Below are 57,415 nucleotides of genomic sequence, written 5' to 3'. Positions count from 1 at the left end.
GCTTCCAAAAATTGGGGCACAAGGTCAAAACATGCGCTCCAGGCCAGGGAGCCGCGCGCTTGATTAAACAATTTAAACCGGAGCTTATTTTTGCAATGGGCTGGACCCCTGCTAACAATACTCCCCGTAAGCAGCGGCTCATTGCCAAGCTGGTTCGAATGTCGGGTGCCCCTTTCGTCTACTGGTCCACAGAAGACCCTGGCTATTCAGATATATTTTCTCTCCCGTTAATTCGCCGAACACATCCTGATTTTGTTTTTTCCATCCATCGATCAACCGTTCAACGCTTCAAAAAGCTGTCTCTTCATGCCGCACATTTGGACTTCGGGAGTGATCCGGATACTCACCGCAGAAGTAAGAGTGTTAGGCGGTATAAAGGAAATGCTGCTCTTGTAGCCAATGGATACACGAGGCTATACCGCGAGAAACCCGGCCATTATCGTTTCAAGTCCCTAAGGCGGCTGGTTAATCCTTTCTTGGATGCCGGGTTGAAAGTGGATTTGTATGGCCGGGATTGGAAGAAAATGAAGAGCTTATTCAAAACAGCGATACCAGCCAAACGCGTTCATGGTTATCTGCCCTACAAAGAAGCCGTTAAGGTATACAGCTCTGTTGATTTTGTTATCGGCCCTCAAAATGCAGAGGATAGACTTACTCAAAGAACCTATGAAATTCTCGCATCAGGTGGCCTGCTGATTACAGATGACACACCTGAAGTACGCAGGTGGTTCCGTCCAGGCAAAGAACTGCTCGTTTCTTCTTCAGAGAAGGAGACCAGGCACCTGATTGCGAAATATCAACGCTCCCCGCAAAAATGTGAACAAATACGGCAGCATGCAGTGCGTGCAGCAGCCAAGCATTCCTATAAGAAAAGAGCGGCCTATGTGCTTGACATTTTGAAAAAAAAGGAGTTACTTAGCTCTCATGCTCAATAATTCCGATACGGTCACAAAATCGAATCCTTTTCTTCGCAGCTTTTGGATGATAAAGGGAAGCGCCTTAGTTGTCTGCCTAGCCGAATCGCTTGCATGAAGCAGAAGAATGTCACCGGGTTTTACATTTAAGGTAGAATTCCGGATTATCGTGCGAACTCCCGGATTCGTCCAATCCATGGAGTCCACACTCCAGTGGATCGTATAGTATCCTAGTGATCCAAGCAGATTTGTAACACGGTGATTCATATCTCCATTCGGTGTACGGATAAGCCGGCATTTTACACCTGTAGCTCTACGTATAGCTGAACCAGCTGCTTTCACTTCACGGGTGATCCACCTGTTGCTGTGCTCTGTATAGTTCTCATGAAGCTGTCCATGCGATCCGATTTCATAACCCATTGTTTTAATTTTCCGGGCTAAACGGGGGTACTTTAATACCCACGGGCTGGATAGAAAAAAGGTTGCCTTCTTCACTTCATTCGCTGACAGTGCATCAAGTACAGGTATAGGTACCCTGCTGCCCCAACCAATATCAAATGTCAGAGCTATGAGCTTCTTTTTCGTATTGACACGATATACCGCTTCAAATAATGGCTTCATCGAATGCCCCCTTTCCCACATATATATGTCAACCGCGAAAAATTGATTATGCAACTGTCATTGTTATTACAGGATGGTGGATATAATTGAAAATATTGTTTTTGGAACGAGGAAAGCTTTGGTCATACGGGCTGCCTGACGGTTTAAGAGACCTCGGACACCAGGTGCGGGCATCGGGCCCTGTGCATAAACGCACGCTTATCCGTCAGTTGTCGTCTTTTAAACCTGATCTGCTTGTATCCGTAGGCTGGGGGCCTGATCATACCACGACCAAGCAGCGCTTAGTGAGAAGCCTTGCTACCCAATATAAAATTCCACTTGTCTATTGGTCCACAGAAGATCCTAACTTTACAGAGGTCTTCACCCTTCCGCTGCTTAGGCGCATGAAACCGGACTACACCTTTTCCATTTCGGCAAAAACGGCCAAGCGATTCCACAAGATCGGCTATCCTGCTGCACACCTGGAGTATGCCTTTCATCCCAAAGTACACTACAGAACCAAAGCGAAAAAGCAATATCAAGCGGATATTGTCGTTGTTGCCAATGCCTACCCTGATGTTTTGCGTAAATATCCGAAGCTTTACCGCAATAAATCGATTCGTATTCTGGTGCGTCCATTGTTAAGGAACGGTTACCGAATTGACTTTTACGGACGGAATTGGTCCCGTATGAAGCCCTTTCTTGGATATTCGATTCCTAAGAAATCAATAAAAGGTTCTATTCCATATAAAGCTGCGAATAAAGTGTTCAGCTCGGCCAAAATTGTTCTGGGATTGCAAAACTATACGGATATGTTGACGCAGAGAACCTACGAAACGCTTGGTTCAGAAGGCTTTTTCCTGACGAATGATACACCTGCTGTCAGAAAAATTTTGAAACCGGGACGTGACGTGGCAGTCAGTTCGAGCCCGAAAGAGACTTTAAGGAAGGTTCGTTTCTATTTGGATAATGCAAGCGAAAGGGAGAAAATCAGGAGAAACGGACGGCGGGCCATTGCCATGTATAATTACACCACACGCGCCCGGTTCATGTTGTCCACCTTAAGGAGGAGGGGATTGATCCCGTGAAATCTTCTGCATATAAAAAAAAGGATAAGGTCAAGGTGGCTTACTTAACCTTTGATGATGGTCCTTCCAAGAACACGGATCAAATATTGAAGATATTGAAACAGCACCAGATCAAAGGAACTTTTTTTGTGCTGGCCAATAAGAGCCCCTTCGGTATCCGGATGTACAGGAAAATGGTGAGGTCCGGCCACAGTATAGGAAACCACACCTATTCACATGACTATTCCAAAATTTATAAAAGTAAGAAAGACTTTTTCGCCGATTTTTATCGAATGGAACGCTTTCTTCACCGTATTATTGGAAATAAACCTCGATTGTTCCGGTTCCCCGGCGGCTCTAATAACCGTTTGGGCTATGCCATAGGTGGCCCAAAGACCATGATGTCTATTAAAACCGCACTTCGTTCAAGAAAGTACCGTTATTTCGACTGGACAATTGATTCCCAAGACTCTTCGTCTCCTTCTCCTGCTTCGGGGCAAATAATCCGAAATATACTTCATGAGAGCAGACTGAAACGGAATTGTATTATCCTGTTTCACGATTTTTCTGATGCGAGCTTAGCTGCTTTGCCTGCAGTTATCCGGGGGTTAAAGAATCAAGGCTTTTGCTTTGATGTGCTCTCAAAAAGCTCCTACAATTACCAAATCGCGGAGGGTCAATAATGAAAGTATTGTTTCTAGAAAGCCATCCGATGTGGATTCATGGTCTTCCCAATGGGTTTCGGGACGCAGGACATACTGTGAAAGTTTCGGGACCACTGACTAGAAATAAGCTTCCCCGTCTGCTCAGGCAGTTCAAGCCTGATCTGATTATTAGCATGGGCTGGACCAATGAACACAGTGGTCATAAACAACAGTTGATTAAAAGATTTGTCGGTTCAACAGCTATTCCACATATTTACTGGGCGACTGAAGATCCCACACATCACGATTCCTTTTCTCTTCCCTATGTCCGTACAGTCAAGCCTGATTTTGTCTTTACCATTTGCCGCTCTATGATTAAGGAATATAAGAAAATAGGAATTAAGGCAGCCCATATGGATTTTGGTTATCACCGCAAAGTACACCGTGAAGGTAAAATCGTCAAGCATCTCAGAAGTAATATAGGGGTAGTTGCCAACGGATATTCCCGCATATTAAAGATCTATCCCCAACATTTCCGTCTCAAATCACTTGACCATCTCATTCGTCCTTTAGTGAAGGACGGCACCCGGGTTGATTTTTGGGGAAGGCAGTGGGATGAAATGACGCCTATTCTCGGAGCACGTATTCCACGCAGCTGGATACATGGCTATTTGCCCTACTCTGACGCCCACAAAGTATATAATTCCGCCAAAATTTTAATTGGCCCTCAGAACCAATTATCCCAGGTCACTCAAAGAACCTATGAAATTCTCGGTTCAGGCGGCTTCCTTATTACCAGTGATACCCCTGAAATCCGCCGTTTGTTCAAACCGGGGAGGGATCTTGTTGTCTCCCGCTCCGCGCAGCAAACGCGAAAGCTTGTCCGATACTTTATGAAGCATCCGAAAGATCGTGAACGTATTCGCAAGCGAGGCAGGCGCACCGTTTTGAAGCATAATTATAAACGTCGCGCCCAGTATATGATTCAACAGCTGAAAAAATACAAAATCCTTTGAATATAAAGCCGCAGTTCAAGGAGGAATACATCCGATATGAGTACAGACCGGGTTCTGAGCCGCATTCCAATGAATAAAAAGGTCATTGCTTTAACATTTGATATTGCCAATGGTCGTGCAGTGCCGCTGCGAATGCTGTCCGTCCTTCGAAGAAACGGTATAAGGAAAGCGACATTTTTTCTTACGGGCATATGGGCTGGATTAAATCCCGATATTGCCAGGCAGATTCGTCAAAAGGGATACGAGATTGCTTCTCATGGATACCGGCATCAGGATTACAGGAAGCATACGAATTCATGGATTGAGCAGGAAGTGAAAACAGCCAAGAAAATCATTCTTCAAACCACAGGTGAAAACACTAATTTGTTTCGTACACCAGGTGGTGACATGAATGAGCGTGTCATCTACAAGCTAAAATCCATGAATCAGACTATTGTTCACTGGGATGTGGATTCTCTGGATTGGAAGCTGAAGGATATTAGCAAAATTGTGAAGCGGGTTGTGCCGCATGCACGTGCCGGCTCCATTATTTTGCTGCATGCATGCGACCCGTGGACCCAAAGCCTGGCGTCTGTACCAATAATCGTAAGGAGACTGCGTCAAAAAGGCTACAGCTTTGTAACGGTAACCGAGCTGCTGCATGGAAAGAAACGCCGCAGAAAATCAGGAGCGAACCGTTGAAGACAGCAGCCAAATCAAAGCGGGCCAATCAATCTGACGCTGTAAGTATTATTACCTGTACGAATCGTCCGGAGCATTTTAAACGACTAATGGCCAATTATAAGCGGCAGCGGTATAAATCCAAAGAGCTGATTGTAGTTCTGAACAAGGACTCCATGAATTTGAAGAACTATTTAAGAAAATACAAACAGCGTAAGGACATCCTCCTTTACCAGCTTCCTGAAAAAAAATCACTCGGATATTGTCTGAATTATGCGATAATCAAAGCTAACCATGCATATATTTCCAGATTTGATGATGACGACTATTATTCCCCGTTTTACTTGAACACTATGATGCATGCATTAAGGAAGTCCAAAACAGATATTGTAGGAAAAAGAGCTTGTCTTATCTATCTTGAATCCAGCTCCCGGCTGCTCCTGCGTCATCCGAAGGAACAGAACAGATATGTGGAGCAAATTGCGGGTGCCACATTGCTGTGCAGCAAAAAGATTTTTAATAAGGTCCGGTTTAGACCTGTATCACTAGGGGAGACCGTTGGATTTTTAAGGCGCTGCAAGCGTAAAGGCTACAATGTTTATTCAACAGACTGCTTTCATTACGTAACCAGACGCCGGGCGCAGAAAGACAGCCATACATGGAAAATCAGTGACCGCAAGTTAATTAGCCAGAGCAAACAGATAACCGCTTGCGGCTCCCGCTACCGGCGTTATGCCACTAATAAAAAGCCGGGCATAAACTTAAGAGGAGCGAAAACATGCGCAGGCTCATTATCGCAGTTAAGAAGGAGAAGGATTGGATTCAAGTCGCATTTTTGATTGAAAAGGGGCAGTGAAACTTTATAAAAAGCCTACGCAACCAGCGCGTGCCGATACTCAATCGGTGCGTGCTGGTTGCGTAGGCTTTGGCAACGGTGATCATTATAATGAAACAGGATATCGGCTTTTATACATTAATCTATTTAAACCAGCCCTTGCGCCATAACCAGAAAATCATGATAGACCCAACTCCCAACAAAACCCATAAGACCCCAAAATAACCCCAACGCCAAGTAAGTTCTGGCATATACTCAAAATTCATTCCATAAATGCTCGCAATGAAGGTTAAGGGAATAAATATGGATGTCATAACGGTTAGTGTCTTCATTATCTTATTCATTCTGTTTGCATTTATTGAAATATAGCTGTCCCTCATATCTGCGGTCATTTCTCGATTAGATTCAATCATTTCGGAAAGCTTCAGCAAATGGTCGTAAATATCGGTAAAGTAAACGACTTGTTCTTTTATTCCATCAATTTTCTCAGAATTAATTACTCGGTAAAGAAGCTCCCTCATAGGTAAAACGGTTTTTCTGAGTTTGAGCAAATCAGAGCGGATATCGAAAATGGTATCCATTAATTTTTCAACGCTTTCATTTTTAACATTGTCTTCAATTTCATTTAATTGGTCTTCTATTTGATACAAAGTTGGAAAGTAATTGTCAACCAATTTATCCATGATTGAATAAGCAACAAAAATATGACCTTTCTCGGATAAACTTTTATGTTCAATTATGCGGCTCCATGCTTCATCTACCTCTCTGCAATTGGATAAATGGAATGAAACCACGAAGTTTATGCCTATAAACAAATCAATTTCTTCAGCTTGCAAAGTTTTTTGGTCAATTGAGTGCAGTACAAAAAAGTGGTCAGCATCATAATGGTCTAATTTTGGACGCTGTAAAAAGTGCAGACAATCTTCAATTGCTAAGGGGTGAAAATGGAAAAAAGTTTCCAAAAGCTTTGTTTCTTCTTCTGTTGGAGAATTAAAATCAACCCAAAACCATTTAATGTTTGAATTAGTAAGGTCAGTTATGGAAATATCCGTTATCACTTTCAAGTCATTGGTTACAGCAATTGTTCGAAGCACAAAACACCATCCTCATGTGAAATCCTGATTAAGGATAGTATAGCATTTCCCATTTTATTTTACTTGCTCATGTCGAACCAAACCAAGCATGGTATAGCGCATGAACTCCCTCTATAATATCCTCCTTGCTCAAACCGCCGAATCCGATCTGCACCATGGATTTCTCTGCATCAGCCCGCTCTGCCCAAAAGGGAGATACAGGGTAGACGCTGACGCCTTCCTCCTCCGCAGTAGCAATCAACTGATGTTCATCCATTCCATTATGTACACGCAATAAAATATGAAGTCCGGCATCCTGGCCGATTATGGTTACTTGAGCGCCCATTACTTGCTGAAGCGTTGAAATCAGCGTGAATTGCTTCTCTCGGTATACATGGCGCATCCGGCGAATGTGGGCTTCCCAATGTCCATTTTTCATAAACAGCTCCAACGTTTTCTGGTGAAAACGTGATACCGTTTGGTCATACAATGGGTAGTTTTGCTCACCGTGCAGCTCTATTAGCTCCTGAGGCAGTACCATGTAGGCGATGCGCAGGGAAGGGAGCAGGCATTTTGAAAAAGTCCCCAGGTAAACCGTGCGATGATGGGTATCGAGGCTCTGCAGGGACGGTATGGGTTTGCTGACATATCTGAATTCGCTATCGTAATCGTCCTCGATGATAATCCCATTCTGGTCGGCTGCCCATTTCAGCAATTGCATTCTTTTGGGGAGCGGCATGACCATTCCATAGGGGAACTGGTGGGACGGCGTCATGTACACGATGCGGGATTTGCTTTCATAAAGCTTCTGTATATTCAGCCCATCCGTTTCTAGCGGAATAGGGTGGATGTGAAAACCATGATGCGCAAAAATCGTCCTCACTCCGTCATATCCCGGCTCTTCCATTGCCATGCCGTTGCTGTTGTCGTTGCTTGCCCCACCTATTAAGCGGGATAGCACGCCAAGCAGATACTGCACACCAGCTCCAATCATAATTTGCTCAGGTGTGCAATTGACTCCCCTGGAGCCGTGCAAATATGTGGCGATTTCTTCTCGAAGCCCAGGTTCTCCAAGCGGATCGCCATATGAACACAAGTCCTGTTGATCATGGTGCAAGCTTAGATTGGATAGCTTTCGCCAAGTGGCAAACGGAAAATGCGCAGCATCAACATCGCCATAGCGAAAATCATATCGGATCGCCGAGCTAACCTGTGCCCTATTTTTCAACCCCATCTTATTTATTTGATGCGACAAAGGCAACGACTCCAGCTCCAGATCAATAACGTATAAGCCGCTCCTTGGCCTGCTTTGAACATAACCTTCGGCTAACAGCTGCTGATAGGCCAAATCCACCGTATTGCGGCTAATATGGAGGTGGGCAGCCAGCGACCGAATAGAAGGCAGCCGTGTCTCAGCGGCCAGCTTTCCTCTCAAAATTTCTTGCTTAATATATTGATAAAGCTGGGAGTATAACGCCTCTCCAGACTCTCTGTTCAACAATACCGTCAAATCGATCATTCATATCCTCCTCGCCATCATAACTGACCCTATAAACTAGTTTAGTTTTGTCACTACTTATGGGGTCAATTGATCAATACAATTATATCACTTCCAGTCAGTCGAATTTGGATGAATGCCAGAAGGATGGATGGAACATGATTGCTTGAGGAGGAGAATCAATTGAACAAACAAATAGGCTCCAATGAAATAGGCTCCAAAGAAAAAATAGATACAGGCCACGAGTCAGCCTTGGCGATGAAGGCCTTTAATGACCACCCGGGTTTCCGCCGGATGTTTGCCCCAGACAAATTGACAATCGGATTATTTTTGCCGCTTAAATTTTATACAGGTCAGATGGATGTTTTACAGGGCCAAGCTGATCTAGTTGAAAAGATGGATCAAAGCAATTTTGCTGCCGTCTGGGTACGGGATGTCCCGCTATTTGACCCCGGCTTCCGGGATGCAGGGCAAGTATTCGATCCATTCGTTTATCTGGCCTATCTTGCTGCAAGGACAAAAAACATATCCTTGGTAACAGGAAGCGCGGTCTTCACGCTTCGCCATCCCATTGATTTGGCCAAGGCGGCCGCATCCATAGATGTGCTTTCTGGCGGGCGGCTTGTGTTAGGGATTGCTTCCGGAGACCGTGCCGCTGAGTTTCCAGCTTATGGACTAGATGCGGATCATCGAGATGGACGTTTCCGGGAGACGGTACAGTTTTTTCGTGAGCTGATCCATCAGAGAAGTCCTGAAATCCAATCTTCGCTTGGTAGAATGGAGGGGCTTGAATTGCTCCCTAAGCCTATCGCTGGCGGTATTCCACTTATCGTGACGGGTTCAAGCAGGCAGTCTCTTGATTGGATTGCGGAGCACAGCGACGGCTGGCTCACTTATCCCGAAGCGACGGCAAATGAGGCAGGTCCACGAATGCTCGGCCGTAAGATCAATGCTTGGCGGGAAAAAATCCCCGGCGGCATATTCAAGCCGCATATGACCAACGAATGGATTGATCTTGTGGAAGATGTTGATTATCCTCGAACCCCGCTTCGCGGCGGATACATATTGCGTACAGGGCGTGCAGGCCTGATTCAGCTGTTGGAGGAATGGCAGGCAATGGGGGTCAATCATGCTGCGCTCGGCATCCAATTTTCGAGCCGGCCGCCTGCCGAAGTCATTCAGGAGCTGGCAGAGGAAGTATTGCCGCTTTTCCCTACGCATGCTGGGCCGAAGCCGCTGTTTACTGGGTGGTAGAGGATGAAGGGGGCGCAAACAGAAATTTACTGGACAACCTTTACCCATTCCCTGTTTAGTGGCATACCGCTGCAGGTAGCGGCGACCGAGCGAGGGTTATGTCTAATCGCGTTGCCGGATGACACCCATATGAACCTGAAGCAATGGGTCGGCAAGAAGTTTCCTAATGCGAAGCTGATAGAACATCAGAGCAGACTTTCTCCATATCTGGAACAGCTGCAGTCCTATTGTGAGGGGGAAAGCACGTCATTCGAGATCCCTCTTGATTTACAGGGGACTAATTTTCAGATTTCTGTTTGGACAGCGCTGATGAAGATTCCATATGGGCAAAGCCGCAGTTATTTTGATATTGCGAAGATGATAAATAATCCCCAGGCCACACGCGCAGTGGGAAGCGCCAACGGGGCCAATCCGATTCCTATTGTCATTCCATGTCACCGTGTTATCGGGAAGAACGGCACATTGACGGGGTACAGTGGAGGCTTGCAGGCGAAAGAAAAGCTGCTTCGTTTAGAAGGTTATTTTGATTACACGGTTTCGGGCCATGCTCGTTTTTCGCCATCTATATTATGAATGACGTACGCTGTTTCTTACGGATAGCTCTTAATAACGAGCAGTGGAGCGTATCGCCAGCAAAAAGCTGAAGCCCATAAAGAGGCTCCAGCTTTTTTGTATTATTTATCTATCTTTTCCGCCAAGCTCATTTCCACGCACATGAGAATAAAAGCACCTGCGCCATGCAGATCATTTTCGCTGGTAGGACGGGCGATATAGTGGGCGTAATCACCTATTCCTGTGCCGATACAGATTTGGCCAATGATGACGTGGCCATTCTCATCAAGCTTCAGCGTATCAATAACGCCCTGATAGCCCTTCCAAGCATATTGCAAATACTTGGCATCCAGATAACCGAATCTTACCGCTTTGGCAATGGCATGAACGAACAGCGCGGTACAGGAATTTTCCAGCCAATTATCCGGCTGCTCTGGCTTGTCGACAACCTGATACCATAAACCTGTCGCAGCATCTTGGAAGTTAGTCAGTGAAAGGAGCAGGTCCTGTAGAATACGGACTAGCGCTGCTTTATCCTTATGATCCTCAGGCAGGTATTCGAACATTTCCAGCAAGGCGACAGGGTACCAGCCGATCGCTCTTCCCCAGAACTCTGGAGCAAGCCCCGTATCCGGGTCAGCCCAAGCGGCTTCCTTCGTTTCGTCCCACCCGTGGTACAATAAGCCGGTTTTCGGGTCCTTGGTGTGTTTTGCCATCATAAGGGCTTGGAACGTCATCAAGTCAAAATAGTCGCTTTCGCCAAACGTCTTGCCAAACTGGACGGCAATAGGGCCCGCCATGTATAAGCCGTCCAGCCACATTTGATTCGGGTAATGCTCCTTATGCCAGAACCCGCCCGAAGGATTCGTTTTCCATGACTTTAACAGCGGAACAAGGGTATGCAGCGCTTTTTTATACCGTTCGTCGCCCGTTTGCTCATACAATCTAAATAGAAGAACACCAGGCTGTATATCATCCAGTTCATCCGGATTGTATTTCTTGATGCTTCCGTCCACGAGAATTTGGCTGTCTACCCAGCGTTTAATATAATCATTGTATTTGTCCTTCTTCGTTTCCAGCCAGCATTTCTCCATACCCGACAGAAATACGCCCTGATGATAGTGAAACCGGTCTGGCGGAAGCAATTCCGGCTCAAATTTATCCATTAACGCCTCGCAGGCCTTCTCGGCCCATTGGATGGGGGAAAGGGTGTCTTGCACTCGATTTTCAGACGTAGTATTAGCATTCGAAGCATTCATTGCATTCATTCCTCCTTCTTGTATTAAGCTTAGTTTAGCAGAGGATCATGTACATTTTTTGCGAAAATACCTTTATTCTTCTTATAACTTGCAGAAAATAAGCTGAGGCGTATAATAAAATGACATAACAGATGAGGGGCGGAGCCTAAAGATGGGAGATTTTCAATATGAAAATAAGGACGGGACTTTATTGGTTTCCCACCGGAAGGCGCTAAGCCACAATATGCCAGCCAGCCATTTTCACAGCACGTATGAAATCTTTTATTTAATGTCGGGTAAACGGGAGTTTTTTATTAAGGACAGGACCATGGTGATCAATGAAGGGGATGTGATTATCATCTCTCCCAATATTTTGCACCGGACGACCAACACGGAAACGCCCCAGCATGAACGGCTCATTATTAATATTCATGAGAGCAACATGGCCTCGGCTAATGGCACCTATATAGACACACTGCAGCCGCTGTTTGAGCAGGAGTACATCATTATTAAATGCTCCTTGCAGGACATGCTATCCATCGAGGCGCTATCCAAGCGGATCATCGAGGAGATTCAGGCTAAAAAAGCAGGCTTCGAGATGTATGCGCAGACTTTGGTTTTGCAGCTGCTTCTGGTTTGCTGCCGGCATATTAGACAAAACAGCATCGAGCCCCTAGAATCGCCAAGTCCTATGCATGAAAGAATTTCGGAGGTTGTCCGCTATATCAACAGCCATTATATGCAGGAGCTGTCGCTTCATCCGCTAGCAGAGAGATTTTATGTCAGCCCCTATTATTTAAGCCGTTTTTTTAAAGAGGCAACAGGCTTTACGTTCGTGGAGTATTTGAACAGCGTCAGGATCAAGGAGGCGAAAAAGCTTTTGGAGCAATCGTCGATGAAGGTCAATCTGATTGCGAGGAAGGTAGGCTTCGGCAGTGTGACGCATTTCGGCAGAGTGTTCAAGTCAACGACAGGCCATAAACCATTATTTTATAGAAAGGGGAAGTGAGCGATCGTTTCGGTGGATTTATAATGGATGTGACACTAACCAACAGGTAAGTAGCTATACTTAAAGTGCGTACTTATATAATGGCAGCGTGCGCTTTATACTCAAGAGGCCAATCACACTTTAGGAGGAGCCTTCATTGAAAACACTCGTTATTGTCACACATCCCAGCTTAGAAGCATCGGTCATCAATAAGCGATGGATAGAAGAGCTTGCGAAATATCCGGAAAAGTATACGATACACGAATTGCATAAAGCTTACCCTGATGGAAACATCGACGTGGAGAAAGAACAGCAATTGGTTGAAGCACATGGAAATCTGATTTTGCAGTTTCCTATTTATTGGTTTAATTGTCCGCCTCTCCTTAAAAAATGGTTGGATGAGGTTTTAGCCTATGGATGGGCCTACGGTTCCAAGGGTGGGGACAAATTGAAAAATCGCAAAGTGGCGTTAGCCGTATCCGCTGGAGCAACAGAAGAGAATTATCGGGAAGAGGGAAGATATCGCTACACACTAGCCCAATTATTGGCTCCTTTTGAAATTTCCTTCCTGTATTGCAGTGCTGATTATCGCTCCTATTTTGCTTTTTATGGTACAGAAGCGGAGCCGGGTGAAAATGAACCCGGTGCAGCCGTCTCAACGTCTGCAAGCAAGCTAGAAGCAAACGCATTGGCGTATTTGAATTTTGTTGACAGCCTGTGACCTTGCCGCTGCTCAGTCTCCAACGTAGGCGTACATGACAAAAATGTAACCATTCCTCTCCTGTTTATCATCTAAATCGAACGACGGGACAGGCTGTAAACCCTAAAATGAAGAGGTTGGAGCGGCAGTATTGATTTTATCGAGCTAGCCAGCTCCAAAATTAGGGTAAGCAGGGAGAGGATTTTGATTGATCCACAATAAGAAACGAACCCGTATCACATCCGGCATTTTGGCGGCACTTCTGACGCTGACTTTTGCAGGTGAAGCAAGCGCAAACGCGCAGCGGCCGGAATCCCCTTCGTCTGTCGCAATCAAACCTCAAGCCTCACTTAGCAGTGCCGCTACAAGCCATTTTACGAGCGGCCCGCGTGATGCCAAGGAGGTCGAGGCCTTTTTTGATGCTTTTTTTGAGCAGGACGCCATCCGGCAAAAAGCGGGGGCCGCTGTAATATCCGTCGTGCAAGGCGGAAAAGTACTCGTATCCAAAGGCTACGGTGTAAACGACCTGACGTCCAAGTCGCCTGTTGAGGCAAGCGAGTCCACCTTCCGAATCGCCTCGATCTCCAAAGTGTTCACGGCGGCTGCCATTATGCAGCTCGTCGATCAAGGAAAAATTTCGCTTCAAGATCATATTGAAAAATATTTGGATGGTTACCAACTAACCAATCCCTATGGTACGCCGGTTACCATCGAGAATTTGCTGACGCATACGACGGGCTTTGAGGTGCGCGAGCCTACAGATGCCAGTTATTTATTTGATCCCGCCCAAAAGCCGATTTCACTCAAGGAAAGCATCTTTGCTGTGTTTCCGCCAGTCATTCGCCAGCCGGGAACCTCTTATATGTACGATAATTTCGCATCGCGGCTGCAAGGCTACATCGTCCAGCAGGTAAGCGGAGAGCCTTTCGGGAGCTATGTGCAGAAGCATCTGTTCGAGCCGCTTGGCATGACCTCCAGCCATTTTAGCCTTGCGAAAAATGCAGCCGAACGGCTCGTCACCTCTTATGATGCGGCGGGAGGGGCTATTCCGGTGTACGATTTTTCACCGAGCGAGTGGCCGGAGGGCAGTATGCTATCGACAGCCGCCGATATGGCGCTGTTTATGAAAGCCTTCTTGAACGATGGCCGGGCGGAAGACGGCACGATTATTTTGTCGCCCGAATCGGTGAAGGCCATGTCGACCTATCACATTGCCATCGATCCGGACTTTCCGGATATGACATATGGCTTTGAATCGCCTGTGGCTCTATCTCATACGAATGGTGAAGCTGTCATCTCCAAGGGAGGCGATATACTTGGCTTCAGCTCGCTCCTCTGGCTGCTGCCAGATCGCAAAACCGGTGTTTTCGTATCCTATAATTCAAATCAGGATTTGCGCAATGAGCTGTTTGCTGCATTTATGGATCACTATTACGCTGGTCACCCATCGAAATATGAAGCTGCTGCCGGCTTTAAGCCGCAGCCTGCGAAGGAGCTTGCCAAGTTCGAAGGCTTGTATTCGGATTTGCGAATTAAGCTGCTAACAAAGGTCGAAGCGACGGGCAACGGCACTCTTACCGTAAGCGATATTTCCAGCCGTCAACAATTGAAGCAGGTCGATGATTTGCTGTTTGTGGATGAGCAGGGCAATCCTCTTGCATTCAAGGAGGATGCGGACGGGAAAATCAGCTATCTGAAATATGCTAATCTCTTCAGCTACGCCGCTAAAATACCGGAGCATCAGGAAGGTTTCCCAGACGTGTCGATTGGTCATCCCTATGCCAGTTACATTTTGGGCTTGAAGTCGCTTGGTCTTTTGACAGATGATTTGTCTAAGCCGTTTCAACCGGAGCAAGCGGTCACCCGCGGCGCCTTCATCCAAGCTTTTAATGCGATATGGAGCATTCCTGAATCCGCGAACCCATCCTCGTTTAAGGACGTGGAGCATTCACCGTATCGCAAAGCGATTCAAGCCGCCGTTGAGGCGGGGCTGCTGAATGGGAGCGAGGCCGGCTTGTTTGAGCCGGACCGGCCTATTCTTCGGGAAGAAGCGGCGGCGATCGTTTTTCGTTTGCTGACGATGACGGGCATCAGGACGCAGGATTCAACTGCAACGCTTGCGCCTGGGACATCGAAATGGGCGATTGATGCCGTTAGCTCTATCGTGAAATGGCAGCTGCATGGGCCAGAGGTGACCGAAGCCGGCGGGAAGATGGACTACGGCTCGCGTCGGGCACTAAATAAGCAGGAGCTGGCAGCGCTGCTGTTCACAATGCTGCTTCCAGTATAAAGCTGCGAAGCAGGGTTATAACTTGGGGGGCAATAATTTGCCGCCCCTTTTTGTGTGGAAACTTGTAATGGTATGATGTAGGAAGCGGACACTTGGGTGGCGGGGCTATTCAAGGGCTGCGAACACCGCGGGAAGGGATTTGGCTCTAGTGGATTTGAAAATATTGCTGATAGAAGATGACGATGCCATTTTCCATTCGTTGAAGGAGAGGCTGGAGCAGTGGTCGTTTCAAGTAACGGGCCCAGAGCGATTTGACGATGTGATGCACACTTTTATTAAAGTGCAGCCGCAACTTGTTATTATTGATATTCAGCTTCCTATGTATGATGGCTTTCACTGGTGCCGGGAAATTCGGGCGGTGTCGAAAGTGCCGATTTTCTTTTTGTCCTCGCGTGATCATCCTTTAGATATGGTCATGGCGATGAACATGGGGGCGGATGATTATATTCAAAAGCCGTTTCATATGGACGTGCTGCTGGCCCAAATTCAGGCGATTTTTCGCAGAACCTATGCTTACGGAGAGGCAGCGGCTGATCTGATCGAATGGAACGGCTCTATTATTGATATGAAGCGTGGGCTGATCCGCAAACACGGACAGGATGTGCTTTTGACGAAAAATGAATTTTTTATCCTCGTCGTGCTCGTCCAGGCGAAGGATACAGTTATCTCCCGCCATGATCTCATTCGCAGGCTGTGGGATGATGAGCAATTTGTCAACGACAATACGCTGACAGCGAATATAACCCGTCTGCGCCAGAAACTGGCGGTTTTCCAGCTGGAAGAAGCCATTGTAACTAAGAAAGGGCTGGGCTATATGGCCGCCACGGTATGAGGGGGGAAAGACTTTGCTGCTCCGTTATTTATATGACAGAAAAAGCTGGATCGCGTTCTACCTGCTTTCTTTGCTGTTCATGGATTTGCTAATCTGGCTTGACAATGGCATTGCGATTCAGGCAGTCTCGATGCTGTATATGAACGGGCTGCTCATGCTTGCACTGCTGGCTTTTTTAGGGTGGCGCTTTCAAAAAGAAACAGTCTACGCGCGCGCACTGGCAAGCACAGCTGAACAAATAGAGGAGGACTGGAGCGAAACGCTGCCGCCCGCTTATTTTTATCATGAAGAAGCTGCGAATCAACTTTTGCGAGCGGCCGGCCACTGGTATTCGGACAAGCTTTCAGCTAGCTATGCGGCCCATACGGTGGAGCAGGATGATACGGCGGCATGGGTGCACGAAGTGAAAGCGCCGCTGACCGCCATGAAATTGACGATAGATGCCGATAGGAGCAGCCAGGCGCTGCGAAAAATAGAATCGGAATGGCTGCGCATTCATCTGCTCATTGACCAGCAGCTGTACATTTCACGGCTCCCTTCGCTCGAGGCGGATTATGTGCTGGAGCAGGCCGGGATTCAGCAGCTTGCCGCCCTGGAAGTGCGGGAGCTGGCTTCATGGTGTGTAGAGAAAAATATAGCCGTCCTGTTTGATGGCGAAGAAGCAATAGTCAGGACGGACCGTAAGTGGTGCCGTTTTGTGATTAGGCAATTGCTGACGAATGCGGTCAAATATAGCCCGAAGGGCAGTACGATACTTCTATTGACGACCGTAGCGCCCGAGGGCCATGTGAGGATTACAATCAAGGATGAGGGACCAGGGATTGCCGCTCATGACCTGCCGCGTATTTTTGATAAAGGGTTTACTGGGGGAAACGGAAGGCTGCAAAATGCGGCAACCGGACTGGGGCTTTATTTAGCACGGACGGTTGCGCTCAAAATCGGGGTTGACCTGACTGTGCAATCTGGGCTGCACGCAGGAACAGCAATGGAAATGACCTTCCCTATAAGCAATGCGTTCGAAGCGATTCGGGCATGACGGTCAGAGCAGGAGGCTATGGAGATGAATCATAACAATTTGCCAATAACCGTGCTGCATGCACAGCAGGTTCGTAAATCATTCGGTGTCAGAGGCAGCGCTCAGCAGGTGCTTAAGGGGATCGATCTACGTGTCATAGAAGGGGAGTTTGTCGGCATTATGGGGCCGTCCGGCTCAGGGAAGTCCACATTGATTCATGTACTGTCGACCCTCGATAAAGTGACGGAAGGTAAAATATTCGTCGAAGATGCGGACATCTCAAATATGAAAAATGCCGAGCTGTCTATTTTTCGGCGCAATAAGCTTGGCTTTATTTTTCAGGATTATAATTTGCTGGACACGTTGAGTGTAAAAGAGAACATTTTACTGCCCGTATCGCTTGGCAAGTTGAATAAGAAAGCGGCCGAGGCAGCATTCCAGACCATTGCCGCAGACCTGGGCATTTTGGAAATTGCCGATAAATATCCGCATGAAATTTCCGGAGGCCAGCGGCAGCGGACTTCTGCGGCACGGGCATTGATCCACGAGCCCTCCATTGTATTTGCAGATGAGCCGACAGGGGCGCTGGATTCGAAGGCAGCCTCCTCGCTATTGGGAAAGCTGGAGGCGCTTAATCGGTCGCGCAGCCTTACCATTATGATGGTTTCGCATGATCCGGTAGCCTCAAGCTATTGCAGCAGGGTCGTGTTTTTGAAGGATGGCCAGCTGTATTCTGAAGTGTACCGTGGCAGCAAAACCCGGCAAGCCTTTTACAAAGAGATTATGAATGTGCAGGCTGTGCTCGGAGGTGACCACGTTGACCCTGTTTGAGCTGGTCATCCGCAGCATGCGCAGCAATATGAAGCATTATTCTCTGTATTTTTTTGCGCTTATTGCCAGTACGGCCCTTTATTTTGTATTTGCTACCTTGCAGCACGATACTTCCATCATGGCAGCGACATTCGGAGATGTTCAATTCGCTTCGTTGTTTAAGGTGTCAGGGATGCTGCTGCTGGCCATTGTCATCCTATTCATGCTGCAAGCAAACCGTATTTTTCTGGGACGCCGCAGCCGGGAAATCGGGCTATATCAGCTGGTAGGTCTGACCCGCAGAGGGGTGCTGCTGCTGCTCGTTGCCGAGCATATGCTGCTTGGAATAGGTGCGCTCCTTCTTGGGGTCGGGGCTGGAGCGCTCGCTTCGCGACTTTTTATCCTTATTCTGATGAAGCTGATCGGTATTGAAAAGGTCATAACCCTCTCGTTCTCCAGCTCAGCGGCTGTTCAAACTGTTATTGTATTTGCCATGCTAATCGGTCTTACATGGATACAAATCGTGTTTAAAGTTTATTTTACTACACTCCTCGAGCTGTTCAAAAACGATCGGCAGGGGGAGCATCCGAGACAGCCGAAAGCGGCTCTCTCCGCCATGATGGGACTGCTCAGCTTGGCGCTGATCGGGGCGGGCTATATGCTAGCTGGCAAACCGTTTAGTCAGGAGCCGTTTCTGCAAATGCTGGTTATTCTGGCTTCGACTATACTCGGAACCTACCTGCTGTTTCGTGTCACAATCGGCTGGCTGCTTTACTTTGTACGAAGGAGTAAGAACGGACAGCTTGGATTGAAAAACAGCTTGTCATTGGCTCCGGTTATGCATCGAATGAAAGACAATGCGAGCTCACTTACGCTCATAACGGTTTTGTCAGCGATGACTCTGACCATGGTGGCAATCGCGTATTCGCTGTATTACTCAGCCGAGAGCGAGGCCCGCGGGCTGCTGCCTTACGATTTTATTTTTGAAAATAAGGGGCAGGCTGCAAGTTCATTTGGTGCGGAGCTGGAGCAGGCAGAGCTAACGTTTAAGCATCAGGCGGTTGAGGCTGTTCGGCTGACAGGTCAATTGGGCAATGGCAGGGAAGGAGAGCGCAGTCTCCTGCTGCTCGCAGCGGAACAACTGCAGGCGAGCGGTGCCGATATTGTCATGCCCGGGGAAGGAGAGGCCGTCTGGTATAAAGGACAGAGGGCTGCATTAAGCAAGGAGCCGGATACCGTACTTTTTCCGCAAACCGTGGATTTTGAAGCAAGCGGAATTCCCCTAGCCATTAAGGTGATCAAAGGCTTAGATCGTTATGCGATGAACTACTACGTAAAAGGTAGTCAACTCATCGTCTCCGAGTCGACCCTGCATGCTATTCGTGAGCAGCTGCCCGCTGCTTCTGAACCGGCAGCCATTCGGATAGATACGTACCAAGTTGCAGCTAAGAGCGAGCGCGCAGCGGCAGCGGGCTACTATGCAAAATATGCCAAGGCAGATGAGAATCGGCCGGACTTTGACACCTATTATAAACAGTCGCTTCAAAAGTTCGGACTCATCATTTTTATAGCAGGTTTTCTAGGACTTATTTTCCTGGTGGCGACTGGCAGCATTTTATACTTTAAGCAGATGACAGAGGCGGAGCAGGAGAGGAAGAGCTATACTATTTTGCGCCAGCTTGGTTTCGGAGAACAAGAGATTATGGGCGGTATTATCCGTAAACAGCTGTTCGTGTTTGCGATTCCGCTGGTGATTGGACTTGTCCATTCCATTGTCGCCGTAAAAGCAGCTTCAGCGCTGACGTTGTCAGATATTACATTTCCGGCAGCTGCGGCCATGGCGATGTATACGGTCATTTATTTCGTGTTCGCTGTGCTTACCGTTGGTTATTATCGCCGAATCGTTAGGCTGGCGTTGTAGCAGCTAGGCTGGTAAGCTGCTTAGGAATCCTTCATCCAACAAACAAGCTGGAGCCCGTAAAGAGGCTTTAGCTTATCGCCTGCTGCAAGGCAAAAGCTGTCATGCGATTACTTTGAAGGATATTATGGAGCAATCGCAATTATCCAAGGGCGCTATTTTTCATTACGTGAACAGCAGGGATGAGATTTTTGCCTGGGTGCTGCAGGATCGACTCGAAAGCATCAATGAACATTTTAACGCCGAAGTTGCCAAAACCACGGGTAAATCGTTCGAAGGACCGATGCATATTATTTCCAAAAACCTTTCAGGGTTGGAAGATAGTGATGAAGTGACGAACAAAGTACTTCTATATTTGCTGGGCAGGGAGGATGAACCCGCTATCGCGGAAGTGCTCCAGCATTTTTATGAGCGATCGGTGTTTTTATCTAAGCAATGGATTGTAGCGGGTCAGGAGCATGGGGTGATTGAAGAGACGGTGAATCCAGATATAACGGCTGAATTGTTCGTTCTGCTGTCGTTAGGGCTGCGTGTCCGGGCTTCCTTCCCCTTATCGTCAGCCTCGCTTGCTGTGAGAGAGGTATCTGACTTCATGGCCGGCATCCTCAAGAAACAGTAATTCCTCGATAAAAACAAGGTATCACTATCGATTATTTTTTATATCGTGCTTGCAAAAAACTTCTAAATGATACGGAGGAATCATTATGGCACCATTTATAGCCCTTGTCGCATCTTTTTTGTTATTCAGGATCATAGGTTTGCTGGGCTTATCCTATTTCGATGATTGGCATACATCCTTGCAGGCAGCGGTAGCCATTATGTTTCTGCTGACCGCTTCCGCTCATTGGGGTAAACGCAGAAAGGATCTCATACGTATGGTTCCGCCTGCTTTTCCAAAAAAAGAATGGATCGTGACTGTAACCGGATGCCTGGAAATTGCCGGAGCAATCGGTATATGCCTGCCTGCATTTTCACTTGCTGCTGCTATAGGCTTGACGCTGATACTCGTCGCCATGTTCCCGGCCAATATCTATGCGGCACGCGAAAAAATGACGATTGGCGGCAGGCCTGTACCAAAGCTGCCTTTCCGTGCCTTGCTGCAGCTTATCTTTATTGCAGCGATTGTGCTAGCCTCCCCGTTGTTCAGGCAGTGAGCTTGACCAGCTTGGTGATATGGAAACGATGTAAAGACAGAATAGCTAGCAGGCGCTGTGATATCTAGTGCAGGGCTGACTAAGCCTATAAGCCATTTATAGGATAACTTATAGGCATAGGCTGCCTTTCATTTACTGTCCGCTAACCCCTATTGAATTAATTCCCAAGCACTACATTGTCTACATAAACGGCAGTGGTTCCGGAAGCGTTGCTGGCACCGACGAATTGAATGCCATATTCCTTAATATCGGCCAAATTTACACCTGCCAAATCCAGTGTCAAATTTGCCTGGCCGCCCGCACTAATAGAGACCCAGCCGCTATCCTTCCAAGCGTAGCTGCTGCCATGCTTGACGAATAGCTTTACACCTAACCCAGAGCCGTAATTGCCCCAGCTCGCACCTTTTACAGTAGCTCTAAGCTTCGTATTTCCTGTGAAATTGGTAGTGCCGCTTTTAAATAAATAATGCGTGCTGCCAGCGGACATGGTAATATCGCCTTGCAGCGAACGAGAGCCCTGCGAGCTCCACGCGGTAGTTGACCAAGGGCCTCCAACTAATGAAGTACTGCTCCATCCCTCTGTTCCAGCTTCAAAGGTAGCGAGTGCGCTGCCTCCGCCATTACCGCCATTGCCGCTCAAATATTGGCGCAGCCATTGCAAGGCGGGACGCTCAACGCCAGAGCTTGTAATGAGATGACTTCCAGTTACCCAAGTCTGGTTCTGGATATATCCCCACAGCGTAACGCCTTTGACCGATGGATGCTCCCACAATACCGGGAACTTCTGCTGATATCTGGCCAGCTGCGTGGCGTCATCACCTGTCATGTCAAGCTCTGACACATAAATGGGAAGTCCAGTTGCTCCCAATGTATTCAGAACCGAGTTCATTGTGTTTACGGACACCGTGTCCATATTAAAGTAGTGGGATTGAATGCCGATTCCGTCGATTAAACCTCTGGTTTTGAGAAGATTAATAATTTGAACGTATGTTGCGGCTTTGCTAGGATCACCGATGATGCCATATTCATTTAACAGCAGCTTCGCATTTGGAAAAGCAATACGTGCTTGCTCGAACGACCAGATTACCCAATCCCATCCAGTTGCGCCATCTCCGCCAATCGCGTTGCGGTAGGATGGTTTGGCATGTAAGGGCTCATTGACCACATCGACATACTCCGCATTTGGATAACGCTGGGCAGCTGCCTGAATCCATTGAAGAACCTCAGCACGCTGATTAGCTGCGGAAAGTCCGCTTACCCATGCAGGCTCCTGGCTGCCCCACACTAGCGTATGGAATTTGAAGGGGAAGTTGTTATTTTTTGCATAATTATAGGCCATATCTGCCGAGCCCCAGTTCATGCTGTTTCTTGTTGATTCCACAGCTCCCCACTTGGTGGAGTTTTCTGGCGTCACTTGGTTCCAGTAGGTACCGAAATTTGATGGCGTACTGCCCGCAATAATATTTCCCAAAAACTTGTTACCCGAGGCTAGTCCAGCTGAAGCTTGAGTGCTCCAGGCAGATGGTATTAATGATACGACAAATGCAAACACGGTACACCAAATAATGAGTTTTGACCTTAGCATAACTGATAGCTCCTTCACAATGAATGATTTCAGTATCGTCTCATCTCTCTATCATCCTCTCGGGATTCTACAGCCTCCTCCTATTTCTTAAAGTATAAAGCGCTTACATTTTCATTATATCAACAAATGTATTAAAAATCAAAAAATAGTAAATTTTATATTGAATGGATTTTCGAAGCTCTAGCTTGCGCTGAAAAAATAGTTTTGATAATGAGAATGATTCTTACTATAATAAAAGAGTTGGAAGCGGTAAAAAGATGCGGTAAACAGACATGGAAGGTGAACATAATGAAGTTGCAGGAACAATTGCCCTTATGGAATCATGCGGCTATACGGGTGCTTGATGTTCGTCGGTCTATGCTGCGATTGGGTGACGGGGTGCACGGCTTCCGTTTGCCGGCGAGCGCCTTCTTGGTAGCTGTTGCTGGAGAGGCGAGAGTCCTCATTGACGGTACCGAGCATAACGTCGACCGTTGTTATGTATGCCACGCTGGAAAAGGAGCAACGATTGAAATTAAACAAGTTGCTGAGCCATTCGATTATTATATGATTTTTTATAAAGCCGTTCTAGCTGTGCCTAGCCGCAAGGAGCTGCTAAATGTGTATAGGGACAACAATCCCTTCCAAATGCAATATGGCTTCGCTCCTAACTATCCCCTCGGTGTTCTTGCGAAAATAGAGCAAATGCACACCTATTGGCTGCTGGATGCCCCATTGGAGAAGTTCCATGTGAGAGCTATTTTTCACCAATTGGTGTACGACCTCCTGCTGCAGCTCCATGCGCATGAGGGAACGCCAATGGCTCAGCCGAACTATGTAAGCCAGACGATTCGGTTTATGGAGGAGCGTTATGCCGAGCCGATCAGCCTCCAGGATATAGCAGGTACCCTTCATTGCAGCGAAAGGCAGCTGCAGCGATTATTTAAAGCGAAGCTGAGTATTGGACCGCTGGAATATTTAATCCGAATTCGTATGGATCATGCGCAAGCGATGTTATTAAATACGAATTTACCGCTAAAGGTAATCGCGGAATCGGTAGGCTATGGGGATAGTTATTATTTTAGCCGAGCTTTTAAGAAGCATTTTGGCGTCTCCCCGCTTTATTTTAGGCAAAACCGTCGCATAAGTTCATCCTATGTGTCGGGATATTCCATTGGCTCTCGTTCTAATCTCTCCTATAATAATGAAGGTGATAATCATTATCAATATATTAGCGGGGGAGTTTTAGGAATGAATAGGAGCAAGGGGTCTATTTTAGCGGTCAGTTTGATGTTGAGTTTAATCTTGTTGCTCGGTGCATGTGCAACTGCGCCCGGCAATAGTTCAGGGAACAATACAGGGGGAGCAAGCCCAACGAGCACCGTTTCATCCAATACAAACGCTGCGCAAACGGCACAACAAGCATATCCGGTCGTTATTAAACATGCAAAGGGAGAAATAACGCTGGAGCAGCATCCTACGAAAATTGCGGTGCTTGATACTAAGTTTGTGGACCAGCTGGTAACGTTAAGCGAGCAGCCAGCGGGCAGTGTGAAAGCTGCGGCAGATAAAACCGATTTCCCGGAATATTTATCCGAGAAGCTGACGGATGTTAAATTGCTCGGTACGAGGGATGAGCCGAATTTGGAAGCTATTGCTGCCATGGAACCGGATTTAATCATTTGTACAGAGTTTCAGGAAAAAGTATATGATAGCTTGTCTAAAATTGCGCCTACCATCATGCTCGATTTTGATGAAAATTGGCGCGATACCTTAACGACCTTCGGCAAAATTACAGGGAAATCGGAAGAAGCGAGTGCTGTTCTGGAAGCATATAACGAGAAAACAGCTAAGCTGAAGGAAGAGCTTAAGGCGAGGCTTGGAGACCAAACCGTTGCGCTGATTCGCCCGCGTGATGAAGGCATTCGCATTCATACGCCAAGCCACCGCACAGGAGACATTTTATATAACGATCTAGGCTTGTCCGCTCCACAGCAGGTGCTGGATGAGAAGGATACGGCTTATCAAATTTCGTTTGAGGCTTTTCCAGAGGTAGGGGCAGACCATTATTTCCTCGTGCATGACGACATGTTCAAGGAGGTCGTTGAGGAGTTCCAGCAGACTGAAACTTGGAAAAGTGTTGAAGCCGTGAAAAACAATCAAGTATATGAAGTAGATTCGAACATCTGGATTGCTTATTATGGACCGATCGCGATTAATATGATTGTGGATAGAACGGCAGAAATTTTCCTTGGAACGCGATAACATGCCGATTAATCTTGCACCTGCACAGTGGAAAGAGCTTGAAGCGAGGTTCAAGTTTACGCCTGAAAAAAAGGATCTGCCTGCTGCTCTTTCCATTGTAGCCCAAGATTTGCTAGACCTAGAGAAATGCGAGTCTTATCTGGATCAATTAGCAAATGAAATAGGGGCGCCATCAAGAAGGATAGCAGCGTCCATGCTCGCGAAGCGATATGCTTTTTTATTCGTTGCACCTGTCTTGTATGCGATGACCGTGTACAACAAGGGCTTGCCGTTAACGTTAAATAACTGCAGGCTGGCTTCGCCTGATGAAAGCGAAAGTAAAGCGAGCGGCTCCAAGTTTCCTAATTTAAGCGTTGATGGACTGGAGGTTACCGAGCCGGAGGCGGGAAAACGGCTGGAATGGCGGGAGCAAATGCTGCGTCAGCTATTTGCGGAGCATCTTTCGCCCTTATTTCGTTCATTATCCGCAGCTGGCAAAGTTCCGCTGGCGATTTTGTGGGAAAATGCCTTTGTCCGCATAGCTCCGCTGTATGAGGATGGTTTGGAGGAGGCAGAGGGCGATCCATCTGTTATACAGCGTCTTCATGACGATTTCAAGTTTATGACAGAGACTGCATCAGCGGACCTGTTTGGAGAACGCCGCAACCCGCTTGCGAGGTTTATAAAACCCAGTCACGCGGGCATTGCCGGGGAAATGCTCGCTTCCATTCGGCAAACTTGCTGCTTTTATTACGAAATGTCCTCCGAATATTGCAGAGCTTGTCCGAAGCCTCTCTAGCTGTCATTGACAAACGGGAGGGAGACATGCCCTAGACGATTATAAATTCAATCGTTTAAGAGATCAGCAAGTAACCTATGGATACGATAATACGTTTCAGCAGAAAAGCAGCTATCGGTATGATGCCGATAGCTGCTTTTCCTTTTTCTAATTCCATTTAATTTCTCACTTCAACTTAATCGCAGTAAGACTGCCATTTGTTTTAAAATCCGTTGTATAGGAAACGGTAGCTGTGGCGGAGTAGGTGCCAGTGGGTCCTGTGATGGATATCGTGGGAGCGGAGGAATAACCTGCACCTGCATTTATGATTTTAATTCCGGTCACTTTGCCGTTCGCTAATACGGTTGTAGCGGTAGCCGCTGTATGCGTCCATAACTCACCCTTGCTGCCGTTGTAACGATAGTAGTTTGAAACCTCATCGAGACGGTCGTTGGTAATGTCATAGGGAGCAAGCACCTTTAGCAGAGCTGCTTTATTGGATTGTGCCTGCTCAGAGGTAGGTCCATCGCTTCCGGCGCCTGCTGGTGTTACACCGCTGAAGGCTTCCCTGAATACTTCGGCAGATACGTCAAGCGCGGCCGCAATGAGTACGACGGGTCTGCCATGATCCACGGAATCGGTGTCAAAACCGCCTGTGATCGAGATTGTGTAACCGTTCTGATCGGTTACGCTGGTGCTAGCTTCTGATCGAGGCCCCGCATGTGCAGCTGACTTAGGATTTGCAGAAACCGGAGAGGAGGAAGGATTTTTGTCCGGTTTTTTTTGCTTATGGACTTGGGGTGGGACTGTTTCGTTGGCTGTGGTCAATTGAATGGCACCTGCACTCACCGCAAGCAGAATCAGCAGGGTGACAATCGTTTTTTTGGCTTTCATAGGGGGAAGCTCCTCTCAAATGGGGGGGGGATGTTGTTCTAAAGCTAGATTAATATAACTATGTGTCAGGAAGATGTTGAGGGAGCATGGCGGTGGCGGGGAACTAGGATATGTATGCAAACGTGAGCGAGCCTGATCCAAATTTCCATTCGCTTCCAAATAAAAATACACCCTCGCAAACATAAAGCGCGAACGTGTATTTTATGATTAAGCAGAACAGTATTCGATTATATTTCGGACGATGGCTTTACATATTAAAGATAGGTATTTCGCCGAGCAGCTTCTTCAAGTTAATTGCATCCCATGGCATATGTTCCGTTATGCCTAATCCAACAACCTCTGTTTCTTCTGACAGTTCTTTAATCAGATGAAGTAATTGAGGCATTTGCATGGTTCCCGCAGGAGAATAAGTATAAGGCGCTTCAGGGTTCGCGAACAATAGGGAACGAAATGCTTTTGGATCGAGCACATCTAAATCAAGATGAATAGCTAGGTGCTTAATTTTGCTTTCTTTAATCCACTTTTTTATAGATTCCGTGCTGCTTGCTAGCTCTTCAGTTCCTGCCGTTCTGATTCCTAATCTTTGAATGACTTCGGAATCTGGTTCTGCAGGAGCAATGCCTAGTCTTTGAAATGCTTCTGAAATCACTTCTATTTCTTGTGCTGTAGGAGCTGCAAGTCCCGCAATAAAGACATTTTCAGGCTTTATAGGGATTTTCACATGTTTTGCAAAATCCGCATCTCCTTCTCCCAGCAGATTTCCAAGCGGTAAGGTATGTCCGTTATCATAGCCCGCATATCTAACTAAATCACTGTGAGCATCAATCCAAATTAAGCCTAATTCCCCACCGTAGCGTTCGTTTAAATAGGCAAATGGGGCTTGCTCGACTAAGCAGTCGCCACCAAACATGATGATGCGGTCTGGCTTATGCGCCTTAATAATATGCTGAGCAGCCTCTAATTGTTCAAGCAGCTGTTGTCTTCCATTCATACCGTCCTCGTGTTTAAGTGGAGTGCCGTCATAAGCTTGCACTGGCACATGGATAAGGGGTTGATCATTGCCTGGAGCTAACCAAGCGAGCAATTCAGCTCCAAAAGAGTAGTTAGGGTTATCGCCCCCTTGCCATTGGGGCATTAACAGGCGTATTGTTTTATTAGTCATGTTTTGCTCTCCCTTACATCAAAGTAAGGCTAGTATAAACTGAACGCAAATTAAAACGTAGTACGCACTTTATTGATAGGTACTACCCGAGAGGATAGTGTAAATATGAGTATGGCTGAATATAAAGGTAAAGTTAAAAATATTCAAGATACGCCATTTGGTTACACAGTGTCTGTTATTGGTGGTAAATGGAAAATGGTTATTATTTATCTCCTGGCAGAAAATCAGCCGATTCGCTTTAATGATCTGAAAAGACAGATAGGAACGATTACTTATAAAACATTGAGTTCACATCTTAAAGAATTGGAAGCGGATGGTTTGGTGAATCGGAAAGAGTATCCTCAGGTTCCGCCTAAGGTCGAATGCAGTCTCACAGATAAAGCGGAAACGCTATTGCCTGTCTTAGAACAGTTATGTGAGTGGGGAGAAAAAAACCAAAATATATAATCTATAGACGTTAAAACGAGGTGTGTCTGTATGCGGGAGTCTGCCTGCTGCGCCATGTTTAACGCTTACTCTAGGCCAAGCTCATCGGACGATTCAAGGCTTACGAAAACGCAGCATGCCATGGCGGCTGAAAACATGGTTACAGCGAACACTTTTGCTTAGAAACCGCAGCCGGGACGCTCAGCTCCTTTTTTGAAGGACTGAGGGTCCGCTAATCTAGCTTTTAACCCCATTTCTGGTCTTATGCGGACAGGGAAATCGCTATTGCCCACATAATCACCTCAAAATGGCCTTCGCCAGCCCATTAGCGTCTCCTGAGTCCGCAGCCTGTACCAAAACCCATGCTTCTGTTGAAATAGCTGCCGCTGTGTCCGCCAAGTCGATCCTTGTGATGGTTAGACACCTAGACAGCTAGACAGCTAGATAGCTAGACCCGAAACGGCCTCACGAGCAATTACTGCTGCTTAGGAAGCAGTAGCTGGAACGTCGTTCCCTGCGGTGTGCTGTGCTTCAAATTCAGCTGGCCTCCCATGGCGATGGCAAGCATCCGGCTGTAGGTTAGACCAAGGCCGAGGCCGCCGACAGAAAGCTTGTTACGCTCACCGCGAAAGTATCGCTCAAAAATATTTTTCTGCTCCTCATCCGGTATGCCGGGACCGTTATCCTGAACAATCATTTCATAGCTGCCAGCTGATGATTGCGATAGGGATACATGGATGCGGCCGCGACCCTGCAGCGCTTGTCTGCTATTGTTCAGCAAATTCACAATAATTTGCTGAATGCGGCTGGCGTCCCCGACAGCTAGGAAAGCTCCGCTTGGAATATCGGCTGTTAGCTCGAGCCCCTCTACAGGATCAAGCAATCCCCATTGGTACACAATTTCTCCAACCAGCTTGCCGAGATCAAGCGAGTCCTGCCGAACGCTGATTTTGCCGGAAGCAAAGGCATTGAAATCCAGCAGGTCGGTGACCATATGCTGAAGCCGGCGTGTCTGCTGCAAGGAGATGTCGAGAAATTCCTCAGCCTCCTCCTCAGCAACCACTTGATCGCGAACGGCATGAATAAGGCCATGAATGGAGGAAATCGGTGTTTTCAGCTCATGGGTCACGCCGGCAAGCAGCTCCGTCCGCAGCTCTTCCAATGTGCCGAGGCGTGCAGCCATCGTCTGGAATGACACTAGCAGATCGTGTATTTCTTTTTCCTTCACATGGTTGGGAACGACGACCTGATAATTGCCAGCCTCCATCTGATTGAGTGCTTCGGCGAGCTGCTTGATCGGCCTTCTTAAATTTCGAGATAGAAAGAAAATGATGAGCCAGCCAAGCAAGCCTGAGCCAAGGAGCAGAGAAGCAATGAGGCGATAGTTCTGATTAACATGGACTAACTCCTTATAGGCGTAGGAAATGACAATCGATCCGATCGCCTCTTCTTTATTTTCGCCCCATATGGGAGTTGTCAGCGTGTATTGCTCATTCGATATGGTGACGTTCAACTCGCCCGAAAGTGGAGGCACAGCCGGAGCAACTTCACCGTCTCCGGGACCCTGTTTAAGAAAAATAACGTTCCCGCTATGATCAAATATGCGCAGCGAAAATTGCCCTGGCAGCGAGTAACGGCGCTGGGTGCGGTCGATCCATTCATAGAAATTGCCCGGAATGACTATTTTTCCGTTCTCATTGCTCACATACTGCGAGGCGACCATTGCAAAGGCTTTGAGATTTTGCTTCCGCTCATGCAGCGTTTCCTGGCGAATCCAGAAAATCGATACCAATCCGATGGCAAGCAGTCCAATGAATAAGGTGAGCACGTAACGAAAGGTCCAGCGGCTGAGCAGCGTTTGGCGGCGATTATTGGGTGTTGGCATAAAGCATATACCCCGTCCCCCGCAAGGTGCGGATTTCTCCTTCTTCTGGCGGCCAATGCAGCAGCAGCTTGCGCAAACGCTTAATGGCCAAATCTACCGCGCGGTCGCTGCCCTCATAATCCATGCCCCATACTTTATCTATTAACTGCTCGCGGTAAAAAATCTGGTTCGGATGCTCGGCAAGGAACATGAGCAGCGACAGATCACGGGGCGTGATCGAAAGGCTGGCGCCATTCAAATAAACCGTATGTGATTTAAAATCAATGCGAATGCTGCCAAAAGTGACTTGTTCCGAGCTGACGAGTGAGCGGGGCGGCCGTCTGAGCACCGCATGGATGCGGGCAACAACCTCTTCTGGTTCAAAAGGCTTTGTCATATAATCATCGGCTCCTTCGTTAAGCCCAAGAATCCGGTCACTTACATCGCCTCTGGCCGTCAGCATTATGACGGGACAAGCGCTTTTGTAGCGGATATGGTTCAAAATCTCCCAGCCATTCATTCCTGGCAGCATGACATCGAGAATAATGAGCGTGGGCGTTTCCGCATCAAAAGCTTTAATGGCCTCCAAGCCATTTCGATATATATTGCAATTGAATCCCGCCTTGCGTATATAAGCAGCGAGCACCCTTGAGATGGCATCTTCGTCTTCGACAATCATAATCGTATTCATAAGCAATCCTCCGATGTGGCGGTCTAACATACAGTCACCTCTGAAAAAAGTATACCGCCTGAGCTAGGGAATGACTATACGCTGCACTTAATGCTGACACATATTTTAAATGGTTATTGAGTCAGGGGGATGTCGGGAGAGGGGAAGGGCGAGGGGACGCAGCCTAATGGCTCACATAAATGCATAATTGAGAAAAACGGCATTTCAGATAAAAGCTTCTGAAATACCGTTGTGAATGCCGCCAAAGATACGGCACCTTCTCTTAAGAAAAACAAAACCCGGCAAAGATTTAAGGATATGTACATCGGTGTTTCAATAATATCCGTTGCTGCATTTTGAACATCATAGAGGATGGACTTGATATAAAAAAGCTCGTCAATGGGCTGGAAAACTTCACGAATGGCTTTGCCGTATACAGCAATCCCGCGATGATAGGTTACTGCAATATGGGCCGCTAAATCTGCATCGTCATATCCGCCACAAATATAATCGTCGTCGGATTGATAGTTTCCGCGATCATTAGGCATGATTTATGCAGTTCGTAGAATTAATTGGGAATTGTGAGAATCTATGCTTGAATAAACGGGTCATAACGTCATAAGCAGTCTTTTCGGCCAAAAGGATAATATCATCCTTGCAAAACGGCGTATTTCTAGGTCAAACTCAATATAGATATTTGTTCAGTGCCCTTGTTGTTCCGTGTTCGAACCTGGCAACGAGTTTTGAAGAGTCCGTGAACCATTTCACCGTGGGTGCAGCTCTCATCACTCGTTTTTTCTTTGTTTACTTGCCATAGCGAGATATGGTTTGGCCATACGAAAGGAAACCTCAATATGCCAGCGCTTGCTGTAAACTTCTAGCGCTTTCTCAGGCAGGCACATTATGTCGATTACTAATGCTCAAATAAGCCCCTTTGCACGTAACTGGGCTTTCTTCAGTTTTATCAGGAGAAGTAGTGGTTTGAAAAGGAAGCTTCATATTCAGCTACTAATATGGTCATTGTCATGCTTCTATCTCCTTTAAATCGCTTTCTGATATTTCCTGCAGCATGAACGTGACCCAAGGCAAAGCATCCTTCATGGTAAGTACTACTTCTAGCATACCTGATAAGTCTTCGGATTTTAATAAGGTATTTCTGAAGTAATTCTGAAGATTAAATTCAGAAAGATCCGCCATTTTCTGAGACATTCAGTCGGTAAGTTCAATCAAACGTGACAAATTCGTTACTTATGGCAGGAAAGTGGCGGCACGCCTATCGTTAACACTGGCTTTATGCAGGGCAAATCCCTTATAATGCTAGATAGAAATGTTATGGGGGAGTGTATCGCGTGAGTTTAGTTGATGTCAGCAATGTCTCGGCAACATTATTTATATTGGGCGTTGTTTTTTTGCTGCTCATTTTCGGATTGCTGAGCTTTGGCATTATGCGTATGTTCGGGCAGCGGTTCCGTTCCGGTTGGATGTGCATCGGTGGGGCAGTTGTCAGCTTCGTTGTATTTATGTGGATATTAAATCGATGGTTCCTGTAGCCCAGGGATTTTGCGGTTAGAGGAGGCGTCGATATGTTTTGGACAGCAGTATGGTTTATTGTTAATATGTTTTTTGTAGCTTCATTAATTTTATTTCTATTTATGCAGCGCTCTTATACACTCGCCAAGCTGGAAGCGGGTAGCGGCGGCAAGCTTCGCAAGGCGCACAAATTGCGACTGACATTTGGAATTATCAGCCTGATTTTGTTTGTCGCGATGGTCGCCAGCTTCCTTATTAATATGCGGTTGAACGGTTAAAATAGCAGCGGCAGGAAGGCTCTCATTGACGAGAGTCTTTTTTTTCGGCATTATTGGGAGAGAGAGAATTTCAGAAGCAGGAGGTTTGTCGCATGAGTACACATGCACATTCACATACGAATACGATTGAAGATATTGTGAGAATCATGTCGAGCCAAGGTCTGCGTATTACCGACCAGCGCAAGACGCTTGCTAAGCTATTTGCAGAATCGCCAGGCTATTTGGCTCCTAAGGACGTATATGAATACATGGGCAAGTCCTACTCCGGACTTAGCTTTGATACGGTATACCGCAACCTGCGCGTCATGGAGGAGCTGGGCGTACTGGAGCAGGTGGTGTTCGAGGAGGGTGTGAAGTTCAAGCTCCATTGCCGCGAGCATGATCATCACCATCATATGATTTGTCTGAACTGCGGCAAAACGTACCCGATTATGTGCTGCCCAATGGAACAGACAACCGCGCCTGCTGACTTCCGAATCGTCAAGCACAAGTTTGAAGTGTTCGGTTATTGTAAAGACTGTGACCAGGAAGAAGCAGCAGCGGCTCAAAGCTAATGGAAAAAAGACCTGTTGCCAGACGCGTATTTCAGGCGCCGATTCATTTTTACCGCAAAGCGATTTCACCGCATTTGCCGCCTTCCTGCCGCTTTGCTCCAACCTGCTCCGCCTACGCATTGGAGGCCATCGAGATGCATGGCGTGCTAAGAGGCTCATGGCTTGCAGCTCGGCGAATTAGCCGCTGTCACCCGTTTCACGCCGGCGGCTACGATCCGGTTCCCCCTGTAAAAGGCGGAAAGCAAGGCGACGGGGATCGGCCTACTTGACAGAAGGGCTGGCGGTTCGGTATATTTTGTCATATATGAGTCTGATGAATGGATAAGTACAATGGAAGCTGCGTCGCAGAGAGCCGGGCAATAAGGTGCGAGCCGGTACGGGCAAAGTTGGAATATGGTCCTGGAGGATCTGTCTTTGAGCAGCGCGGGTGGCTGGGCTTGACCAGTCAGCAGCGGGTAAGAGGGCAGCGTTTGACCGGCGTTAACGGTATTGTCCGTCTTCAATCGGCGGCACACGAAGCCATTGCATTTTCCTGCAAATTAGGAGAGGATGCAAGGGGAATTTGGGTGGTACCACGTGAGTTTGATACTCTCGTCCCATGTTGGACGGGAGTTTTTTGCGTTTTTTATGTGTTTTTGAATCGAAAATTTGGAGGCTGCTGAAATGGCAAATGACAACAAAACGTTTTATTTGACAACGCCGATTTATTATCCGAGCGACAAGCTGCACATAGGGCATGCGTATACGACGGTGGCGGGCGACGCGATGGCAAGATACAAGCGGCTGCGCGGCTACGACGTCTGGTTTTTGACTGGAACCGATGAGCATGGACAGAAAATCGAGCGCAAGGCACAGGAGCAAGGCAAGACGCCTCAGCAATTCGTCGATGATATCGTTGTCGGCATTAAAAGCTTGTGGTCAAAGCTGGAAATTTCCAATGATGATTTTATTCGCACGACGGAGGAGCGCCATAAGAAGGTCGTTGAGAAAATTTTCGATCAGCTGCTGAAGCAGGATGATATTTATAAGGGCACGTATGAAGGCTGGTACTGTACACCGTGCGAATCCTTTTTCCTAGAGCGCCAGCTTGAAAATGGCAATTGTCCGGATTGCGGTCGTCCGGTCGAACTGGTTAAGGAAGAGAGCTATTTTTTCCGGATGAGCAAATATGCGGATCGCCTGCTTAAGCTTTATGAGGACAACCCGCATTTTATTCAGCCGGAATCACGCAAAAATGAAATGATTAACAATTTCATCAAGCCGGGCTTGGAGGATCTTGCCGTATCGCGTACGACCTTCGATTGGGGAATTAAAGTGCCTGGAGATCCGAAGCATGTCATTTATGTGTGGATCGATGCTTTGTCCAACTATATTACGGCGCTTGGCTATGGCAGCGATGACCCTGAGGCTGCGGCTAAATATGAGCGCTTCTGGCCGGCGAATGTCCATCTCGTGGGCAAGGAAATCGTTCGTTTCCATACGATTTATTGGCCGATTATGCTCATGGCTCTCAACCTGCCGATTCCGAAAAAGGTATTTGCCCATGGCTGGCTGCTCATGAAGGACGGCAAAATGTCGAAATCCAAAGGCAATGTCGTAGACCCTGTAATGCTCATCGACCGTTATGGCCTTGATGCAGTCCGTTATTATTTGCTGCGCGAGGTGCCTTTCGGCGCGGATGGCACCTTTACGCCGGAAAACTTCGTCGAGCGCATTAACTTTGATCTCGCGAATGACCTTGGCAATTTGCTTAATCGTACCGTTGCGATGATTGATAAATATTTCGACGGCGAGATTCCAGTTTACGCTGGACAAATCACGCCATTCGACGCTTCGCTTGAAGCGCTAGTGCAGGATACGATTGCTTCTGTGGAAGCTGCCATGGAAAACATGGAGTTTTCCGTTGCGCTCGCAGCGATCTGGCAGTTCGTCAGCCGGACGAACAAATATATTGATGAGACGCAGCCGTGGACGCTGGCGAAGGATGAAGGCAAGCGCGCAGAGTTGGCTGCGGTTATGCAGCATTTGGCAGAGGCGCTGCGCATCACGTCGATCATGCTCCAGCCGTTCCTGACGCATGCGCCGCGTGAGCTCTGGAAGCAGCTCGGCATTCAGCCGGGCGAGCTGACGTCATGGGAGAGCATGCGTACGTTTGGACAGCTGCCGGCAGGTACGCGGGTGCAGAAGGACAGTCCGCTGTTCCCGCGCCTGGAGACGGCGGATGAGGTTGCTTTTATCGCAGCCGAGATGGGCGGCGGCGCAGCCAAGGCGGAAGCGCAGCCGGAAGCCGCGCAGCAAGCGGCTGGCGCCGGAGCGGAAGGAGCCGCAGCAGACGCGGCTCCGGTGGAGAGCAAGGAAGAAATCGGCATCGACGATTTCGCCAAGGTAGAGCTGCGAGTGGCACAGGTCATCGCTGCCGAGCCCGTGAAGAAAGCCGACAAGCTGCTGAAGCTGCAGCTCGATCTCGGTTATGAGCAGCGCCAAGTCGTATCGGGCATTGCGAAATTTTATACGCCGGAGTCGATTGTCGGCCGCAAAGTGATTTGCGTTACGAATCTGAAGCCGGTGAAGCTGCGCGGAGAGCTGTCGCAGGGGATGATTCTTGCTGCGTCGCACGGCGACCAGCTCACGCTGGCTACAGTGCCGGACGATATGCCGAACGGCGCCGTTGTGAAATAAAAGGAAATGTAGTAAAGCAGGAAGTATTGGAGAGGACCGTACGGAGCTAATCCGCTGCGGTTCTCTTTTTATCCTATGAGGGGAGCGGGGGCGGAATAGACACATAACGGCCATACTCGCTTGGTGATCTGCTTAGAAGAGACCAGGAACCTACGAATAGCAGTTGACAGTGATGCCAAGCACTCGTATAATCTGAACGTAATCATAACGATTAGCAAGGTGAAGCGGCTGTCGCCGTCCTTTGGCGGCGCAGCGCGTTTCACTACGAGAAATATAAGCCTAATGATAAGTGTAAAACTTATAAATTCTTATATTTTAAAAGAAAACGGTTTTCACAGAAATGGAGCATTTACGATATGAAAAATGTATTTTCAAGCAAGAAAATAACGGCTATGGCCGCTTTATTGTTATCTGTTGTACTTGTGCTGTCCGCCTGCGGCAGCAATTCGAAGTCTTCTATCGTAGAAGGCAAGACGAATGTCGTGACTAGTTTTTATCCACTCTATTATTTTGCCTCAGAGATTGGCGGAGAATATGTCAATGTCGTCAATCTAATTCCGGCAGGTGTGGAGCCGCATGACTGGACGCCGAAAAGCCAGGATCTGAGTACCGCCTCCAAAGCGCAGCTGTTTCTATACAATGGCGCAGGGCTGGAAGGCTGGACGGACAGCTTTCTGAAGGGATTGCCTAACGATCAAACGATCATTACGGCCGAAATGAGCAAGGGCGTAGAGCTGATTCAAGGAAATCCAGAAGAAGAGCATGACCACAGCGGAGAAACGGCAGAGGAGCATGCCGAGCATGAAGAACATGCGGAGCATGACGAGCACAGCGATGAGGCAGAAGGAGCGGCTGCGGATGAGCATGATCATGAGCACGCCTTGGATGTCGATCCTCATACTTGGGTCAGCCCGAAATCGGCAATCATTATGGCTGAAAATGTGAAAAACAGCCTCATTCAAGTGGACAGTGCCCACAAAACTGAATATGAGGCTAACTATGAAGCGCTGCATAGCAAGCTTGCAGCACTCGATGCGAAGTTCGAGCAGGAGCTGTCCAAAACATCGATGAAGGATATTGTGGTATCCCATCAGGCATTCGGATATTTGGCCCGCGACTACGGCTTGACGCAAACGGCTATAATGGGATTATCGGCTGATGCAGAGCCTAGAGCGCAGGATTTGCTTAACATCGCCAAATTTGTGAAGGAAAATGGCATTCGCTATATTTTCTTCGAGGAGCTTGTATCTCCAGCGCTTGCTGATACGCTCGCGAGTGAAGCGAAGGTAGACACCTTGATGCTGAATCCGGTAGAAGGGCTAACGCCAGAGCAGGAGAAAAACGGCGATACCTACATTACGCTCATGGAAGCGAATTTGCAAAATCTTCTGAAAGCACTGCAATAAGGAGCTTCGAGGAAATTAACGGTACTTTATTTCGTCGCAGTCTCTAGGTATACGGTGCTGTATAAATGATATAATCAGGGAAGTATAGCAATAGAGTAAAAGGCAAGGGAGGTTGACAGGATGCAACAAATGTCAGAGATGCGACCGGAAACGGACTTGCTGCCTGGCCCAGCAGGAGACTGCCATCAGGATATTATTTCGCTGGAGGGCGTTACCTTCTCGTACCAGCAGCAGCGCGTCATTACGGAGCTTAATCTGAGCGTTCGCGAGCGTGATTTTATCGGGCTGATTGGCTCGAACGGTGCGGGAAAAACGACACTGCTCAAAATGATTGTCGGCTTGCTGAGGCCTGAGAGCGGCGTCATCCGTTTATTCGGCGAGCCTGTAGGCCAGTTTAAGGCATGGGAAAAAATCGGTTATGTGCCGCAAAAAAATGCATTTAATCCGCTTTTTCCAGCTACGGTTCGTGAAGTGGTGATATCCGGCCTATACGGTCGCAATAAGCTGTTTCGCCGCATAACGAAGAGCGATCACTTAAAGGCAGATGATGCGCTGCATGCGATGAAAATTGAGGATTTGGCGGACAAGCGAATCGGCCAGCTATCCGGCGGCCAGCAGCAGCGTGCTTTTTTGGCACGGGCGCTCATTAACAATCCGTCGCTGCTCATTTTGGATGAGCCTACAGTGGGGATCGACGCCGAGACGCAGGAAAGCTTCTTCCACATGATCAAGCATATGCATCAGCATCACAACATCACCTTTCTCATGGTGTCCCATGATATGGAGATGATCCGCACTTATTTGGGGCTGCATCAGGCGGCGCAAAGCGGCAAGCTGAAATTTTATAAAAAGCATTCGCATGATTTGCAAAATTGTGCGCAAGATGATCTGACTCACAGCCTGCGCGGGCTTCGTCAGGAAATGGATAGCAGAGAAGAGGTTGTTCAGGTTGGAGATCGTTACTAGCGAATTTTTTCAAAGGGCGCTGATTGGCGGCTTGCTTATCGGAGTGACAGCACCGCTGATGGGCATTTTTCTCGTGCTGCGCCGTTTGTCCATGATTGGCGATACGCTGTCGCATGTATCCATTGCAGGTGTTGCGCTTGGTTTCTTAATTGGGGTATATCCGGTTGCAGTAGGCTTGCTGTTCGCTGTTGCGGCTTCATTCGCAATCGAAAAGCTGAGGAAAGCTTATAAATCCTATGCCGAGCTGTCAATTGCGATTATTATGTCGGGAGGCGTTGCGCTGGCTTCGATATTGTTTACAATGGGCAAGGGCTTTAATGTCAATGTCACCGGCTATTTATTTGGCAGCATTTATACGCTGAGCAACATCGATTTAATTACGATTGCCATTGTAACGGTTGTCGTTCTTGTAGCCATCAGGCTGCAGGTGAAGGAGCTGTTTTTGCTCACTTTTGACGAGGATGCAGCAGCGGTGAGCGGGTTGCCCGTCCGTTTTTATAATGTTATGATTAGCGTGCTAACCGCGCTTGTTATTAGTGCTTCCATCAAAATTGTTGGAGCGCTGCTTGTGTCTGCGCTGCTGACGATTCCAGCGGCTTGCAGTCTTATTATTGCGCGCAGCTTTCGGCAGAGCATTATTACCGTCGTCATTATTGGTGAAATTGCCGTTATTTGCGGCTTGATGATTGCAGGGATTTGGAATTTGGCTCCTGGCGGCACGATCGTGCTTCTGCTAATTGTTATTTTGCTGGGCCTGCTGCTGTTCAAGCGGGGAATACGAACAGGGAGTTAATCAAAATCGAGGTGCTGTACGGTGAACGATATTAATATTTGGCTCGCACTTGGGGCTGGCTTTGCCTCCTTTATCTCTCCATGCTGCTTGCCCTTGTATCCATCTTATTTGTCTTACATAACCGGTATTTCTGTCAGCGATCTCAAAAATAATGAGCATACGAGCAAGCATATGCGCTCCCGCACGATGCTGCATACGCTGTTTTTCATTATTGGCTTTTGTACGGTGTATTACACGCTTGGTTATGGCACGAATGTGTTCGCGGAAACCTTCAGTGAGTATGAGCCGCTCATTCGCAAATTATCGGCGATTTTGATTGTGCTGATGGGGCTGTTCCTGCTAGGTGTTTTTCAGCCGCAATTGCTAATGAAGACGCGCAAGCTGCCTTTCGATCCTTCGAAAAAAACGGGTTATTTGGGCTCGTTTATTTTTGGTATCGGATTTTCGGCCGGGTGGTCGCCATGCACAGGTCCTGCCTTAACGGCTATTCTGGCATTGGCGGCATCCGAGCCGAATACCTGGTTTAAGCTGACAACGGCATATGCTCTAGGTTTCGCCATTCCTTTTTTCGTATTAGCCTTTTTCCTTGGCTCAGCGAGATGGCTGCTGAAATATACGAATACGGTGATGAAGGTGGGCGGAGCGATTATGATTTTGCTCGGCATTATGCTCTTCACGGATCAAATGACGCAAATTACTTCATGGCTTAACCTCATAACGCCGGATTGGCTGAAGTTTTAAGTCTAAAGCTTAAGTCTTAAGTGAAATATTCAATTTTGGCTTGTGGAAAATGCTCAAAGATGCGCTCTGATATAAACAATCGGAGCGCATCTGCTTGTTCTGTAGGGTAGACGTATTTTCCTTGTCCCCAGCGGCCCCATTTGTATTTGCGTTTCTCAATATCCATTTCCAGCTTCGTGCGCGGATAACGGCGCTCGATTACATTTTTTGCTGTTTTCGTAAAGCGGTGCTGGATGAGCTCAAAGGTCAGATCAGCTTGCTTTGCCTCCTCAGGCAGGGCCTCTGCAAGCGATGCGAGCAGCTCGGCGTAGCCTTCCTCCCAGCCGTCATGCCAGATAATCGGCGCAATGATAAAGCCGAGCGGATAACCGGCTTTAGCTACCTTGGCTGCGGCTTCAATCCGCTGCTCGAAGCGCGAGGTGGCCGGCTCGAAATTTTTAATCACGTATTTGCTGTTGACGCTGAAGCGAATGCGTGTATGGCCATTATGCTTAACATCCAGCAGGGAATCCACATGATGAAATTTGGTGACGAAGCGCAATCTGCCAAGAGGCTGCTCCGCCATAAATTCAATGAGCTCGCGCAGACTGCCTGTAATCGGCTCCAGCCCGACGGGATCGGACGTACAGGCTGCCTCGAAGCGAGTGATTTCCGGTACTCGCTCGTCGATGTATTGCTTGGCTGCGCCCAAAATATCATCGATGTTGACGTAAACGCGAATATAGGGCTTGGCGCCAAGCGTCGTCTGCAAATAGCAATAATGGCAATGCGCCATGCAGCCGGTGGCAATGGGAATAGCGTATTCCGCTGAAGGCTTGGACGTATCGAAGGTTAACGTTTTGCGAATGCCGACAACTAGTGTGCGTTTGGCAATCCGGTATTTTTCCAGCTCGGTTTCACCGGGCAAATTAGTAATCCGGTTATGCGAGCTGGTCATGCGGAAAGGAATGCCTTCCTTTTGAACCCAGTCATAAATGCGCTTGCCTTTCGGATAATTGAGCGCATCTGGCTCGAAATAGACGAGCTCAGGAACGAAGGATAAGCTCTTCAGCGCTGCTTTCGGACGCTCCTCTACGGTGGAAGCCATGAGCCGCACCCTCCTTTGCTTTGATGCTTCAAAATAAGAAGCTTACGCTATAATATGCGACAAAGGATAGGGCTTCAAACTGGGAGTTGCAAGGTGAAATGGCCGAAAGCCGTCCTCTGGCGGCGCAGCGCGTTTCAGTCCGAGAAATATAAGCCTAATGATCAATGTGAAACTTATAAATTCTTATATTGCAAGAAATGCCGCAATCGCTAATGTCATTAATTATTGTGTACCCCGGATTGTCCTTAAGGTTGCAGTCAGGTTTCAAAACAGTGTATGATACTAAAGTAACGCCGAGGAAACAAGGTGAAAGAAGTTGGGTTAGGGGGTTCTTCAATGCCGACACCGAGCATGGAAGACTACTTGGAACGAATTTATAAGCTCATAGACGAAAAAGGTTACGCGAGAGTGTCGGATATTGCGGAAGGGCTGGAGGTTCACCCTTCGTCAGTGACGAAGATGATTCAAAAGCTCGATAAAGATAACTATTTAATTTATGAGAAATATCGTGGTCTTGTATTAACGACAAAAGGCAAGAAGATGGGCAAGCGGCTTGTGGAGCGCCACCATCTGCTGGAATCATTTTTGGCCATTATCGGCGTCCAAGATGAGAATATTTATCAAGATGTCGAAGGCATTGAGCATCATTTAAGCTGGGATTCGATTACCTGCATTGAGACGCTCGTCGCTTTCTTTGAACGCGATCCCTCCCGATTAGACGCTCTTAAAGCGGTTCGCGCTGAGCTCGATAATGAGTGATTATGCAAATATGTTGTGAAACGCAAGCTGATGCATGTACCTGCAAAAAGAGCGTGACCCCCGTATAAAGGAGGTCACGCTCTTTTTAATTGTCTGCTAGCTGCTAGTGCCCGCTAGAATGGCCTAATGATACTTCGGCAGATCATCATCTTCCTTGCCGCCTTCGATAACGCGGAACGGCGTACGCTGCGATTTCGGGCGTTTGGCAGGCTGTGAGCGGTTGCCTGGGCGCGCCTGAGGTGAAGCAGAGCCGGAACGGCCTCTCCAGCGGTCAGGCGGGAACTTGTAAAGCACATAAATGAGGCCGAATACGATAATGGGGATAAGGAATGAACGCATATCTGTCAAAACGCCATAAATAACTCCGATGCCAAGCAAAGACATAATAATAATTGCCAGCACGCTCCATTTTTTAGGCCTGTTTGCCATAATCATTCCGCCCTTACGCTTTAATATTGGACATTTGTTGATCGAGCTCGCGCATCCGATTGAAGGAAGCGATCGATACGGCAACCTGATCGTCCTTTGGCTCTTTCGTTGTCAGCAATTGCAGCCATAGGCCCGGGTAACCGAGGTAGCGCAGCACGGGTATGTTGCGCAGCGCATTTGTAATGCGCAGCACCTCATAAGAAATACCAAGAACAAGAGGAAGCAGCAAAATACGAATATAAATTCGTTCCCAAATGGAATCCCAAGTGAAGAAAGGCAGTGAATAAATAATAACGCCGACAATGACGGTGAAAATAATAAAGCTGCTGCCGCAGCGATAGTGCAGGCGGCTGTATTTTTGCACATTGCTGATCGTCAGCTTCTCGCCAGCTTCATAGGCGCTAATTACTTTATGCTCGGCGCCATGATATTGAAACAGTCTTTTGATAATCGGCGTCAGCGACATCAGGTACAGATAAGCAAGCAATAAAATGATTTTGATAAGTCCTTCTAATAGGTTATGACCAATTTTGCTCTCAAATACGTTGCTGAACAATAGTTCTTCCAGCGCAGCGGGAGCTGCGGTGAAAATCAGCTTGCCGAAAATAAACGACAGGACACCAGCCACGGCAACGCCGACTATCATGCTAAGGCTGAAACCGGACTTTTGTTCCTTCTCAGGCTTCGGCTGTGCTTCGGGATTTTTGGCAGCTTCTTCCTGTGCCTCATCCTCCGCATAATTTTCCATGGAAAAATTCAAATGCTGCGAGCCTTTGGCGCTTGAATCTATTATGCCGACAACCCCGCGCACAATCGGAATTTTCTTCAGCTGCTGTATCCAGCGCTGCGTCGTCCGCGGAACCTCATAAAAGATGATTTCGTCATTTTTGCGGCGAACAGCTGTAACATTGACATGGCTTCCTGCGAACATGACGCCTTCAATGACAGCTTGTCCTCCATAGATGCTTTTGGATTTTTGCGACAAGTGTTGGTCACCTTCCTTAAAAGTGTATCGTCCCGATCAGGTGACGAATCAATTTGTTACTATTTCTTGCGAATAGTTCTATTGTACTTGATCAGTGCGGCAATTGCCAACGTTTGAGCTGCACGGGGCATCCATAAACAGCTGCCAAGCGAGGCGGTTACTTCTATGCTTTTTTTCACATACTAAATCATGGCTTCTTTTAGCTAGGAAGCGAAGGATGATCTCAAGTTTGGAGGCGAAGGAAACGATGGCAGAAAATAAAAAAAATAAACATACCGCTGGAGATGAAGGCAATCCATATGAAGGCAAGCATCATACGAATATTTGGACGTATTGCTTATCGACGGGCTTTTTTGCAGGATTGATTTGGGGCGTTTTACGCTGGTTTTTCTATGAAATGAAATTTACGCTGGAGCTGCCAGGCATTTTGGCGGACCCGTTTTTCCGCTCCTCCTTTTTGAAGTCGGGCTGGGGCCTTGTGGTTGGTATTGGCAGTTACATTATTTTTTCAATGATTGCTGCTCTGCTATACGGACTGTTATTCCGCAAGCTAAAAGGCCCGTGGCCTGGCGTGCTCTATGGGCTTGTCTGGTGGGCAATCATTTTTCTTGCTTTAGGGCCGCTTCTCCATGTGACCCGATCGGTGTGGAAATCGGGCTGGAATACACTCAGTGCCGAGCTTTGTGTCTTTTTGCTATGGGGTGTTTTTATCGGCTACACCATTGCTTTTGAATTTACGGACGAGGCGTCCCGAGAGCCTTTGCAAGCAAGCTGAATAGTTGTCCCTTCTCAAGCGGCGGGCATATGTGGTAAAATGGCAATTGATCTTTGTCTTTAGCATGAATTTGTCCGTTAGGGAGGTGTGCAAATGCTCAAAATTCTGGTGCTTAATGGCCCGAATCTGAATATGCTTGGCGTTCGGGAGCCAGGAATTTATGGATCGGCTACGCTTGCTGATATTGAGGCTAATTTGCTGGAGCAGGCTAAGGGTCTGAATGTACAGCTGGATTTTCTCCAATCCAACCATGAGGGCGCCCTTATTGATCGGATACATAGCGCTTATGGCGCAGAGGATGGCATACTTATTAATCCCGGGGCGCTTACGCATTACAGCTATGCGCTGCGCGATGCGCTTAGTACGGTAGCTCTTCCTGTAGTTGAGGTGCATTTGTCCAACATACATACGCGCGAGGCATTCCGTCACGTTTCGGTTATTGCACCTGTAGCGGTCGGGCAAATTGCCGGCTTCGGTCCACAGAGCTACGAGCTTGGCCTTGCGGCGCTTGTCCGCAAACTGAAAATTTCTTAAATAAACGGAAAGGGGATGAACATAAATGTCAAAGGAAAGAGTGAATCGCTTGCGCAGCGCCCTTGCGGAGCTGGGTCTGGATGCTATTCTTATTAACAGCGAATACAATCGCCGTTATATAAGTGGATTTACAGGCTCCTCTGGTATGGTCCTCATTACGTTAAGCGACAGCATTTTGCTGACCGATTTCCGCTATATGACGCAGGCTCCTGAGCAGGCGATCGGCTATGAAATCGTTGAACATGCGCCTAAAGCGATGCAAACGGTGAAAGAGCTGTTGAAAGCGAGAAAAATCAGCAAGCTTGGCTTTGAGCAGGAGCATGTCGTTTATGGCGAATTCGCCGATTGGACGGCTGTGCTTGGCGACATCGCCCTTCATCCGGTATCGGGTCTAGTTGAAGGCTTGCGCATGATTAAGGATGAAGCGGAGCTGCAAGTGATGCAAGAGGCTGCTGATCTGGCGGACGCGACGTTTACGCATATTCAGAAGCTGCTTCAGCCTGGCGTGAAGGAAAGCGATATTGCGCTGGAGATGGAAATTTTCATGCGCAGCCACGGTGCTCATTCATCTTCGTTTGAGACGATCGTAGCGTCCGGAGAGCGCTCGGCATTGCCGCATGGCAAGGCAAGCGAGCGAATCATTGGCAACAATGAATTCGTGAAGCTGGATTTCGGCGCCTATCTGAAAGGATATTGCTCTGATATTACGCGTACGGTTGTCGTCGGCACGCCAACGGACAAGCATCGCGAAATTTATGACATTGTGCTGGAAGCGCAGTTGAATGCCCTTGCTCATATCCGTCCGGGTATGACAGGACGTGTTGCGGATGCGTTGACGCGTGATGTCATCACAAAATACGGCTATGGCGACAAGTTCGGTCACGGCACTGGACACGGACTCGGCATGGAAGTTCATGAAGCTCCGCGTTTGTCCAAGCTTAGCGAAACGATTTTAACCCCCGGTATGACGGTAACGGTTGAGCCTGGCATCTATCTCCCCGGTTTCGGCGGAGTAAGGATTGAGGATGATATCGTAATTACGGACACCGGTATTAAAATATTAACCGCATCGACTAAGGAGTTTCTCACTTTAGGCTGATTTGCGGTAACAGTGGTAAAAGGGCACGATCAAGCATGCTATTTTTCTAATCCCAGGAGGTAATCAGTAGTGATTTCAGTAAATGATTTTAAAACAGGTTTGACAATTGAAGTGGATGGAGATATTTTCTCCGTAACCGATTTCCAGCACGTTAAGCCGGGCAAAGGCGCGGCATTCGTACGCTCCAAGCTGAAAAACCTCCGCAACGGCAACGTTGTTGAAAAAACGTTCCGTGCTGGCGAGTCGCTAGCTCGTGCAGTCATCGAAAACCGTGCCGTTCAATACTTGTACAACTCCGGTACCGAGTACACGTTCATGGACAATGAAACCTACGATCAGTTCGAACTGAATGAATCGCAGCTGGAATGGGAAATCAACTTCCTAATCGAGAACATGACGGTTAACATTTCAAGCTACCAAGGCGAAATCATCGGTATTCAAATGCCGAACAGCGTTGAGCTGAAGGTTGTTGAGACAGAGCCAGGCATCAAAGGCAACACGGCTACTGGCGCAACTAAAAATGCAAAGCTTCAAACGGGACACTCTGTACAAGTGCCAATGTTCATTAATGAGGACGATGTGCTGTTGATCGATACTCGTGAAGGAAAATACATCTCCCGCGCATAGGAGATGGCAATCAGCTGTTTCAAGGGGCAACACCCCTTGGAGCAGCTTTTTTTCAAAATATAGGAAAGGATATGATGTTTCGAACCCTTCGCTATACTTCTCGGAATGAAACGCTCCGCGCCGCTAAAGATTGGCGATAGCCGTTTACGCTTGAAATATAGGAAAGTATAGCATTGCGCGATACCTTCTCTATATTTCTACGCGAAACGGTGCTTTGCCGCCAGAGGACGGCGATAGCCGTTTACGCTTGAAATATAGGAAAGTATAGCATTGCGCGATACCTTCTCTATATTTCTACGCGAAACGGTGCTTTGCCGCCAGAGGACGGCGATAGCCGTTTACGCTTGTAAATGGGTATAACTTCACACGAACTTCTCAAATTTCTCGTAAAAAGCATTGATGGATAAAGGCTTGCTATTGTAACATTCAATATAATAGTTAAGCTCATGAATCTAGCGACGACGTAGAGGAGTAGAGTGAATGGCAAGAAAAAGCTTTGTTTTTCTGCTGCTGGCCTGTTGGTTTTTGCTGGTGGCATGTGGCACGGGGCCTGAGCGGCAAGAAACGATTAAGCCGGCTGCAAGTGCGGAGGCCGCCGCGCCTAGTGGACAAAACTCCTTGGAGGCTGTTCAAGCAAAGGGAAAGCTGCGTATTGGAACGGAAGGAAAGTATGCTCCATTTACTTATCATGACGAAAACGGCAAGCTTGTCGGATTCGATGTAGAGATAGCTGAGGAAATCAGCAAACGTATTGGCGTGGAGCCTGAATTTATCGAAACGCCATGGCATGAAATATTTACGGGACTGGATGCGAAGAAATTTGATGTTGTTTTTAATCAAGTCAGCATTCGGGAGGATCGACTGGAGCAATATCAGTTTTCCGATCCTTACATTTACTCCCATATTGTGCTAATTGTGAAGCAGGATAACACGGACATCAAGAAGCTTTCGGACTTAAACGGGAAAAAGGCGGCGCAAGCGCTGCGAAGCAATTTGCTTGATATCGCACAGCGGTACGGCGCGGAAATTGTGTCTACCACAGGCTTTGATGAGGCGATATCTTTGCTGCTGACAGGAGAAGTGGATGCAACGGTAAATGATGGTTTAACGTATTTGGATTTAAAGCATCGCCAGCCAGAGATGCCGCTCAAAATTGTGGATGAAATGTCGGAGGCAACGGCAAGCGGCGCTCTGTTTACGAAAGGGCATGATGAGCTTGTTCTAGCCGTCAACGGGGCGCTTGCAGATATGAAAAAGGACGGTACTTATTTGGAAATTTCAACAAGGTATTTCGACACCGATGTTTCCAAATAGCATGCTTAAGCTGTGAAGTTTGCTTGTATTTTTGTGATGGGATATACCCAGATGCGTTGCGGTTGTGCTATAATATTGACTTGTATGTATATGTCAAGGTTGGGAGTGAGTCAGCTTTGTCGTCTATAGTGATGAAGTTTGGCGGAAGCTCGGTGGGAACGCCGGAGCGGATGCAACGGGTAGCAAAACGAATTATTGAAAATAGGCAAGCGGGAAACCGCGTTGTCGTTGTTGTATCAGCAATGGGGGATACAACGGATGATTTGATCGACCAATCGAAGCTGCTTAATCCTAATCCGCCAGCGCGCGAGATGGATATGCTGCTTACGACTGGCGAGCAAATATCGGTAGCGCTTTTGTCGATGACGATTCACCAGTTGGGACACCACGCCGTTTCGTTGACAGGCTGGCAGGCGGGAATTCGTACAGATGCTGTTCACAGCAAGGCGAAAATTACAGATATTCGTACGGATCGTATGAACAAGGAATTGGATGCTGGTCATATTGTTATCGTAGCCGGTTTTCAAGGCATGTCCGAGGATGGCGACATTACGACGCTGGGACGCGGCGGCTCCGATACGACGGCGGTTGCACTAGCAGCTGCGGTTAAAGCGGATGTGTGCGAGATTTACACCGATGTGGACGGTATTTATTCGACCGATCCGCGCGTTGTGAAATGCGCTCGCAAGCTGGATGAAATCTCGTATGATGAAATGCTGGAGCTTGCCCATCTGGGAGCTGCTGTGCTTCATCCACGCGCGGTTGAATACGCAAAGCATAACAACGTAAAGTTAGTTGTTCGTTCAAGCTTTACCTACAACGAAGGTACAAGTGTAAAGGAGGAAGTAACGATGGAACAAGGCGCTGTCGTTCGCGGTATTGCATTCGATAAAAATGTAGCTAGAATCAGCATTCTGGGCGTTCCAGATTTGCCAGGCGTGCTCGCGACAGTATTTGGCGCGCTTGCAAACAATGGCGTGGATGTAGATATTATTGTGCAAAGCGGCGTACAGGACGGCACAGCCGACTTCTCCTTCACGCTTTCGCTCGATGATAAAGACAAAGCGGTTGCAGTGATTGAAAATCTGCACGGAGAGCTCCCTTACAGCAAAGTAACTTCCGAAGACAATTTGGTTAAAGTTTCAATCGTCGGTGCTGGCATGGTCAGCAATCCAGGCGTTGCTGCTACGATGTTCGCAGCGATTTCGGGTCTGGGCATTAGCATTAAGATGGTCAGCACATCTGAAATCAGACTTTCCTGCGTTATCGATGCTGAACCACTGCAAGAAGTGGTTCGTGCGCTGCATACGGCATATGGTTTGGATACAGCTGAGCAAGCTTTCGTTGGCGGGCCGCAGGATCGCCGTTAGACAACTTGAATAAACGCAAGAGACATAGGGGAAAAGGCAAGGAGCAAACGCTCTTTGCCTTTTTTTGCGTCTCGGGGGACATATAGAGTAGTACGATCAGCTAGGATCAGATATGATTAATCTAAAGGAAGGGGTGATTGGTTTGGAGTGCTTAAGTGAGATGATTTGGGCTGACAGCACGAGCTTCATGAATGAGCTGCTGAAACAAGAACTAACCTGCAGCAGCATGCCGGGTGGACTGGAGGCTAATGTGTGGAAATTTTCGTCTGTTGCGGACAGCTTCGTTCTAAAAATATGGGACAAGGATTCCGATCCAGATGTTCATTTTCAATATATTCTGCTGCAAACGCTTCGAAATATTGGCATTTCTGTTTCCACTGCTTACGGATGGGGTTATACCGCTTCTGGGCATAAAGCCCTGTTAACCAGCTACGATGGCAGCCCGCTTTCCCAAATAAAAAATCAGCATGTAGAGAATTTAGCTCATTTATTGTTGGACATCCATAAAGTATCCGATCAGGAATTAGATCCTCTGCTTCATAGAAAATACGATTTTATCAGTTATTTTTACCCGCAAATTGAAGAGCATCCAGATATCCAAGCGGATTTAATAGAGCTAATTAATGGCTCGGATTTGCAGCAAAATACATTTATTCACGGTGACTTCAACTTAGGCAACGTAGTAGAAAATCAAGGGAAGTACACGATAATTGACTGGACCAATGGACAACTAGGGGATACCAGATATGATTTTGCCTGGACGAGCTTTTTAATTTATTTATACAATGGGGAGCAATTAGCCACGGTATTCCAAAATGCGTATTTGGCACAAAGTAAATTTGATAAGGAAGAATTGCTAATCTTTGAAGCTATTGCGTGCCTCAGATGGCTGCTGCTCTATAGATTCGCGCCAATCCCTAAAGACGAGTCAACGATCGAACGTATGAATTGCAAAATAATAGAAAATAAATATATCAATAAGTCGCTTGTGCTGGAGTAGCAGTCTACAGCGAGAATAGGGCAGACTAGCGGGTGATTTTCTCACCGTAGTCTGCCTTTTTTTTATGGTGCAATCAGCGCGTCAGCAGCACAAGCTTCTCTCCTTGCAGTATGGGAACGTCTTTATAAATATCGATTTCTGCGCATGCCTCAATGTCCCGCTGGAGACCAAGCTTAAGCAGCCGCTTGCCAGTTGCGCCAGAGGCGAGTGTTTCGAGTGCGTAAGCACTGCGGCTGCGATAGAAGCCCAGCATAGCGAGTGCGAAGTCGTCCAGTTCCAAAGCGTTCATGCCTGCCTGCGTCATCCGTTCAAGCAGCAGCCCAGCGCCAAAGCCATCCTCGGCAGCAAACGCATCATTATAGCCCGCGCATAAAATGACGACATCGCGCCGCAGCGATAGCGCCGCACGGGCACAGGCAGCAGCGTTCATTAGTGCAGCTGTCAATACGTAATCGGCACGGGCGGACTTTTGCAGCGCGCGCGTTCCGTTCGTTGTAGTTAATATAATACGGCGGGCGCGTACCGCAGAGGCTTCATATTCGTCAGGCGAATTGCCAAGGTCAAAGCCGGATATTTTTCGGCAAAATCGTTCTCCCCCTAATAAATCCCCCGCCATCTGCGCTGCTTTGGCCTCCATGACCGTTTCCACCGGAACGATGGCTTCGGCCCCAGCCGCAAGCGCCGTCACAATCGTGCTGCCTGCCCGCAATACATCCACAACGATGGCTGTTTTATGATGAAAGCGCGCCTGGCTGGCTTCATTCACGCTTGATATGACCTCAACCTGCATGTCATTATCCGCCTTTCTTTACCTTAACTTCTCCTAGCCTTATGCCTGCAATATATGCACATCCTTCTGGGCATGTGTCCCGGGATACAGTGGTTATGAACGCGGAGGTCTGCTGCATAAGCTAGAAACAGGTCGGCTGGACAAGGGTGGAGGTGGATTTTTATGCTGAATAAAATCGTGCTGGCAATGGCCTCCTTGCGCCTTGCCTCGGGAACCATCGAAATTTGCGCGGCAATTATTATGCTTAAACTCAATCAGATCGACAAGGCGCTGGTCGTCAATTCCTCTTTGGCGCTTGTAGGGCCGCTTATTTTGATTGCGACTACGACGATTGGTTTGGTAGGGCTCGCAGACAAGCTGTCCTATAGCAAATTTCTCTGGGTAGCGGCTGGCATTCTATGTCTAATGATTGGTATTTTGAAAAAATAACGAGAATTGGCGCCGTTCCGAGTACTAGGGCCATTTCTATATTTTGCTGCTGGCCTCGTAATAGGAGTCGCTGTACTCCTAGTTAAATAAATCTAATCTAGCAATTTCGATCCAGTTGGACATATTTTAGCTGGCCAAGCATACATATTAAAGGACTAAGGACAAACATCCGGGAGTGATGAACGCATGCTTAGCCGCATTACGCATTTGCTGCCGCTAGAGCTGAAAGCGATATTGGAACGGCTGCCTGCGGAGGTTCAGGAGCAGCTGGAAGAGATACGGATTCGCGAAGGGCGCCCGCTGGAAATTGGCATGGCAGGCCAATCGCGTTTCGCTGCAAACGATGGCACGCTCTTAACCCAAGCAGGCGGAGCGTACAAGCCTACTGCTGACCTTTGCCGCAAGCTGCTGGAGCGGATGACCAATTATTCCTTGTATGCAATGGAGGAGGAGCTCAGGCGGGGCTTCATTACAGTCGCAGGCGGACATCGGGTAGGACTTGCAGGGCGTACCGTTCTCGATAACGGCAGCGTTCGCGGCATTCGTGAAATAGGCGCCTTTAATATTCGGATTGCCAGGGAGGTTCCCGGCTCAGCAACTCCGCTCATGCCGAAGCTGCTCGATCGCTCGCGCAAAACGATTCGCTCCACGTTGGTGCTCGCCCCGCCCCAGCAGGGCAAGACGACGCTCGTTCGCGATATTGCAAGATCCGTCAGCTACGGTTTATGGGGAGGCGGGGATGCGGCAAGCTGGCCGGGCAAGAAAGTTGCAATCGTGGACGAGCGCTCCGAAATAGCTGCTTGTGTGCGAGGGATTCCCACCTTTGATATTGGACCGCGCTCCGACGTCATGGATGCTTGTCCCAAGGCGGAAGGAATGATGATGCTGCTGCGCTCGATGTCGCCGGATGTCATTATTGCGGATGAAATTGGAAGGCCTGAGGATGGCGAGGCGATTCGGGAAGCCAGCCATGCCGGAGTCAGCGTCATAGCGACAGCTCATGCGTATGATGCTGAGGATGCTAGAGGACGGCCTGTATTGCGCTCGCTGCTAGAGGAAGGGGCATTCTCCCTTATTGTTGAGCTGCGCCGAACGCCTTCGGGCATTATGCACCGGGTGCTTACGGCGGAAGCTTGCATAAGAGGCTGGGCGGCGCGCGAGCCAACAACAGCAGTGCCGCGATTAGCCAAAGATGCTGCGCCGCTGTTTTCCGGGCTGATGCGAGGCGATGCCATGTGCTGAAGCTGCTTGGCGCGCTGCTGATTTTGTTCGCCGGAACGATGCTAGGCTTCCAGCAGGCGGCGCGTTTTGCTGCAAGGCCCCGGCAGCTTCGCCAGACCGCTCATGCGCTGCAGAGGCTCGAAACCGAAATTGGCTACGGGCATACACCGCTGCCAGAGGCGCTATCCCGAACCGCAGCTTTTGTTCCGAATCCACTTAACCGGATGCTGATGCTTGCCTCCGAAGGGCTTGCGAGCGACGAAGGGCTTTCCTTTCGCGAAAGCTGGGAACGGGCTGTTCGAGAGATTTGGGGAGCAACGGCCATGCGGGCAAGCGAGCAGGCGGTGTTGATCCGTCTGGGCTCGACGCTCGGTATAAGCGATCGTGAGGATCAGCTTAAGCATTTGAAGCTGGCGCTCATTCAACTGAAGGCGGAGGAAGATTCGGCACGGGAAGATCAGGCGAGGTATGAGACGATGTGGAAAAGCCTCGGCGTTTTAATCGCCGTGCTGCTCGTTATTTTGATGGTTTAATGGGGTGCCGCGGAAATGAATATGGATGTGAGCGCCATTTTCCAAATAGCCGGTATCGGAATTATCATTGCGATGATTCATACGGTGCTTAAGCAGATGGGGAAGGAAGATATGGCGCATTGGGTGACATTAATCGGCTTTGTTGTCGTGTTGTTTATGGTCGTACGCATGCTGAACGAGCTGTTTCAGGAAATTAAAACGATTTTTCTGTTCCAGTAGCTAGCTTGAAGAGAAGCCGCAAGTAGGTGAAGCGAAGTGGAAATCATTCAAATCGTCGGTCTTGGGCTGATCGCAACAGTCCTCATCCTTGTCGTTCGAGAGCAAAAGCCGCTGTTCGCTTTCCTGCTTGCGGCATTTACTGGCCTCTTTATTTTTCTGTTCCTGCTTGGCAAAATCGATTCCGTTATTGCGGTGCTTTCTGATTTGGCGAATCGCTCCGGCATCCCCTCTATTTATTTGAAGACGGTGCTGAAAATAATAGGTATCGCCTACATTGCTGAATTTGGCGCTCAAATTGTCAGAGATGCCGGACAGGAAAGCATTGCGTCGAAAATCGAATTCGCTGGAAAAATATTAATTCTCGTCATGGCGGTGCCGATTATCAGCGTCATTATCGAAACAGTCATCAACCTGCTGCCGACAGGGGGAGGAGCCAGTTGAGAATAAAGCTTGCTGGCAGCTCCTATCCGCCGAACGCCAATTGGCTCACGGTGCTTACAGCAGTTTTGTACTTTTTGCTGCTTGTGCCAAGCTCCGCGGCAGCAGCGCAAGGTGCGTCAACGTCAGACTGGCAGTCGGAGCAGACTTCAGAGCAGCTAGCTTCACAGGTGGCGTCTTCTCCTCAGTCACAGCAGTCGCAGCAGACTCCGCAAAGCCAGCAATCGCAGTCTATGCAGCAGCAAACCCAGCAGGCCCAGGCGCAAGCCGCACTCGGGCAGCTTACCGGCAGCGGGCTGAACGATATGGATACGGATGCGGTGGAGAAATACTGGAATCAGCTCAAAAACGAATATGGCGGGTTTTTCCCTGAGCAGAAGCTGCCTAGCTTTGCCCAAATGCTGCTGCCGGGCGGAGAAGGGCTCAAGCTGGAAACGGTGCTGAAAGGACTGCTGTCTTATTTTCTGCATGAGGTGCTGTACAATGGCAAGCTGCTAGTCACAATCGTCACGCTGACCGTGTTCAGCATGATGCTGGAAACGCTGCAAAACGCCTTCGAGCGCAATGCAGTCAGCAAGGTAGCTTACTCCATTACCTTTATGGTCATCCTTATCATCACGGTCAACAGCTTTAATGTGGCGATCGGCTATGCCAAGGAAGCGATTGAAAGCATGATCCAATTCATGCTGGCCATGCTTCCGCTGCTGCTCGCGCTGCTGGCGTCGATGGGCAATGTCGTGACGGTGTCGGTGCTGCACCCACTCATTATTTTTATGATTCATGTCGTAGGCACGCTTGTTTATACGCTCGTATTCCCACTCTTGTTCTTCTCGGCCATTTTGCACATCGTCAGCGCCATGACCGAGCGCTTCAAGGTGACCCAGCTGGCCAATCTGCTGCGGAGCATCAGCATTACCATTTTGGGTGCGCTAGTTACGATTTTCCTTGGCGTTGTTTCTGTGCAGGGGGCGACGGGAGCGGTAACGGATGGTGTAACGATGCGAACGGCCAAGTTCGTCACAGGCAACTTCGTTCCCGTCGTCGGGCGCATGTTCTCGGATGCGGCAGATACCGTCATATCGGCTTCCATGCTGGCGAAAAATGCAATCGGGCTTGCAGGCGTCATTATGCTGCTGTTTATAAGTGCTTTTCCCGCGATCAAAATTTTGACGCTGGCGCTTATTTACAACGTATGCGCTGCTGTCATGCAGCCCCTTGGAGATTCGCCGATTGTAGCCTGCCTGCAAACGATTGGCAAGACGCTGATTTATGTGTTTGCCGCACTGGCCGCTGTTAGCCTGATGTTTTTCCTCGCCGTCACAATCGTGCTGACAGCAGGAAACGCAGCAATGATGGTTCGTTAGATCGGCTGTTTGAAAAAAGGGGGCGAATCGCATGGTAGCTTGGCTGGGCGATTGGCTGCGTGACATTATCGCCGTCATTATGCTCGCTGTATGCACCGAGCTGCTGCTGCCCAACAAGGCGATGCTGCGCTATGCCAGACTAGTTATCGGTCTTCTCGTGCTGCTGACGCTGCTGTCTCCGCTGCTTCGCCTGGTGCAAGGCGACGTAACGGCAGGACTGAGCGCAGGCATCCAGCAATGGGAGATGAGCACGGCGCAGAAGCAAGTGAAGATGCCAACGCTTGCCGACATTCAGCGTCAGTCGGAGGAGCTTAAACGCAAGCAGCAGCAGCAGGCGGCTAACCTTACCGGCAGTACGCTCTCCAAAGCGATGGAATCCGCAATCATCCGCTATACCGGTCAGACGGCAAGCTCGGTTGAAGTCAAACTGAAATGGATCAAGGAAGGAGATGTAGAGATGGTCGAAATGGATACGGTGACAGTTACGTTTCCGCAGATGCTTCCTGAAGAAGAGGCTGCTCTGCCGAGAGGGTCCCCTACAAATTTGGGTACGAATTCGACTCAGGATATACAACAAGAGAATAGACAGATCGAAGCAGTGGAGCCAGTAAGCGTGGAGGTCATGGTGCCTGAGATAGTCGAGACGGGGCCGCATCAATCATCAAGTGAACAGAGTACGACTGGTGAACAGTTATGGCAGCCCGTGAACGCAGAGCTTGATAAGCAGACGAGAGCTGTGCTCGCCGAGGGCTGGGGCTTATCGCCCGAGGCTATCATTATTCGCCAGCCGGCAAGCATTCGCGGACAAAAGTAAAGCGAAAGGAGAGGGTAATGACAGGTGGCGAAGTGGCTGGAGAAGCTGGAAGCGATGGCGGGCGGAGGCCCTGGGGGACCGAAGCGAGTGAAAATGCTGCGCCTCCTGCTCATTATCGGCTGTGTTGGAGCGCTGCTGATGCTGATTAATTCTTTCCTCACCTTTAACAAAGTTGAGCCTTCCTTACAGGGGCAGGGGCAAAATCTGCAGTCAGTAGATGACACGGTCTGGACCAGCTCAGGCTCGCAGGAAGGAGCCTCATTCGAAACGGTGGAGCAGCCGCTGGAGGCGAGGCTTAAGGAAATTTTGGAGAAAATCGTTGGTGTTGGCGAGGTGGATGTTCTGGTCACTATTGATTCAACGGAGGAAATCGTCGTTGAACGCAATGAGAAGGAGACGCAGTCGGTGACAGATGAGAATGATAAAAACGGGGGCAAACGGCATATTACGGCGATTAACAAGGATGGCGAGGTTGTACTCGTCGAGGTGTCCGGCGATCAGAAGCCGATTATCAAAAAGACGATCAACCCACGCATTCGCGGCGTCCTCATCGTCGCCAAGGGTGCGGAAAACGTAACCGTCAGACGTTTAATTATAGATGCGGTCGAAAAAGGCGTAAATGTCGCGGCAACTCGCATTTCTGTTGCACCGAGGAAGCAATAATCCAGCTTTTATACCATTTTGAGGAGGGTGTTCACATGAACACGAAAAGACAAACGATTTGGCTCGTATCGATGCTCAGCTTGATGGTGGTACTGTCCGCCTATTACTTGTTTACGCAGGACGCAAGCTCGCCAGAATTGCTGACAGACAACACGCAGCTGGAGCAGACGGTGAGACAGGGAGCGACGGAGGCTGCGGGCAGCGGCATCGTCGTGGATGAGGTTCAGCAAGGTACAGACAATGGGGTGAGCGAAGCTGATAAAGAGGTGCTGGAGCAGTATGAGCAAGGGGGAGTGGCAACGAGCGTATTCGCAGATATTCAGCAGAAGCGGACACAGGATAATAACGAGGAGCTGGATAAGCTGATGGCGGATATCGCAAATACACAAGTAGATAAAGAAAAATCTACTGAAGCGGCTAAACAGCTTTCCTTGCTCGAAGAAAAAAATGTAAAGCTGACAGAGCTGGAAGAACAGCTGATGCAAAACTATGAATCCGCAATCGTGGATGAAGAAAACAACGTTTATAAAGTCGTCGTAGCCAGCGAGAAGCTTGAGAAAAATCAAGCAGCCGATATTGTTGATCTCGTCATGAAGAAAATGGAAATCAATGCCGATCAGGTATCCGTGCAGTTTGTTCCTTAATGAGGCCTTGCAAGAGCATAAAATCCCGGACGTCAGCTATGCTGGCGTTTTCGGGATTTTTCCCATGTCCAATGATGCACAGGAATAGGGTTTCGCCTATATAATGCAAAAAAGGATAAAGGAGCAAACCATACGCTATGTATCGCTATTATCCCGCTCATCCCCATCAAATGGTCAAACCGCCTCATCCTGCATGCTGGACAGCGTCCAGTATAGAATTGAACCGCAAGCTTAGGGCATTATGGGTGCAGCATGTGTACTGGACGAGATTGACGGTGAACAGCATTGTTGACCGTCTTGGCGACGAGCAAGCAACGACCGCTAGACTGCTGAGGAACCCAACCGACTTTGCCGCGGTGCTTGAACCTTTTTATGGTAGGGCTATTGCGGCAAGGTTTGCCGAATTGCTGCGGGAGCATCTTGTTATCGCAGCCGAGCTCGTCAAGGCGCTCCAGGCTGGAAATAGCTCAGCGGCAGCGGATGCCCAAAAACGCTGGTATATGAACGCAGAAGACATTGCCGATTTCCTAAGCCGGATAAATCCTTTTTGGTCCAAAGTGGAATGGAAAACGATGCTTGATGAGCATCTAAGGCTGCTTACTGGCGAAGTGGCAGCCCGGCTTGCTAAAAACTATGAGCAAAACGTTGCCTTGAATGATTTAATTGAACCGCAGGCGGCTGAAATGGCAGACGTAATGACGAACGGAATTATCC

The 57,415-nt window shown here is 48.2% G+C and carries 61 protein-coding genes and 1 pseudogene (2 of these 62 running past the window's edge); 47 read left to right on the top strand and 15 right to left on the bottom strand.

Annotated elements, in window-relative coordinates; translation table 11 throughout:
- Positions 1-935: the 3' portion of a glycosyltransferase gene (locus MHB80_RS18290; protein WP_341278317.1), read on the top strand. 25 nt of this gene lie to the left of the window's left edge; 935 of the gene's 960 nt are visible here — the last part of the coding sequence; its start codon lies off the left edge, out of view; its stop codon occupies positions 933-935.
- On the opposite strand, the gene MHB80_RS18285 is transcribed toward MHB80_RS18290, so the two are convergent.
- Positions 912-1,535, bottom strand: a complete 624-nt coding sequence (locus MHB80_RS18285) for a polysaccharide deacetylase family protein (RefSeq protein ID WP_341278316.1) — start codon at positions 1,533-1,535, stop codon at positions 912-914. The two genes, MHB80_RS18290 and MHB80_RS18285, sit on opposite strands and share 24 nt — an antisense overlap.
- Before the next feature lie 86 nt (positions 1,536-1,621).
- Here MHB80_RS18285 and MHB80_RS18280 point away from each other — a divergent pair, with 86 nt between their 5' ends.
- From MHB80_RS18280 to MHB80_RS18260, 5 genes are read left to right on the top strand one after another with little or no spacing between them, the layout of a single operon-like run.
- A complete protein-coding gene (locus MHB80_RS18280; protein WP_341278315.1) occupies positions 1,622-2,602 on the top strand; it encodes a glycosyltransferase in 981 nt (326 codons plus the stop codon).
- On the top strand, positions 2,599-3,264 hold the full coding sequence (locus MHB80_RS18275) for a polysaccharide deacetylase family protein (RefSeq protein WP_341278314.1): 666 nt from the start codon (positions 2,599-2,601) through the stop codon (positions 3,262-3,264). Before MHB80_RS18280 ends, MHB80_RS18275 begins: the two co-directional genes overlap by 4 nt.
- Entirely contained in the window at positions 3,264-4,241 is a 978-nt protein-coding gene (locus MHB80_RS18270) for a glycosyltransferase (RefSeq protein WP_341278313.1), read from the top strand. The genes MHB80_RS18275 and MHB80_RS18270 overlap by 1 nt, the downstream gene beginning before the upstream one ends.
- 36 nt (positions 4,242-4,277) lie before the next feature.
- Positions 4,278-4,922 carry a polysaccharide deacetylase family protein gene (locus MHB80_RS18265; protein WP_341278312.1) on the top strand — a complete coding sequence of 215 codons (645 nt, stop codon included), beginning with the start codon at positions 4,278-4,280 and terminating at the stop codon, positions 4,920-4,922.
- Positions 4,919-5,740: a glycosyltransferase family A protein gene (locus tag MHB80_RS18260; RefSeq protein ID WP_341283022.1), complete on the top strand. Its 822-nt coding sequence runs from the start codon at positions 4,919-4,921 to the stop codon at positions 5,738-5,740. Before MHB80_RS18265 ends, MHB80_RS18260 begins: the two co-directional genes overlap by 4 nt.
- Positions 5,741-5,879: 139 nt before the next feature.
- Here MHB80_RS18260 and corA read toward each other — a convergent pair whose 3' ends face one another.
- Entirely contained in the window at positions 5,880-6,830 is a 951-nt protein-coding gene (gene corA, locus MHB80_RS18255; protein WP_341278311.1) for a magnesium/cobalt transporter CorA, read from the bottom strand.
- Positions 6,831-6,897: 67 nt separating this feature from the next.
- Positions 6,898-8,328, bottom strand: a complete 1,431-nt coding sequence (locus MHB80_RS18250; RefSeq protein WP_341278310.1) for a PLP-dependent aminotransferase family protein — start codon at positions 8,326-8,328, stop codon at positions 6,898-6,900.
- A 162-nt stretch (positions 8,329-8,490) separates the two neighbouring features.
- Here MHB80_RS18250 and MHB80_RS18245 point away from each other — a divergent pair, with 162 nt between their 5' ends.
- On the top strand, positions 8,491-9,561 hold the full coding sequence (locus tag MHB80_RS18245) for an LLM class oxidoreductase (protein WP_341278309.1): 1,071 nt from the start codon (positions 8,491-8,493) through the stop codon (positions 9,559-9,561).
- Between the two features lie 3 nt (positions 9,562-9,564).
- On the top strand, positions 9,565-10,134 hold the full coding sequence (locus MHB80_RS18240) for a methylated-DNA--[protein]-cysteine S-methyltransferase (RefSeq protein WP_341278308.1): 570 nt from the start codon (positions 9,565-9,567) through the stop codon (positions 10,132-10,134).
- 101 nt (positions 10,135-10,235) lie between these two features.
- Here the strand turns inward: MHB80_RS18240 and MHB80_RS18235 are convergent, their stop codons facing one another.
- The gene (locus MHB80_RS18235; RefSeq protein ID WP_341278307.1) at positions 10,236-11,372 is read right to left on the bottom strand and encodes a glycoside hydrolase family 88 protein; all 1,137 of its coding nucleotides are present in this window, start codon (positions 11,370-11,372) and stop codon (positions 10,236-10,238) included.
- Positions 11,373-11,523: 151 nt separating this feature from the next.
- On the opposite strand from MHB80_RS18235, the gene MHB80_RS18230 reads away from it, so the two are divergent.
- The 9 genes from MHB80_RS18230 (at position 11,524) to MHB80_RS18190 (ending at position 21,058) form a co-directional block, all read left to right on the top strand.
- A complete protein-coding gene (locus MHB80_RS18230) occupies positions 11,524-12,360 on the top strand; it encodes an AraC family transcriptional regulator (protein WP_341278306.1) in 837 nt (278 codons plus the stop codon).
- A 136-nt stretch (positions 12,361-12,496) separates the two neighbouring features.
- The gene (locus tag MHB80_RS18225; protein ID WP_341278305.1) at positions 12,497-13,060 is read left to right on the top strand and encodes an NAD(P)H-dependent oxidoreductase; all 564 of its coding nucleotides are present in this window, start codon (positions 12,497-12,499) and stop codon (positions 13,058-13,060) included.
- A gap of 187 nt (positions 13,061-13,247) precedes the next feature.
- Positions 13,248-15,329 (top strand): serine hydrolase, encoded by a 2,082-nt coding sequence (locus tag MHB80_RS18220; RefSeq protein ID WP_341278304.1) that lies wholly within the window; start codon positions 13,248-13,250, stop codon positions 15,327-15,329.
- 148 nt (positions 15,330-15,477) lie between these two features.
- Positions 15,478-16,161 carry a response regulator transcription factor gene (locus tag MHB80_RS18215; protein ID WP_341278303.1) on the top strand — a complete coding sequence of 228 codons (684 nt, stop codon included), beginning with the start codon at positions 15,478-15,480 and terminating at the stop codon, positions 16,159-16,161.
- 13 nt (positions 16,162-16,174) lie between these two features.
- Positions 16,175-17,197: a sensor histidine kinase gene (locus MHB80_RS18210; protein ID WP_341278302.1), complete on the top strand. Its 1,023-nt coding sequence runs from the start codon at positions 16,175-16,177 to the stop codon at positions 17,195-17,197.
- Between the two features lie 24 nt (positions 17,198-17,221).
- Positions 17,222-18,007, top strand: a complete 786-nt coding sequence (locus tag MHB80_RS18205) for an ABC transporter ATP-binding protein (protein WP_341278301.1) — start codon at positions 17,222-17,224, stop codon at positions 18,005-18,007.
- Positions 17,985-19,907, top strand: a complete 1,923-nt coding sequence (locus MHB80_RS18200; RefSeq protein WP_341278300.1) for an FtsX-like permease family protein — start codon at positions 17,985-17,987, stop codon at positions 19,905-19,907. Before MHB80_RS18205 ends, MHB80_RS18200 begins: the two co-directional genes overlap by 23 nt.
- 124 nt (positions 19,908-20,031) lie before the next feature.
- Positions 20,032-20,523: a TetR/AcrR family transcriptional regulator gene (locus tag MHB80_RS18195; protein WP_341278299.1), complete on the top strand. Its 492-nt coding sequence runs from the start codon at positions 20,032-20,034 to the stop codon at positions 20,521-20,523.
- An 85-nt stretch (positions 20,524-20,608) separates the two neighbouring features.
- Entirely contained in the window at positions 20,609-21,058 is a 450-nt protein-coding gene (locus MHB80_RS18190; RefSeq protein WP_341278298.1) for a DoxX family protein, read from the top strand.
- A 157-nt stretch (positions 21,059-21,215) separates the two neighbouring features.
- On the opposite strand, the gene MHB80_RS18185 is transcribed toward MHB80_RS18190, so the two are convergent.
- On the bottom strand, positions 21,216-21,698 hold the full coding sequence (locus tag MHB80_RS18185; RefSeq protein WP_341283021.1) for a hypothetical protein: 483 nt from the start codon (positions 21,696-21,698) through the stop codon (positions 21,216-21,218).
- Positions 21,696-22,643: pseudogene (locus MHB80_RS18180) on the bottom strand (endo-1,4-beta-xylanase); the annotation flags it as partial. The gene MHB80_RS18185 and the pseudogene MHB80_RS18180, both read right to left, overlap by 3 nt.
- A gap of 288 nt (positions 22,644-22,931) precedes the next feature.
- Between MHB80_RS18180 and MHB80_RS18175 the strand changes: the two are divergent.
- Positions 22,932-24,887, top strand: a complete 1,956-nt coding sequence (locus MHB80_RS18175) for an AraC family transcriptional regulator (protein ID WP_341278297.1) — start codon at positions 22,932-22,934, stop codon at positions 24,885-24,887.
- Positions 24,874-25,665: an IucA/IucC family C-terminal-domain containing protein gene (locus MHB80_RS18170; RefSeq protein ID WP_341278296.1), complete on the top strand. Its 792-nt coding sequence runs from the start codon at positions 24,874-24,876 to the stop codon at positions 25,663-25,665. Before MHB80_RS18175 ends, MHB80_RS18170 begins: the two co-directional genes overlap by 14 nt.
- A gap of 165 nt (positions 25,666-25,830) precedes the next feature.
- On the opposite strand, the gene MHB80_RS18165 is transcribed toward MHB80_RS18170, so the two are convergent.
- Positions 25,831-26,538: a hypothetical protein gene (locus tag MHB80_RS18165; RefSeq protein WP_341278295.1), complete on the bottom strand. Its 708-nt coding sequence runs from the start codon at positions 26,536-26,538 to the stop codon at positions 25,831-25,833.
- A 247-nt stretch (positions 26,539-26,785) separates the two neighbouring features.
- A complete protein-coding gene (locus MHB80_RS18160; protein ID WP_341278294.1) occupies positions 26,786-27,700 on the bottom strand; it encodes an arginase family protein in 915 nt (304 codons plus the stop codon).
- A gap of 105 nt (positions 27,701-27,805) precedes the next feature.
- Between MHB80_RS18160 and MHB80_RS18155 the strand changes: the two genes are divergently transcribed.
- On the top strand, positions 27,806-28,147 hold the full coding sequence (locus tag MHB80_RS18155) for a helix-turn-helix domain-containing protein (protein ID WP_341278293.1): 342 nt from the start codon (positions 27,806-27,808) through the stop codon (positions 28,145-28,147).
- 454 nt (positions 28,148-28,601) lie between these two features.
- On the opposite strand, the gene MHB80_RS18150 is transcribed toward MHB80_RS18155, so the two are convergent.
- The 3 genes from MHB80_RS18150 to MHB80_RS18140 form a co-directional block, all read right to left on the bottom strand.
- A complete protein-coding gene (locus tag MHB80_RS18150) occupies positions 28,602-30,011 on the bottom strand; it encodes a HAMP domain-containing sensor histidine kinase (RefSeq protein WP_341278292.1) in 1,410 nt (469 codons plus the stop codon).
- Positions 29,995-30,681: a response regulator transcription factor gene (locus tag MHB80_RS18145; RefSeq protein WP_341278291.1), complete on the bottom strand. Its 687-nt coding sequence runs from the start codon at positions 30,679-30,681 to the stop codon at positions 29,995-29,997. The genes MHB80_RS18150 and MHB80_RS18145 overlap by 17 nt, the downstream gene beginning before the upstream one ends.
- 113 nt (positions 30,682-30,794) lie before the next feature.
- A complete protein-coding gene (locus MHB80_RS18140; protein WP_341278290.1) occupies positions 30,795-31,208 on the bottom strand; it encodes an aminoglycoside adenylyltransferase domain-containing protein in 414 nt (137 codons plus the stop codon).
- Positions 31,209-32,009: 801 nt separating this feature from the next.
- Here MHB80_RS18140 and MHB80_RS18135 point away from each other — a divergent pair.
- The 9 genes from MHB80_RS18135 to MHB80_RS18095 all read left to right on the top strand — a co-directional run bounded on the left by MHB80_RS18135 (position 32,010) and on the right by MHB80_RS18095 (position 39,607).
- Positions 32,010-32,210 carry a hypothetical protein gene (locus MHB80_RS18135; protein ID WP_338551867.1) on the top strand — a complete coding sequence of 67 codons (201 nt, stop codon included), beginning with the start codon at positions 32,010-32,012 and terminating at the stop codon, positions 32,208-32,210.
- A 33-nt stretch (positions 32,211-32,243) separates the two neighbouring features.
- Positions 32,244-32,468 (top strand): hypothetical protein, encoded by a 225-nt coding sequence (locus MHB80_RS18130; protein ID WP_341278289.1) that lies wholly within the window; start codon positions 32,244-32,246, stop codon positions 32,466-32,468.
- Between the two features lie 92 nt (positions 32,469-32,560).
- Positions 32,561-33,022: a Fur family transcriptional regulator gene (locus MHB80_RS18125; RefSeq protein ID WP_338551865.1), complete on the top strand. Its 462-nt coding sequence runs from the start codon at positions 32,561-32,563 to the stop codon at positions 33,020-33,022.
- Entirely contained in the window at positions 33,022-33,291 is a 270-nt protein-coding gene (gene yidD, locus MHB80_RS18120) for a membrane protein insertion efficiency factor YidD (protein ID WP_341278288.1), read from the top strand. Before MHB80_RS18125 ends, yidD begins: the two co-directional genes overlap by 1 nt.
- A 394-nt stretch (positions 33,292-33,685) precedes the next feature.
- Positions 33,686-35,701 (top strand): methionine--tRNA ligase, encoded by a 2,016-nt coding sequence (metG, locus tag MHB80_RS18115; protein WP_341278287.1) that lies wholly within the window; start codon positions 33,686-33,688, stop codon positions 35,699-35,701.
- A gap of 356 nt (positions 35,702-36,057) precedes the next feature.
- The gene (locus tag MHB80_RS18110; protein ID WP_341278286.1) at positions 36,058-37,107 is read left to right on the top strand and encodes a zinc ABC transporter substrate-binding protein; all 1,050 of its coding nucleotides are present in this window, start codon (positions 36,058-36,060) and stop codon (positions 37,105-37,107) included.
- 120 nt (positions 37,108-37,227) lie between these two features.
- Positions 37,228-38,073 carry a metal ABC transporter ATP-binding protein gene (locus MHB80_RS18105; RefSeq protein ID WP_341278285.1) on the top strand — a complete coding sequence of 282 codons (846 nt, stop codon included), beginning with the start codon at positions 37,228-37,230 and terminating at the stop codon, positions 38,071-38,073.
- Entirely contained in the window at positions 38,057-38,866 is an 810-nt protein-coding gene (locus MHB80_RS18100) for a metal ABC transporter permease (protein ID WP_341278284.1), read from the top strand. Before MHB80_RS18105 ends, MHB80_RS18100 begins: the two co-directional genes overlap by 17 nt.
- Positions 38,867-38,887: 21 nt before the next feature.
- Positions 38,888-39,607 (top strand): cytochrome c biogenesis protein CcdA, encoded by a 720-nt coding sequence (locus tag MHB80_RS18095; RefSeq protein ID WP_341278283.1) that lies wholly within the window; start codon positions 38,888-38,890, stop codon positions 39,605-39,607.
- A gap of 16 nt (positions 39,608-39,623) precedes the next feature.
- Here the strand turns inward: MHB80_RS18095 and splB are convergent, their stop codons facing one another.
- Positions 39,624-40,694: a spore photoproduct lyase gene (gene splB / locus MHB80_RS18090; RefSeq protein WP_341278282.1), complete on the bottom strand. Its 1,071-nt coding sequence runs from the start codon at positions 40,692-40,694 to the stop codon at positions 39,624-39,626.
- A 336-nt stretch (positions 40,695-41,030) separates the two neighbouring features.
- Between splB and mntR the strand changes: the two genes are divergently transcribed.
- The gene (mntR, locus tag MHB80_RS18085; protein WP_341278281.1) at positions 41,031-41,453 is read left to right on the top strand and encodes a transcriptional regulator MntR; all 423 of its coding nucleotides are present in this window, start codon (positions 41,031-41,033) and stop codon (positions 41,451-41,453) included.
- Positions 41,454-41,576: 123 nt separating this feature from the next.
- On the opposite strand, the gene MHB80_RS18080 is transcribed toward mntR, so the two are convergent.
- A complete protein-coding gene (locus MHB80_RS18080; protein WP_341278280.1) occupies positions 41,577-41,882 on the bottom strand; it encodes a hypothetical protein in 306 nt (101 codons plus the stop codon).
- A gap of 13 nt (positions 41,883-41,895) precedes the next feature.
- Entirely contained in the window at positions 41,896-42,867 is a 972-nt protein-coding gene (locus tag MHB80_RS18075; RefSeq protein ID WP_341278279.1) for a DUF1385 domain-containing protein, read from the bottom strand.
- Between the two features lie 247 nt (positions 42,868-43,114).
- Between MHB80_RS18075 and MHB80_RS18070 the strand changes: the two genes are divergently transcribed.
- The 7 genes from MHB80_RS18070 to MHB80_RS18040 all read left to right on the top strand — a co-directional run bounded on the left by MHB80_RS18070 (position 43,115) and on the right by MHB80_RS18040 (position 49,586).
- A complete protein-coding gene (locus MHB80_RS18070) occupies positions 43,115-43,642 on the top strand; it encodes a YqhR family membrane protein (protein ID WP_341278278.1) in 528 nt (175 codons plus the stop codon).
- Between the two features lie 93 nt (positions 43,643-43,735).
- A complete protein-coding gene (gene aroQ / locus MHB80_RS18065; protein WP_341278277.1) occupies positions 43,736-44,176 on the top strand; it encodes a type II 3-dehydroquinate dehydratase in 441 nt (146 codons plus the stop codon).
- A 25-nt stretch (positions 44,177-44,201) separates the two neighbouring features.
- Positions 44,202-45,275 carry a Xaa-Pro peptidase family protein gene (locus MHB80_RS18060; protein WP_341278276.1) on the top strand — a complete coding sequence of 358 codons (1,074 nt, stop codon included), beginning with the start codon at positions 44,202-44,204 and terminating at the stop codon, positions 45,273-45,275.
- Between the two features lie 69 nt (positions 45,276-45,344).
- Entirely contained in the window at positions 45,345-45,902 is a 558-nt protein-coding gene (efp, locus tag MHB80_RS18055) for an elongation factor P (protein ID WP_341278275.1), read from the top strand.
- 480 nt (positions 45,903-46,382) lie between these two features.
- A complete protein-coding gene (locus MHB80_RS18050; RefSeq protein WP_341278274.1) occupies positions 46,383-47,216 on the top strand; it encodes an amino acid ABC transporter substrate-binding protein in 834 nt (277 codons plus the stop codon).
- 116 nt (positions 47,217-47,332) lie between these two features.
- The gene (locus MHB80_RS18045) at positions 47,333-48,586 is read left to right on the top strand and encodes an aspartate kinase (RefSeq protein ID WP_341278273.1); all 1,254 of its coding nucleotides are present in this window, start codon (positions 47,333-47,335) and stop codon (positions 48,584-48,586) included.
- Between the two features lie 112 nt (positions 48,587-48,698).
- Positions 48,699-49,586 carry an aminoglycoside phosphotransferase family protein gene (locus MHB80_RS18040; protein ID WP_341278272.1) on the top strand — a complete coding sequence of 296 codons (888 nt, stop codon included), beginning with the start codon at positions 48,699-48,701 and terminating at the stop codon, positions 49,584-49,586.
- A 73-nt stretch (positions 49,587-49,659) separates the two neighbouring features.
- On the opposite strand, the gene MHB80_RS18035 is transcribed toward MHB80_RS18040, so the two are convergent.
- Positions 49,660-50,376 (bottom strand): 2-phosphosulfolactate phosphatase, encoded by a 717-nt coding sequence (locus MHB80_RS18035; RefSeq protein WP_341278271.1) that lies wholly within the window; start codon positions 50,374-50,376, stop codon positions 49,660-49,662.
- A gap of 162 nt (positions 50,377-50,538) precedes the next feature.
- Here MHB80_RS18035 and MHB80_RS18030 point away from each other — a divergent pair, with 162 nt between their 5' ends.
- The 10 genes from MHB80_RS18030 to MHB80_RS17985 all read left to right on the top strand — a co-directional run.
- Positions 50,539-50,805 carry a YqhV family protein gene (locus tag MHB80_RS18030; RefSeq protein ID WP_341278270.1) on the top strand — a complete coding sequence of 89 codons (267 nt, stop codon included), beginning with the start codon at positions 50,539-50,541 and terminating at the stop codon, positions 50,803-50,805.
- 186 nt (positions 50,806-50,991) lie between these two features.
- Positions 50,992-52,047, top strand: coding sequence for a stage III sporulation protein AA (gene spoIIIAA / locus MHB80_RS18025; protein WP_341278269.1), 1,056 nt, complete (start codon positions 50,992-50,994; stop codon positions 52,045-52,047).
- The gene (spoIIIAB, locus tag MHB80_RS18020) at positions 52,041-52,559 is read left to right on the top strand and encodes a stage III sporulation protein SpoIIIAB (RefSeq protein ID WP_341278268.1); all 519 of its coding nucleotides are present in this window, start codon (positions 52,041-52,043) and stop codon (positions 52,557-52,559) included. The genes spoIIIAA and spoIIIAB overlap by 7 nt, the downstream gene beginning before the upstream one ends.
- A 15-nt stretch (positions 52,560-52,574) precedes the next feature.
- The gene (gene spoIIIAC / locus MHB80_RS18015; protein ID WP_046231940.1) at positions 52,575-52,778 is read left to right on the top strand and encodes a stage III sporulation protein AC; all 204 of its coding nucleotides are present in this window, start codon (positions 52,575-52,577) and stop codon (positions 52,776-52,778) included.
- 36 nt (positions 52,779-52,814) lie between these two features.
- Positions 52,815-53,219: a stage III sporulation protein AD gene (gene spoIIIAD / locus MHB80_RS18010; protein WP_046231941.1), complete on the top strand. Its 405-nt coding sequence runs from the start codon at positions 52,815-52,817 to the stop codon at positions 53,217-53,219.
- The gene (gene spoIIIAE / locus MHB80_RS18005; RefSeq protein WP_341278267.1) at positions 53,216-54,580 is read left to right on the top strand and encodes a stage III sporulation protein AE; all 1,365 of its coding nucleotides are present in this window, start codon (positions 53,216-53,218) and stop codon (positions 54,578-54,580) included. The genes spoIIIAD and spoIIIAE overlap by 4 nt, the downstream gene beginning before the upstream one ends.
- A gap of 31 nt (positions 54,581-54,611) precedes the next feature.
- Positions 54,612-55,394, top strand: coding sequence for a stage III sporulation protein AF (gene spoIIIAF / locus MHB80_RS18000; protein ID WP_341278266.1), 783 nt, complete (start codon positions 54,612-54,614; stop codon positions 55,392-55,394).
- Between the two features lie 24 nt (positions 55,395-55,418).
- Positions 55,419-56,057, top strand: a complete 639-nt coding sequence (gene spoIIIAG / locus MHB80_RS17995) for a stage III sporulation protein AG (RefSeq protein WP_341278265.1) — start codon at positions 55,419-55,421, stop codon at positions 56,055-56,057.
- 35 nt (positions 56,058-56,092) lie between these two features.
- On the top strand, positions 56,093-56,701 hold the full coding sequence (locus MHB80_RS17990; protein ID WP_341278264.1) for a SpoIIIAH-like family protein: 609 nt from the start codon (positions 56,093-56,095) through the stop codon (positions 56,699-56,701).
- A 137-nt stretch (positions 56,702-56,838) separates the two neighbouring features.
- Positions 56,839-57,415 carry the 5' portion of an acetylglutamate kinase gene (locus tag MHB80_RS17985; protein WP_341278263.1) on the top strand. Its footprint extends 29 nt past the window's final position, so 577 of the gene's 606 nt are visible here — the first part of the coding sequence; it begins with the start codon at positions 56,839-56,841; the stop codon falls past the right edge of the window.

Origin of the sequence: Paenibacillus sp. FSL H8-0537 (assembly GCF_038051995.1) — a bacterium.
In the GTDB taxonomy this organism is placed as follows: Bacteria; Bacillota; Bacilli; order Paenibacillales; family Paenibacillaceae; genus Pristimantibacillus.
The sequence above is the reverse complement of the archived record's forward strand: the minus strand, read 5'-3'. Positions and strand labels throughout refer to the sequence as shown.

Excerpts from the sequence above, each read along its gene's own strand:
- MHB80_RS18285 (WP_341278316.1), bottom strand. The coding sequence starts at position 1,535 with ATGAAGCCATTATTTGAAGCGGTATATCGTGTCAATACGAAAAAGAAG.
- MHB80_RS18270 (WP_341278313.1), top strand. The coding sequence starts at position 3,264 with ATGAAAGTATTGTTTCTAGAAAGCCATCCGATGTGGATTCATGGTCTT.
- MHB80_RS18265 (WP_341278312.1), top strand. The coding sequence starts at position 4,278 with ATGAGTACAGACCGGGTTCTGAGCCGCATTCCAATGAATAAAAAGGTC.
- MHB80_RS18250 (WP_341278310.1), bottom strand. The coding sequence starts at position 8,328 with ATGATCGATTTGACGGTATTGTTGAACAGAGAGTCTGGAGAGGCGTTA.
- MHB80_RS18240 (WP_341278308.1), top strand. The coding sequence starts at position 9,565 with ATGAAGGGGGCGCAAACAGAAATTTACTGGACAACCTTTACCCATTCC.
- MHB80_RS18235 (WP_341278307.1), bottom strand. The coding sequence starts at position 11,372 with ATGAATGCTTCGAATGCTAATACTACGTCTGAAAATCGAGTGCAAGAC.
- MHB80_RS18230 (WP_341278306.1), top strand. The coding sequence starts at position 11,524 with ATGGGAGATTTTCAATATGAAAATAAGGACGGGACTTTATTGGTTTCC.
- MHB80_RS18205 (WP_341278301.1), top strand. The coding sequence starts at position 17,222 with ATGAATCATAACAATTTGCCAATAACCGTGCTGCATGCACAGCAGGTT.
- MHB80_RS18195 (WP_341278299.1), top strand. The coding sequence starts at position 20,032 with ATGGAGCAATCGCAATTATCCAAGGGCGCTATTTTTCATTACGTGAAC.
- MHB80_RS18190 (WP_341278298.1), top strand. The coding sequence starts at position 20,609 with ATGGCACCATTTATAGCCCTTGTCGCATCTTTTTTGTTATTCAGGATC.
- MHB80_RS18175 (WP_341278297.1), top strand. The coding sequence starts at position 22,932 with ATGAAGTTGCAGGAACAATTGCCCTTATGGAATCATGCGGCTATACGG.
- MHB80_RS18165 (WP_341278295.1), bottom strand. The coding sequence starts at position 26,538 with ATGAAAGCCAAAAAAACGATTGTCACCCTGCTGATTCTGCTTGCGGTG.
- MHB80_RS18160 (WP_341278294.1), bottom strand. The coding sequence starts at position 27,700 with ATGACTAATAAAACAATACGCCTGTTAATGCCCCAATGGCAAGGGGGC.
- MHB80_RS18155 (WP_341278293.1), top strand. The coding sequence starts at position 27,806 with ATGAGTATGGCTGAATATAAAGGTAAAGTTAAAAATATTCAAGATACG.
- MHB80_RS18150 (WP_341278292.1), bottom strand. The coding sequence starts at position 30,011 with ATGCCAACACCCAATAATCGCCGCCAAACGCTGCTCAGCCGCTGGACC.
- MHB80_RS18145 (WP_341278291.1), bottom strand. The coding sequence starts at position 30,681 with ATGAATACGATTATGATTGTCGAAGACGAAGATGCCATCTCAAGGGTG.
- MHB80_RS18140 (WP_341278290.1), bottom strand. The coding sequence starts at position 31,208 with ATGCCTAATGATCGCGGAAACTATCAATCCGACGACGATTATATTTGT.
- MHB80_RS18130 (WP_341278289.1), top strand. The coding sequence starts at position 32,244 with ATGTTTTGGACAGCAGTATGGTTTATTGTTAATATGTTTTTTGTAGCT.
- MHB80_RS18125 (WP_338551865.1), top strand. The coding sequence starts at position 32,561 with ATGAGTACACATGCACATTCACATACGAATACGATTGAAGATATTGTG.
- yidD (WP_341278288.1), top strand. The coding sequence starts at position 33,022 with ATGGAAAAAAGACCTGTTGCCAGACGCGTATTTCAGGCGCCGATTCAT.
- metG (WP_341278287.1), top strand. The coding sequence starts at position 33,686 with ATGGCAAATGACAACAAAACGTTTTATTTGACAACGCCGATTTATTAT.
- MHB80_RS18110 (WP_341278286.1), top strand. The coding sequence starts at position 36,058 with ATGAAAAATGTATTTTCAAGCAAGAAAATAACGGCTATGGCCGCTTTA.
- MHB80_RS18105 (WP_341278285.1), top strand. The coding sequence starts at position 37,228 with ATGCAACAAATGTCAGAGATGCGACCGGAAACGGACTTGCTGCCTGGC.
- splB (WP_341278282.1), bottom strand. The coding sequence starts at position 40,694 with ATGGCTTCCACCGTAGAGGAGCGTCCGAAAGCAGCGCTGAAGAGCTTA.
- mntR (WP_341278281.1), top strand. The coding sequence starts at position 41,031 with ATGCCGACACCGAGCATGGAAGACTACTTGGAACGAATTTATAAGCTC.
- MHB80_RS18080 (WP_341278280.1), bottom strand. The coding sequence starts at position 41,882 with ATGGCAAACAGGCCTAAAAAATGGAGCGTGCTGGCAATTATTATTATG.
- MHB80_RS18070 (WP_341278278.1), top strand. The coding sequence starts at position 43,115 with ATGGCAGAAAATAAAAAAAATAAACATACCGCTGGAGATGAAGGCAAT.
- aroQ (WP_341278277.1), top strand. The coding sequence starts at position 43,736 with ATGCTCAAAATTCTGGTGCTTAATGGCCCGAATCTGAATATGCTTGGC.
- MHB80_RS18060 (WP_341278276.1), top strand. The coding sequence starts at position 44,202 with ATGTCAAAGGAAAGAGTGAATCGCTTGCGCAGCGCCCTTGCGGAGCTG.
- MHB80_RS18050 (WP_341278274.1), top strand. The coding sequence starts at position 46,383 with ATGGCAAGAAAAAGCTTTGTTTTTCTGCTGCTGGCCTGTTGGTTTTTG.
- MHB80_RS18040 (WP_341278272.1), top strand. The coding sequence starts at position 48,699 with ATGATTAATCTAAAGGAAGGGGTGATTGGTTTGGAGTGCTTAAGTGAG.
- MHB80_RS18035 (WP_341278271.1), bottom strand. The coding sequence starts at position 50,376 with ATGCAGGTTGAGGTCATATCAAGCGTGAATGAAGCCAGCCAGGCGCGC.
- MHB80_RS18030 (WP_341278270.1), top strand. The coding sequence starts at position 50,539 with ATGCTGAATAAAATCGTGCTGGCAATGGCCTCCTTGCGCCTTGCCTCG.
- spoIIIAA (WP_341278269.1), top strand. The coding sequence starts at position 50,992 with ATGCTTAGCCGCATTACGCATTTGCTGCCGCTAGAGCTGAAAGCGATA.
- spoIIIAC (WP_046231940.1), top strand. The coding sequence starts at position 52,575 with ATGAATATGGATGTGAGCGCCATTTTCCAAATAGCCGGTATCGGAATT.
- spoIIIAF (WP_341278266.1), top strand. The coding sequence starts at position 54,612 with ATGGTAGCTTGGCTGGGCGATTGGCTGCGTGACATTATCGCCGTCATT.
- MHB80_RS17990 (WP_341278264.1), top strand. The coding sequence starts at position 56,093 with ATGAACACGAAAAGACAAACGATTTGGCTCGTATCGATGCTCAGCTTG.